Annotated in this window: 55 protein-coding genes, 1 tRNA gene, 1 other RNA gene and 1 pseudogene (2 of these 58 cut by a window edge); 29 read left to right on the top strand and 29 right to left on the bottom strand. The window is 67.7% G+C overall.

All coding sequences use genetic code 11. The features are described 5' to 3' along the window. The 3 genes from hfaB to ACP7A5_RS03440 all read left to right on the top strand — a co-directional run. Nucleotides 1–281 carry the end of a holdfast anchoring protein HfaB gene (gene hfaB / locus ACP7A5_RS03450; protein ID WP_426040593.1) on the top strand. The gene continues 730 nt to the left of window position 1, outside the view, so the window shows 281 of its 1,011 coding nt (coding positions 731–1,011); its start codon lies beyond the left edge, outside the window; the stop codon is at nt 279–281. Further along, nucleotides 208–1,452, top strand: coding sequence for a holdfast anchor protein HfaD (hfaD, locus tag ACP7A5_RS03445; protein WP_426040592.1), 1,245 nt, complete (start codon nt 208–210; stop codon nt 1,450–1,452). Before hfaB ends, hfaD begins: the two co-directional genes overlap by 74 nt. 132 nt (nt 1,453–1,584) lie before the next feature. Continuing rightward, nucleotides 1,585–4,449: a M16 family metallopeptidase gene (locus ACP7A5_RS03440; protein WP_426040591.1), complete on the top strand. Its 2,865-nt coding sequence runs from the start codon at nt 1,585–1,587 to the stop codon at nt 4,447–4,449. Between the two features lie 131 nt (nt 4,450–4,580). Here ACP7A5_RS03440 and ACP7A5_RS03435 read toward each other — a convergent pair whose 3' ends face one another. Continuing rightward, on the bottom strand, nt 4,581–5,480 hold the full coding sequence (locus tag ACP7A5_RS03435; protein WP_426040590.1) for a hypothetical protein: 900 nt from the start codon (nt 5,478–5,480) through the stop codon (nt 4,581–4,583). A 141-nt stretch (nt 5,481–5,621) separates the two neighbouring features. On the opposite strand from ACP7A5_RS03435, the gene ACP7A5_RS03430 reads away from it, so the two are divergent. After that, nucleotides 5,622–6,149 carry a PAS domain-containing protein gene (locus ACP7A5_RS03430; protein ID WP_426040589.1) on the top strand — a complete coding sequence of 176 codons (528 nt, stop codon included), beginning with the start codon at nt 5,622–5,624 and terminating at the stop codon, nt 6,147–6,149. A gap of 18 nt (nt 6,150–6,167) precedes the next feature. Here ACP7A5_RS03430 and ACP7A5_RS03425 read toward each other — a convergent pair whose 3' ends face one another. After that, nucleotides 6,168–6,698, bottom strand: coding sequence for a gamma carbonic anhydrase family protein (locus tag ACP7A5_RS03425; RefSeq protein WP_426040588.1), 531 nt, complete (start codon nt 6,696–6,698; stop codon nt 6,168–6,170). 291 nt (nt 6,699–6,989) lie between these two features. Between ACP7A5_RS03425 and ACP7A5_RS03420 the strand changes: the two genes are divergently transcribed. Further along, nucleotides 6,990–7,778 (top strand): PhoH family protein, encoded by a 789-nt coding sequence (locus ACP7A5_RS03420; RefSeq protein ID WP_426036928.1) that lies wholly within the window; start codon nt 6,990–6,992, stop codon nt 7,776–7,778. A 116-nt stretch (nt 7,779–7,894) separates the two neighbouring features. Here the strand turns inward: ACP7A5_RS03420 and ACP7A5_RS03415 are convergent, their stop codons facing one another. Both ACP7A5_RS03415 and ACP7A5_RS03410 read right to left on the bottom strand, forming a co-directional pair. Further along, on the bottom strand, nt 7,895–8,608 hold the full coding sequence (locus ACP7A5_RS03415) for a pirin family protein (protein WP_426040587.1): 714 nt from the start codon (nt 8,606–8,608) through the stop codon (nt 7,895–7,897). A gap of 274 nt (nt 8,609–8,882) precedes the next feature. Beyond that, nucleotides 8,883–9,635: an SIMPL domain-containing protein gene (locus tag ACP7A5_RS03410; RefSeq protein ID WP_426040586.1), complete on the bottom strand. Its 753-nt coding sequence runs from the start codon at nt 9,633–9,635 to the stop codon at nt 8,883–8,885. Nucleotides 9,636–9,846: 211 nt separating this feature from the next. Here ACP7A5_RS03410 and ACP7A5_RS03405 point away from each other — a divergent pair. Further along, nucleotides 9,847–9,922, top strand: a tRNA-Ile gene (locus ACP7A5_RS03405). A gap of 7 nt (nt 9,923–9,929) precedes the next feature. On the opposite strand, the gene ACP7A5_RS03400 is transcribed toward ACP7A5_RS03405, so the two are convergent. Together ACP7A5_RS03400 and ACP7A5_RS03395 are read right to left on the bottom strand one after the other, a co-directional pair. Continuing rightward, nucleotides 9,930–11,390, bottom strand: coding sequence for a hypothetical protein (locus tag ACP7A5_RS03400; protein WP_426040585.1), 1,461 nt, complete (start codon nt 11,388–11,390; stop codon nt 9,930–9,932). A 15-nt stretch (nt 11,391–11,405) separates the two neighbouring features. Further along, nucleotides 11,406–12,815, bottom strand: coding sequence for a tetratricopeptide repeat protein (locus ACP7A5_RS03395; RefSeq protein WP_426040584.1), 1,410 nt, complete (start codon nt 12,813–12,815; stop codon nt 11,406–11,408). 321 nt (nt 12,816–13,136) lie between these two features. Here ACP7A5_RS03395 and ACP7A5_RS03390 point away from each other — a divergent pair, with 321 nt between their 5' ends. The 7 genes from ACP7A5_RS03390 to ACP7A5_RS03360 all read left to right on the top strand — a co-directional run bounded on the left by ACP7A5_RS03390 (nt 13,137) and on the right by ACP7A5_RS03360 (nt 19,941). Then, complete coding sequence (locus tag ACP7A5_RS03390; protein ID WP_426040583.1) at nt 13,137–13,628, top strand: GAF domain-containing protein; 492 nt, start codon at nt 13,137–13,139, stop codon at nt 13,626–13,628. Nucleotides 13,629–13,671: 43 nt separating this feature from the next. After that, entirely contained in the window at nt 13,672–14,565 is an 894-nt protein-coding gene (locus ACP7A5_RS03385; RefSeq protein WP_426040582.1) for an ROK family protein, read from the top strand. A gap of 55 nt (nt 14,566–14,620) precedes the next feature. After that, on the top strand, nt 14,621–15,295 hold the full coding sequence (locus tag ACP7A5_RS03380; RefSeq protein ID WP_426040581.1) for an SDR family NAD(P)-dependent oxidoreductase: 675 nt from the start codon (nt 14,621–14,623) through the stop codon (nt 15,293–15,295). A 2-nt stretch (nt 15,296–15,297) separates the two neighbouring features. Beyond that, entirely contained in the window at nt 15,298–16,131 is an 834-nt protein-coding gene (locus tag ACP7A5_RS03375) for an HpcH/HpaI aldolase/citrate lyase family protein (RefSeq protein WP_426040580.1), read from the top strand. Between the two features lie 32 nt (nt 16,132–16,163). Next, nucleotides 16,164–18,242: a capsular polysaccharide biosynthesis protein gene (locus ACP7A5_RS03370; RefSeq protein WP_426040579.1), complete on the top strand. Its 2,079-nt coding sequence runs from the start codon at nt 16,164–16,166 to the stop codon at nt 18,240–18,242. A gap of 189 nt (nt 18,243–18,431) precedes the next feature. Beyond that, entirely contained in the window at nt 18,432–19,580 is a 1,149-nt protein-coding gene (locus tag ACP7A5_RS03365; protein ID WP_426040578.1) for a beta-ketoacyl-ACP synthase III, read from the top strand. A 100-nt stretch (nt 19,581–19,680) separates the two neighbouring features. Continuing rightward, nucleotides 19,681–19,941: a hypothetical protein gene (locus tag ACP7A5_RS03360; protein WP_426040577.1), complete on the top strand. Its 261-nt coding sequence runs from the start codon at nt 19,681–19,683 to the stop codon at nt 19,939–19,941. Nucleotides 19,942–20,104: 163 nt separating this feature from the next. On the opposite strand, the gene ACP7A5_RS03355 is transcribed toward ACP7A5_RS03360, so the two are convergent. The 9 genes and pseudogenes from ACP7A5_RS03355 to ACP7A5_RS03315 all read right to left on the bottom strand — a co-directional run bounded on the left by ACP7A5_RS03355 (nt 20,105) and on the right by ACP7A5_RS03315 (nt 33,786). Further along, the gene (locus tag ACP7A5_RS03355; protein WP_426040576.1) at nt 20,105–20,635 is read right to left on the bottom strand and encodes a porin family protein; all 531 of its coding nucleotides are present in this window, start codon (nt 20,633–20,635) and stop codon (nt 20,105–20,107) included. Between the two features lie 157 nt (nt 20,636–20,792). Beyond that, a pseudogene (locus tag ACP7A5_RS03350) lies at nt 20,793–21,673 on the bottom strand (2-dehydropantoate 2-reductase). 136 nt (nt 21,674–21,809) lie between these two features. Continuing rightward, nucleotides 21,810–24,500, bottom strand: a complete 2,691-nt coding sequence (ppdK, locus tag ACP7A5_RS03345; protein WP_426040575.1) for a pyruvate, phosphate dikinase — start codon at nt 24,498–24,500, stop codon at nt 21,810–21,812. A 293-nt stretch (nt 24,501–24,793) separates the two neighbouring features. Then, nucleotides 24,794–26,953 (bottom strand): glycine--tRNA ligase subunit beta, encoded by a 2,160-nt coding sequence (glyS, locus tag ACP7A5_RS03340; protein ID WP_426040574.1) that lies wholly within the window; start codon nt 26,951–26,953, stop codon nt 24,794–24,796. Nucleotides 26,954–27,167: 214 nt separating this feature from the next. Then, nucleotides 27,168–28,061 (bottom strand): glycine--tRNA ligase subunit alpha, encoded by an 894-nt coding sequence (locus tag ACP7A5_RS03335; RefSeq protein WP_426036844.1) that lies wholly within the window; start codon nt 28,059–28,061, stop codon nt 27,168–27,170. Nucleotides 28,062–28,141: 80 nt separating this feature from the next. Then, on the bottom strand, nt 28,142–29,056 hold the full coding sequence (locus ACP7A5_RS03330; protein ID WP_426040573.1) for a fasciclin domain-containing protein: 915 nt from the start codon (nt 29,054–29,056) through the stop codon (nt 28,142–28,144). Nucleotides 29,057–29,255: 199 nt separating this feature from the next. After that, on the bottom strand, nt 29,256–30,134 hold the full coding sequence (locus ACP7A5_RS03325; protein WP_426040606.1) for a 4-(cytidine 5'-diphospho)-2-C-methyl-D-erythritol kinase: 879 nt from the start codon (nt 30,132–30,134) through the stop codon (nt 29,256–29,258). Nucleotides 30,135–30,154: 20 nt separating this feature from the next. Beyond that, nucleotides 30,155–31,996, bottom strand: coding sequence for a tetratricopeptide repeat protein (locus ACP7A5_RS03320; RefSeq protein WP_426040572.1), 1,842 nt, complete (start codon nt 31,994–31,996; stop codon nt 30,155–30,157). 134 nt (nt 31,997–32,130) lie between these two features. Further along, nucleotides 32,131–33,786: an electron transfer flavoprotein-ubiquinone oxidoreductase gene (locus ACP7A5_RS03315; RefSeq protein ID WP_426040605.1), complete on the bottom strand. Its 1,656-nt coding sequence runs from the start codon at nt 33,784–33,786 to the stop codon at nt 32,131–32,133. A gap of 209 nt (nt 33,787–33,995) precedes the next feature. Between ACP7A5_RS03315 and ACP7A5_RS03310 the strand changes: the two genes are divergently transcribed. Both ACP7A5_RS03310 and ACP7A5_RS03305 read left to right on the top strand, forming a co-directional pair. Beyond that, nucleotides 33,996–34,787, top strand: a complete 792-nt coding sequence (locus ACP7A5_RS03310; RefSeq protein ID WP_426040571.1) for a uracil-DNA glycosylase — start codon at nt 33,996–33,998, stop codon at nt 34,785–34,787. A gap of 141 nt (nt 34,788–34,928) precedes the next feature. Then, entirely contained in the window at nt 34,929–36,674 is a 1,746-nt protein-coding gene (locus tag ACP7A5_RS03305; RefSeq protein WP_426040570.1) for a transglycosylase SLT domain-containing protein, read from the top strand. Nucleotides 36,675–36,879: 205 nt separating this feature from the next. Here ACP7A5_RS03305 and ACP7A5_RS03300 read toward each other — a convergent pair whose 3' ends face one another. Together ACP7A5_RS03300 and ACP7A5_RS03295 are read right to left on the bottom strand one after the other, a co-directional pair. Continuing rightward, the gene (locus ACP7A5_RS03300; RefSeq protein WP_426040569.1) at nt 36,880–37,014 is read right to left on the bottom strand and encodes a hypothetical protein; all 135 of its coding nucleotides are present in this window, start codon (nt 37,012–37,014) and stop codon (nt 36,880–36,882) included. A gap of 88 nt (nt 37,015–37,102) precedes the next feature. Beyond that, nucleotides 37,103–37,774 carry a glutathione S-transferase family protein gene (locus tag ACP7A5_RS03295; RefSeq protein WP_426040568.1) on the bottom strand — a complete coding sequence of 224 codons (672 nt, stop codon included), beginning with the start codon at nt 37,772–37,774 and terminating at the stop codon, nt 37,103–37,105. Between the two features lie 211 nt (nt 37,775–37,985). Here ACP7A5_RS03295 and purB point away from each other — a divergent pair, with 211 nt between their 5' ends. From purB to ACP7A5_RS03275, 4 genes are all read left to right on the top strand, one after another. Beyond that, nucleotides 37,986–39,281 (top strand): adenylosuccinate lyase, encoded by a 1,296-nt coding sequence (gene purB, locus ACP7A5_RS03290; protein ID WP_426040567.1) that lies wholly within the window; start codon nt 37,986–37,988, stop codon nt 39,279–39,281. Nucleotides 39,282–39,284: 3 nt separating this feature from the next. After that, nucleotides 39,285–40,028, top strand: coding sequence for a 2OG-Fe(II) oxygenase (locus ACP7A5_RS03285; RefSeq protein ID WP_426040566.1), 744 nt, complete (start codon nt 39,285–39,287; stop codon nt 40,026–40,028). Next, nucleotides 40,025–40,528, top strand: a complete 504-nt coding sequence (locus tag ACP7A5_RS03280) for a DNA-deoxyinosine glycosylase (RefSeq protein WP_426040565.1) — start codon at nt 40,025–40,027, stop codon at nt 40,526–40,528. The genes ACP7A5_RS03285 and ACP7A5_RS03280 overlap by 4 nt, the downstream gene beginning before the upstream one ends. Nucleotides 40,529–40,634: 106 nt before the next feature. Further along, nucleotides 40,635–41,252: a fasciclin domain-containing protein gene (locus ACP7A5_RS03275; RefSeq protein ID WP_426040564.1), complete on the top strand. Its 618-nt coding sequence runs from the start codon at nt 40,635–40,637 to the stop codon at nt 41,250–41,252. Nucleotides 41,253–41,428: 176 nt separating this feature from the next. Here ACP7A5_RS03275 and ACP7A5_RS03270 read toward each other — a convergent pair whose 3' ends face one another. After that, complete coding sequence (locus ACP7A5_RS03270; protein ID WP_426040563.1) at nt 41,429–41,752, bottom strand: DUF1476 domain-containing protein; 324 nt, start codon at nt 41,750–41,752, stop codon at nt 41,429–41,431. A 303-nt stretch (nt 41,753–42,055) separates the two neighbouring features. Here ACP7A5_RS03270 and purC point away from each other — a divergent pair, with 303 nt between their 5' ends. From purC to purQ, 5 genes are read left to right on the top strand one after another with little or no spacing between them, the layout of a single operon-like run. After that, nucleotides 42,056–42,814, top strand: coding sequence for a phosphoribosylaminoimidazolesuccinocarboxamide synthase (purC, locus tag ACP7A5_RS03265; RefSeq protein WP_303695343.1), 759 nt, complete (start codon nt 42,056–42,058; stop codon nt 42,812–42,814). After that, a complete protein-coding gene (purS, locus tag ACP7A5_RS03260; RefSeq protein ID WP_425987740.1) occupies nt 42,814–43,050 on the top strand; it encodes a phosphoribosylformylglycinamidine synthase subunit PurS in 237 nt (78 codons plus the stop codon). The genes purC and purS overlap by 1 nt, the downstream gene beginning before the upstream one ends. Before the next feature lie 53 nt (nt 43,051–43,103). Beyond that, nucleotides 43,104–43,568: a YbhB/YbcL family Raf kinase inhibitor-like protein gene (locus ACP7A5_RS03255; RefSeq protein WP_426040562.1), complete on the top strand. Its 465-nt coding sequence runs from the start codon at nt 43,104–43,106 to the stop codon at nt 43,566–43,568. A gap of 37 nt (nt 43,569–43,605) precedes the next feature. Continuing rightward, nucleotides 43,606–43,836, top strand: coding sequence for a hypothetical protein (locus tag ACP7A5_RS03250; protein ID WP_426040561.1), 231 nt, complete (start codon nt 43,606–43,608; stop codon nt 43,834–43,836). Nucleotides 43,837–43,869: 33 nt separating this feature from the next. Continuing rightward, nucleotides 43,870–44,532 (top strand): phosphoribosylformylglycinamidine synthase subunit PurQ, encoded by a 663-nt coding sequence (gene purQ, locus ACP7A5_RS03245; RefSeq protein WP_426040560.1) that lies wholly within the window; start codon nt 43,870–43,872, stop codon nt 44,530–44,532. On the opposite strand, the gene ACP7A5_RS03240 is transcribed toward purQ, so the two are convergent. Further along, nucleotides 44,529–44,699 carry a hypothetical protein gene (locus ACP7A5_RS03240; protein WP_425987746.1) on the bottom strand — a complete coding sequence of 57 codons (171 nt, stop codon included), beginning with the start codon at nt 44,697–44,699 and terminating at the stop codon, nt 44,529–44,531. The genes purQ and ACP7A5_RS03240 overlap by 4 nt on opposite strands. Nucleotides 44,700–44,796: 97 nt before the next feature. Here ACP7A5_RS03240 and ACP7A5_RS03235 point away from each other — a divergent pair, with 97 nt between their 5' ends. Both ACP7A5_RS03235 and purL read left to right on the top strand, forming a co-directional pair. After that, nucleotides 44,797–45,603: a hypothetical protein gene (locus ACP7A5_RS03235; protein WP_426040559.1), complete on the top strand. Its 807-nt coding sequence runs from the start codon at nt 44,797–44,799 to the stop codon at nt 45,601–45,603. Nucleotides 45,604–45,667: 64 nt separating this feature from the next. Beyond that, entirely contained in the window at nt 45,668–47,866 is a 2,199-nt protein-coding gene (gene purL, locus ACP7A5_RS03230; RefSeq protein ID WP_426040558.1) for a phosphoribosylformylglycinamidine synthase subunit PurL, read from the top strand. Nucleotides 47,867–47,908: 42 nt separating this feature from the next. Here the strand turns inward: purL and ACP7A5_RS03225 are convergent, their stop codons facing one another. Then, the gene (locus ACP7A5_RS03225; RefSeq protein ID WP_426040557.1) at nt 47,909–48,370 is read right to left on the bottom strand and encodes a peptidase S1; all 462 of its coding nucleotides are present in this window, start codon (nt 48,368–48,370) and stop codon (nt 47,909–47,911) included. 91 nt (nt 48,371–48,461) lie between these two features. Then, on the bottom strand, nt 48,462–48,899 hold the full coding sequence (locus ACP7A5_RS03220) for a peptidase S1 (RefSeq protein ID WP_426040556.1): 438 nt from the start codon (nt 48,897–48,899) through the stop codon (nt 48,462–48,464). A 162-nt stretch (nt 48,900–49,061) separates the two neighbouring features. On the opposite strand from ACP7A5_RS03220, the gene ACP7A5_RS03215 reads away from it, so the two are divergent. Together ACP7A5_RS03215 and ACP7A5_RS03210 are read left to right on the top strand one after the other, a co-directional pair. Further along, nucleotides 49,062–50,624, top strand: coding sequence for an alkaline phosphatase D family protein (locus ACP7A5_RS03215; protein ID WP_426040555.1), 1,563 nt, complete (start codon nt 49,062–49,064; stop codon nt 50,622–50,624). Between the two features lie 319 nt (nt 50,625–50,943). After that, on the top strand, nt 50,944–51,363 hold the full coding sequence (locus tag ACP7A5_RS03210) for a DUF305 domain-containing protein (RefSeq protein WP_426040554.1): 420 nt from the start codon (nt 50,944–50,946) through the stop codon (nt 51,361–51,363). A gap of 3 nt (nt 51,364–51,366) precedes the next feature. Here the strand turns inward: ACP7A5_RS03210 and ACP7A5_RS03205 are convergent, their stop codons facing one another. The 8 genes from ACP7A5_RS03205 to ACP7A5_RS03170 form a co-directional block, all read right to left on the bottom strand. Then, nucleotides 51,367–51,678 carry a BlaI/MecI/CopY family transcriptional regulator gene (locus tag ACP7A5_RS03205; protein ID WP_426040553.1) on the bottom strand — a complete coding sequence of 104 codons (312 nt, stop codon included), beginning with the start codon at nt 51,676–51,678 and terminating at the stop codon, nt 51,367–51,369. A 1-nt stretch (nt 51,679) separates the two neighbouring features. Next, entirely contained in the window at nt 51,680–52,135 is a 456-nt protein-coding gene (locus tag ACP7A5_RS03200) for a MotA/TolQ/ExbB proton channel family protein (RefSeq protein ID WP_426040552.1), read from the bottom strand. 73 nt (nt 52,136–52,208) lie between these two features. Beyond that, entirely contained in the window at nt 52,209–53,033 is an 825-nt protein-coding gene (locus ACP7A5_RS03195) for a TIGR00282 family metallophosphoesterase (protein WP_426040551.1), read from the bottom strand. A 6-nt stretch (nt 53,034–53,039) separates the two neighbouring features. Then, nucleotides 53,040–53,597 (bottom strand): 5-formyltetrahydrofolate cyclo-ligase, encoded by a 558-nt coding sequence (locus ACP7A5_RS03190; protein WP_426040604.1) that lies wholly within the window; start codon nt 53,595–53,597, stop codon nt 53,040–53,042. Further along, nucleotides 53,594–53,815, bottom strand: a complete 222-nt coding sequence (locus tag ACP7A5_RS03185; protein ID WP_426040550.1) for a hypothetical protein — start codon at nt 53,813–53,815, stop codon at nt 53,594–53,596. The genes ACP7A5_RS03190 and ACP7A5_RS03185 overlap by 4 nt, the downstream gene beginning before the upstream one ends. Before the next feature lie 97 nt (nt 53,816–53,912). Beyond that, a non-coding RNA gene (gene ssrS, locus ACP7A5_RS03180) (6S RNA) lies at nt 53,913–54,075 on the bottom strand. A 199-nt stretch (nt 54,076–54,274) separates the two neighbouring features. Beyond that, a complete protein-coding gene (locus ACP7A5_RS03175) occupies nt 54,275–54,598 on the bottom strand; it encodes a cell division protein ZapA (protein ID WP_426040549.1) in 324 nt (107 codons plus the stop codon). Then, entirely contained in the window at nt 54,598–54,858 is a 261-nt protein-coding gene (locus tag ACP7A5_RS03170) for a hypothetical protein (RefSeq protein ID WP_426040548.1), read from the bottom strand. The genes ACP7A5_RS03175 and ACP7A5_RS03170 overlap by 1 nt, the downstream gene beginning before the upstream one ends. 135 nt (nt 54,859–54,993) lie before the next feature. Between ACP7A5_RS03170 and tkt the strand changes: the two genes are divergently transcribed. Beyond that, nucleotides 54,994–55,228, top strand: the 5' portion of a protein-coding gene (tkt, locus tag ACP7A5_RS03165) for a transketolase (RefSeq protein ID WP_426040603.1). 1,715 nt of this gene lie beyond the right edge of the window; 235 of the gene's 1,950 nt are visible here — the first part of the coding sequence; its start codon is at nt 54,994–54,996; its stop codon lies beyond the right edge, outside the window.

The raw sequence follows: 55,228 nt of genomic DNA, 5'->3' as shown, positions 1-55,228 counted from the left end.
TCATCGACGTCTCGGCCGGCACAGGGGGAATGGAGCCGGTCCAGCTGGCGGTGCGCGCCCTGATCGAGCGCGCCACGCTGGAGATGATGGCGAATCTGTACGGCGCGCCGGGGCCAGAAGTCTGTCTCGACGCCGCCAACGACCCTCTGAACACGGTGGGCGCGACCGGCGGCTACTACGCCGCCTATGACAACACGGGAACGAACAATGGCCAGACTCGCGCCGATCCGTCTCGCTGGCACGATCGCCGCGACGGCGATGTGCGTCGTAGCCGCTACTGAGGCCTTCGCTCAGGACCGTTCGATCGTCCTGAACCAGCAGCTTCAGCTCGGCGACGTCATCGCGGGCCAGACCCTGAACGTCGAGGGCGCGACGGGCGAGGTGGCCGTGAACAACGCCGCCCAGGGCAACAGCCTGTCCGGCTCGGTCGAGAACGATTCGCTGGCCCTGACCTCGACCCAGACGATGCGCGGCAATACCCGCGCGACCACCACACTGACGCTGACCGGCGACACCGAGGGGCCGGTAAATGCGACGACCCAGGCGCGCGGCAACTATCTGGCGGCCGGGGCCTACGGCGGCGACCTGACAATCGAATCGTCCCAGAGCGTCGAGCCGTCGGAGGTCACCGCCTCTTCGACGATCACGGGATCCTCCGCGCGCCTGATCGGCGGCGCTTCGGTCGGCGTCACCGCCGTCGCCAATACCACGGCCATCGGGGCGAGCGGCTCGCATGTCCAGGGCACGGTGATCCAGAACTCCGCCGCCGGGGTCCGCGCCGAGAATTTCGCGGGCACGCAATACATCCCCGAGACGGGCGAGTTCATAAGCCAGTCGATCGGCAACTCGGTCCTGGTCAACTCCGGCCTCGCCTCGAGCCAGGACCTGACCCTCCGCCAGCGTCAGGCCGGGGACCAGGTCACCGCCTCGACCAGCGCCAACTCCGGCAATGCCTGGGACCTGGCCGGCCGCGCGCGCGCCACGGGCAACCAGGCCGTTCTCTACAATCAGGGCGGCTCGGCCGTCGTGACGACCGACCAGTCGAACCTGTCGCAGATCCAGACCGCCAGCCGGGTTACCAGCTACGACTTCGGCGCGGCGACCTCAAATGCCTACGGGACGGGCAACGAGGTCTCGATCGGCAACAATGACCGCTATCTGGAGATCGACAACTCCCAGGTGAACTCCGGCGGCGTCGAGGTCTCGGCCAGCTTCGACGGCGCGAACGGCTACGACGCCCGTGTCGCAGCCGAGGCCGTCGGAAACTCCGTCACCGGCTACGCCTGTTCCCAGTGCGACGGCTATATGGACGTCACCAACGCCCAGACGAACTCCGGGACCGTCTCGGCGACGGCCACGACGACGATCCGCGGAAGCGGCCGTTCAGTGACGACCGGAGCCAACGCCATCGGCAATACCGCGACCTTCTACGTGTCGCGACCCGGCTCCTGACGTAAAGTTTAGTTTACACGTGCCCCGGTTCAAGGTGATGATGGGAACAACCGGCAGGGGTTGCCGGATTATTTTCCTCATTCTTTAGTTGAGCCGCGCCGGCCGGCGCGGTTTCATCCACCCGGAGCTCGCATGATCAACGCCCGTCGTCTTCTTCTCGTCGCCGCTTCAGGGCTGGCGCTCCTGGCCGCCTTGCCTGCGGTCGCCCAGACTACGGCGCAGCCGTCAAACGCGTGGGCCCAGGCGACCAGCGATATTCCCGCCGACCCGGCCGTCCGCTACGGCATCCTGGCCAACGGCATGCGCTATGCGATCCTTCGCAACGCCACCCCTCCAAGCCAGGCGTCCCTGCGACTGCGCATCGACGCGGGCTCCCTGATGGAGGACGACGATGAGCAGGGTCTGGCTCACTTCATGGAGCATATGGCCTTCAACGGGACGACCAACATCCCGGAGAACGAGTTGCTGCGTATCCTGGAACGGCTGGGTCTGGCCTTCGGCGCCGACACCAACGCCTTCACCAGCCTGGACCAGACCGCCTATATTCTGGAGCTGCCGCGAACGGATGACGAGACTGTCGACGCGGCCCTTCGCATCATGCGCGAACAGGTTTCGGAAGCCCTGATGGCCGCTGATGCGATCGACTCCGAGCGGGGCGTCATCCAGGGCGAGGAGCGGACCGGCAACTCGCCGGCCCGGCGGGCCTTCGCGGCGCGGCTCGCCTTGCTGGCTCCCGGCCAGCGCGCCTCTGAACGCTTGCCCATCGGCAATATGGACGTGATCCGGACAGCGCCCCGGGACCGTTTCGTCGCCTTCTATGAGGCCTACTACCGCCCGTCGCGGGCGACCTTCCTCGCCGTCGGCGATTTCGACGTCGACCAGATGGAAGCCAAGATTCGGGGTGCGTTCGAAGGCTGGGAGCCCAGGGCGTCGGATGGTCCTGAACCCGACCTTGGCCAGGTCGCGGCACGCGGGGCCGAAACCCGCGTTCTGGTCGAGCCGGGCGTGCAGTCCACGGTGGAGCTGAGCTGGATCCAGAACCCCGACCTTGATCCCGATTCCGTCGCCGAACGCCAGTCGAGGCTCGTTCGCAGCCTCGGCCTCGCCGTCCTGAACCGCCGTCTTGGCGAGCTGGCGCGGGCAGACAATCCACCGCTTATCGGCGCAGGAGCGCAGACCGAGACCTTCTTCGACAGTCTCGATCGGGGTTTCCTGACCGCCGCCTTCAATCCGGGCGGTCTTCAGCGCGCGCTTGAGACGATCGAGCAGGAGAAGCGGCGTCTGGTTGAGTTCGGCGTGACCGAAGCCGAGCTGGCCCGCGAGATCACGGACACCCGCGCCCGGCTGGAGAACGCCGTAGCGTCCGTTGCGACCCGCACCACGCCCGGCCTCGCCAACTCCCTGTTGAACGCCGTCAACGACGACCGCGTCTTCGTAACGCCCCAGACCACGCTCGAACTCTTCAACAGCACCCTCAAAGGACTGACGCCGGCCACGGTCAACACCGCCGTCGCCTCCGTCTTCCAGGGTCAGGGCCCGCTGGCCCTCGTAGTCACCCCGGCGCCGATCGAAGGCGGCGAAGCGGCCGTGACAGCCATGCTGGAAACGTCCCAGGCCGTGGCGGTCACCGCTCCGCAGGCGCAGGCCGCGCTTGAATGGCCATACGCCAGCTTTGGAGCTCCGGCCCAGCCCACAGCCCGCCGTGAGGTCACCGCACTGGGCGCCACGATCGCGACCTTCGCCAACGGCACGACCTTGACGGTTAAGCCGACGGCCTTCCGCGACGAGCAGATACTGGTCAGCATCCGCACCGGTCTGGGAGAGTTGAGCCTGCCGACGGACCGCAGCGATCCCCGTTCGCTGGCCGGTTTTGTCTTCACCGCCGGCGGCCTCGGCAAGCTGACGGCCGATGAGCTGAACCGCGTCCTCAGCGGCCGCATCTACGGCGCGAACCTGACGGTTGCGGGCGACGCCTATCAGCTGTCAGGAAGCACCCGCCCGCAGGATCTGGAGCTGGAAATGCAGGTCCTGACGGCTTTCTTGATCGACCCGGCGGTGCGCCCCGCCCCGTTCGAGCAGATCAGGGCGCAGTGGCCCCAGATCATCGCTCAGCAGAGCGCGACCCCCGGCGGCGCCTTCGCCCTGCAGGCCGGCGCGCTTCTGGCCTCCGGCGACGCCCGTCAGGCCCTCCCGACGGCGGCGGCCGTGGCCGCTTGGTCCAACGACCAGCTCAAGTCGGATCTCATCCAAGGCCTGTCGCAGGGGCCGGTCGATGTGGTGATGGTCGGTGACGTGACCGTCGACGCTGCGATCGCCGCCGTGGGCGCGACCCTGGCCGCCCTGCCCGCCCGCGGCCCCGCGCCGACGCCGCCGGCCGGTGGTGATATCCTGCGCTTCCCCGCCGGCACGGCCGAGCCCGTGCGTCTGACCCATACGGGGCCGGCCGAACAGGCGCTGGGCTATGTCGCCTGGCCGACGACCGATTCGATCGGCGACGAGACAGAGTCCCGCAAGATTCGCCTCCTGGCGGCGGTGATGGAGCTGCGTGTCACGGAGGAGATTCGCGAGAAGCAGGCCCTCGCCTATTCGCCCGGGGTGAGTTCGTCGTCCTCGGACGTCTATGCCGGCTACGGTTCGGTGTCGGTGACGGCCCAGACCACGCCGGAGAATCAAGGGCCGTTCTTCGCGGCGGTTGACACGATCGCCTCCTCGCTGCGCGACGCGCCGATCACGGAGGATGAGCTGACGCGGGCCCGGGCTCCCATCATCGAATCGTTGCGCCGCAGCCAGGCGGGCAACGAGTTCTGGCTGGGCGCCCTGGAAGGCGTGGCGGCCGACCCCGGCGAGGTCGAGCAGATCACCACCCTGATCACCGACTTCGAGGCCGTCACCCCGGCCGACATCCAGGCCGCGGCGCGGCTGTATCTGGTCCCGGACAAGGCGTGGGAGGCCTCGGTCGTCTCGGCCAATGCCCCTGCCCCTGCCCCTGCCCAGTAGGACGAAAAAGGCCCCGGGGCTTTCGCTCCGGGGCCAAGTCTTCACTCAGGATCGCCGGCGATGACCGACGATTGAACATTACGCCTCGGCGGATGCGCCCAGGCTGAACGGCCCGTTGTCAGGCGTTCAGACTAGAACACCCGGCCGCCGACGCCGCCGTCCAGCATCATGGTCGCCCCGACGATCGAGGCGCCGGCCGCCATGACCGTTTCCTCGCGGTATTCGGTGTAGATCTCCTCACGGATCCAGGTCACGACCTTCACGCCCGCGCCGTAGCGGCGAAGCAGCGAGCGCTCGTTGCAGTCGCGTTCCGGGCGCTGGACCCGGCAGATGATCTCACCCGAACGGTCGCGCCACAGGGCGTTACCCTTCTCGCAGGCGAAGGTTTCGCCGCCCTGGCCGCCGATGCCGACCTGGCCCGCCCATTCCGACCAGGTGACCTGCAGGTGGGTGCCGGCGATGCAGCGGTAGAGCTCGCCTTCGTAGCTGTCGGAGATGTCGCGGTCTGGCGTCACCTGGGAGGCGGGATGCGGGATGTCGCGATCATCGATGCAGAAGGCCTGGATGACGACGCGCTTTTCCCAGCGACGACGCGCTTCGTAGGGTACGCGGATGATCTGGGCGACGGCCCCGGCCTCGACGTTCAGGTTCTGGATGACCGTGGGATAGGGCTGATCGACATTGAAATAGGCTGAGCCCCCGCCACCGCCGCGCAGGTTGCCGTATCCGCCGACGCGAGCGTTGATTCCCGCGCGCGAAGACGCTGAGGCATTCGCGTTGGCGTTCACATTGACGTTGATGTTGATGTCGCCCGGCGGTGGGTAGTCGGGCGGCCCGGGATGGGTGCAGCAATCCGGCGGAGGCGGCGGAGGGGGTGGCGGCGGAGGCGGGTTGCAGCCCGTGTCGCAGGGCGGCGGCGGCGGCGGCGGACAGCCGGCCGTGCACTGGGCCGAGCCCGCGGCGCTGGCCAGGCTCCAGAGGCCGACGGCGCCGGCAAGGGCCGGCAGCCAGGTCTTGATCCGCACCCGCATGGGCTGGGCTCCTGCAACAGTTCGACGGCGTCGCGCGGGGCGCGGGCCGGTTCAGCCTGACATCTGGCGGCAAAGGTCTTTCGTTTCCGTTGCCAAGGCGATGGTCCGGCCTTTGCGCGAGGCCTCTCGAAGGCGAGAGCGATGTTCCATCCCGGCACGCAAAATCTGATTGACCACTGGGCGGCCCTGCCCGAGGCCGGGCGGATCCCTGAGCGCACCGCCTTCGATCCGATGCGGCTGGGACGGCTGGTCCCGCAATTGTTCAGCGCCGACCGCGCTCTGGAAGGCGCGACCTTCCGGCTGGCCGGCGCCTGGGTCGAAACCCTGCACGGCCGCCCGATGCGCGGGGTTTCATGGCTGGAGCTTTGGGCCCCGGAAAGCCGGCCGCTGGTGGCCAGCGCCGTCGTCCAGACCTTCCGGGAGGCCCGGCCGGTGGTCATGGTCGCCGAGGCCGCGCGGCTGAGGGGCGTGCTGGAGATCGTCATCGCCCCGATGCGCCGGCCCGACGGGAGCGCGGATCGTCTTATCGGCCTTTATCAGCCGGTGGCCGAACAGGAGCGCCGCCGCGAGGCCGTCGGCCCACTCACGGCGCGACTGTCAATCGGCGTGGGGACGCAGAGCCGCGCGCCGCTGACGCTGGCCGCACTGGATGGGCGCAGGATCGCATAATTCGTCTCCTTCCGGTCGCTATGCGACGGGGAGGAAACTTTGGGCATACCGCTTCCAGTTCTGCACATAGTGCTGCGCCGAGGCCGTCAGGGCGGAGATCTGGCCTGCGTCCAGTTCGCGGATGACCCTCCCGGGCTGACCCATGACCAGGGAGCCGTCGGGAATCACCTTGCCTTCGGGTATCAGGGCGTTGGCGCCAATCAGGCAGTCCCTTCCGATCACCGCCCGGTTCAGGATGACGGCCCCGATGCCGATCAGACTGTTGTCGCCGACCGTGCACCCGTGGAGCATGACCTTGTGCCCCACTGTCACGTCACGGCCGATGGTCAGGGGCGAACCGGGGTCGGAATGCAGCACGCTGCCGTCCTGGATGTTGGTGTTCTCGCCAATGGTGATCGGCTCGTTGTCGCCGCGGACAGTCACCCCGAACCAGACGCTGGCGCCCGACCTCAGAATCACGTCTCCTGCGACGACAGCATTGTCCGCGATCCAGTATTCGCCCTCTGGCGGAAGCTGCGGTTTCTTGTCCGCCAGCGAATAGATCGTCATGGAAGTATCACCTTATTCTTAAGCAAATGAGGGCTTTAACCCTTCGCTAACCACGATAGCATCATTCTGTTGATGCGATTCGAGGTCGCCATTTCGGCCCCGAGTCCGAAGCCGGATCAATCCCGGTCCGGTCAGAGCCTTGGGGGCGTACGTGACGCGTTCGGGTATGCGGCGGGTTCTCCCGCTGGATGTGGGATACATCTCCGACCCCGGATGCCGCTTCTGCGCCTCCCCTCTCCTCGCCACCCTCGTTCGAGGCGATGCTTTCGCAGCATCGCCTTTTTTCATGCCCTGGAGGCACTGATGGCCAAGCGCGCAACCCTGAAGCGTCAAACCCGCGATGGAGGGGCCTTCGACGGACCCGACTATGGACAGGATGCGAAGATCCGCCGCCTGCCGACTCCGCACACGCGGAGCGCATGGTCGCCACATCCGTCCAATGATGACAGGGACCAGGCCTATCTGAAGACGCTGAAGCCCAAGTCCGAGGGACAGGCCGAACTGCTGAACGCCATCGACACCCACAACCTGACCGTGGCGCTGGGCCCGGCAGGCACGGGCAAGACCTATCTGGCGGTCGCCAAGGCGGTCGAGGCGCTGGAAGCCGGCAAGATCGGCCGCATTGTCCTGTCGCGCCCCGCCGTCGAGGCCGGCGAATCGATCGGTTTCCTTCCCGGGGCCATGGAGGACAAGCTCGCGCCCTACCTGCGCCCCCTGTACGACGCCCTGTCCGATCGCCTGACCATGAAACGGGTCGGGGCGCTGATGGCCGAAGGGCTGATCGAGATCGCGCCGGTCGGTTACATGCGCGGCCGCACCCTGAACAACGCCTTCATCGTCATCGACGAGGCCCAGAACTGCACCTACGTGCAGCTCAAGATGCTGCTGACGCGGCTGGGCTGGCATTCGACGATGGTGGTCACGGGCGATCCCGGCCAGACCGACCTTCTGCCCTCGCTGTCGGGCCTCGGGGACATCGCCCAGCGTCTGGAGGCGGTACCGGAGATCGCGGTGGTCCGGCTGGCCGAGGGCGACATCGTCCGTCACCCGCTGGTCGCGAGCATGATCGGGGTGCTGTGATCTGAAGAAGGGTCTCCTCCCTGTCCGCCAAGTGGCGAACAGGGAGGAGACGCCTGGTCTGGCGGTTCGACGGACCGTCCGGGCGCCAGGGCCGCCAGGCAAATCAGCCTCGGATGTCAGGCGGCGTCGACCAGGACGATCTCGGCGTCGTTGACGGCCGTGACCGTGATCGTCGCCTCCTCCGAGATGGCCGCGCCGTCACGCGCGCTCAGGCGGACGCCGTTGACCTCGACCTCGCCGATGGCCGGAACCAGATAGGCGCGACGCGATGCGCCCAGGGGATAGGTGGCGCTCTCGCCGGCCTTCAGGGTCGCACCGACGATGCGGGCGTCGGTGCGGATCGGCAGGGCGCCCCCTCCCTCTTCGCTGACATCGCTGTCGAAACCGGAGGCCAGGACCACGAACTGTCCGGCCCGCTCACCCCTGGGGAAGGGTTTGGCGCCCCAGGCCGGGGCCTCGCCGCGCCTGGTCGGCGCGATCCAGATCTGGAAGATCCGCGTCAGGGTGGCTTCGGCGTTGTACTCCGCGTGGCGTATGCCGGTGCCGGCGCTCATCACCTGGACATCGCCGGCCTCGGTACGGCCCTTGTTGCCCAGGCTGTCCTCGTGGGTGATGGCCCCTTCGCGGACATAGGTGATGATCTCCATGTCCGAGTGCGGGTGGGGCGGAAAGCCCGAGCCGGCGGCGATCTCGTCGTCGTTCCAGACGCGCAGATTGCCCCAGCTCATACGCGCAGGGTCATAGTAGTTGGCGAAGGAGAAATGGTGTTTGGCGTTGAGCCAGCCATGGTTGGCGCCACCCAGGCTCTCGAACGGTCTGCGCTCGATCATCGAAGTCTCTCCGGCCGCAGGACGTCCCGCAGCGCTGTTGCTTGAACGGTAACATAGGGAGCCGGGAGAGTACTGCAACAGGAGGTGTATCAGAAAGATAGCTCCCTCTCCCGGTGGGAGAGGGAGAGTGCGCACGGCGGCGATAGCCGCCGTGCTGGCGCGGTCGGGTGAGGGGCGTGAGTCGCCGGGAACGCACGACCCTCACCCTTTCGGCTTCGCGCATCGCAGCGCTCTACGAGCCTTAAACCCTCTCCCGACGGGAGAGGGTTCAGGATTACCTACCCAGATCATACGTCCCGGTGATGTCGATCCGCACGGTCAGTTCGCCAGCCGCGACCGGGGTCGAGGCGCTGTCGGCCATCTGCAGACGGGCCGCGTACATCGGCATCGGCGGCTGGGACGTGTAGCCGCCGCCTTCGTTCAGGGAGCGGATGGCGCCCAGTTCGACGCCCAGGGCCTGGGCGTAGAGGCGCGCCTTGTCCTGCAGGGCGCGGACGGCCAGGACGCGGGCCTGGTCCTCGGCGGCCTTGGGATCCTTCAGGCCGAAGGCGATGCCGTTGATCTGGTTGACGCCGGCGGAGACCACGACGTCGGCCGTGGTACCGACCTTCGTCAGGTCGTTGATGATCACCGTGACCTGGTTGGAGGCCTGGTAGCCGCGCAGACGGGGCGGCTGGTTCTCGACGTAGTCGTACTGGGCCGACAGGTTCAGGCCCGAGGTCTGGATATCGCGGTCGGCGATGCCCGCGCCACTCAGGGCGGCCAACACCTCCTGCATTCGGCGCGCGTTGTCAGCCATGGCGGCCTGGGCGGTCGTCCCCTCCGTCGTGACGCCGAAGGTGATGGTGGCCATGTCGGGCGCGACCCGGACCTCGCCATAGGCGGACAGGTTGAGGGCGGGTTGAGCAGCCATCGCATGCACCTGCATTGGAGTGGCCCCTCCCGGCGAAGATTGGGCGAAGGCGGCGGGGGCGGCGAACGCGGTCAGCGCCGTGGCGGCCATCAGGGCCTTGAGCGTGCGGGTCATGAAAGAAATCCTCATCGAGAACGAAACCTGGGACGGCCCCCGTTCTCTGCGGAGGCCGTGGCGGAACCTTGGCCTTGAACGCCTGAACGGCGGGAGCGGCCGCATCGGCAGAAACCGTTCATCGGGATGAAATCACCGACAGGGTTCGGGCTCTTTCCCGGCGCGGCCTCCCCTGCTAGGCCGGGCGTCCGCCCTGGGTCCAGCGGTTCGGGGGCGCGTAGCTCAATGGTTAGAGCCGACCGCTCATAACGGTCTGGTTGGGGGTTCGAGTCCCTCCGCGCCTACCACCCTCGCCTATCTGCGCCAGCGATCCTCGCCCCGGACCCGGCCGCCGTCGACATAGCGGCCGTTGGAATCGTACCAGCCGTCGCCCTGCTGGAAGCGGCCGTAGTTGTCCGGCATGTAGGAATATGACTCGTAGGGATCGCCGTAGGCGCCGTCCATTTCGTCCCACCAGTCGCGGGGATAGGCGGTGTACTGGCACTCGTAGCCCTGATCCGGGCTCTGGTACCACTGGGGCGCATAGCGATCGCGGTAGCGCGGCTCCCAGCGCGGCCGGCACAGTTCATCGGACCAGACACGGTTGCCCGAGGCGTCCAGAGTGGCCCGGTACTCTTGATCGAAGACCTTGCGCATGCCTACGAAGGTGTTGTTGGTGACAATGGCGCGGCCGGACTGGACCGCCACGCCAACCGAGCCCGCGCGGACGCGGCTGTCGGTCAGGGTCAGTTCACCGTTGTAGAGGACCGCGCCCTTGTCGGCCCGGCAGATCTTGGATGCCGAGACCGTGACCGAGGCCCCCTCGACCGCCACGCCCTCGGAGAAGCCGCAGATCCTGGTGTTGACGACCTCCACCCGGCCGTAGTCGCGGCGCGACCGCACCGCCAGGCCGATGGAGCGCGGGCCGAAGTTGTTGGGCGTCTCGGTCCCGCTGAGGGTCACCGAATCGATAAGCGACGGATCGGCGTTGCCGGGCACGATCTCGATGCCGGACTGGGAACCGGAGATGACCGTCTCCCACAGGTTCAGGGTCGCGCCGTCGGCGACGATGGCCGGGGCGATGGTCTGGGCGTCAATGATCGTGTCGCGCAGGTCGACCGCGCCGCCGTCGGCATAGATGGCCGCCTCGTCGCCCGCATGACGGATGCCGAGACGGTTGGCGACGATCTGGCCGCCATAGCTGACGATACAGGCCGCGTCCCCGCCGCGCGGCGAGGCCAGGACGACATCGCGCAGCTCCAGCCGCACGCCGGACGCCACGGTGATGCAGGGCAGACCGTCCGGGGCCTGAAGGGTGATGGCCGAGCCTTCGTTCCAGCGGCGCGGATCGAAGCCGCCCTCCCCGATAATGGTCATGGGCTTGTCGACGTTCAGCCAGCCGACGCAGGCGCCGCCGCGCGCGCGGATGACAAGAGTGCCGCCGGGGCGCACGCGCTGGACCGCGGCCTCGACCCCGCCTGTGCCCGGATTGCCGCCGCAGTCGACCAGGACGATCTCCTCGCCGCCGGGGATGATCGGGCCGCCGTAGGGAGGCTGATGGCCGGGCCGCCAGTCGGGGCGGTGCGTGTCGTAGTTCCAGCGGCGCGGCCGGTGCTGACGCCGGCTCTGGCTCGCGGGCGGATCCAGCAGCAGGCCGAAATTCGGGCGGGTCTGGCTTTCGATCCGCGCGGCCGTCTGGGCCTGTGCGTCAGGGGCCGCGACCGTCAGGCCGGCGGCGATGGCCAGGGCGGAAACGGCGATGGTCAGCGTCTTCATCGGATCAGCCCCTCCTTAGCGGCGCTGCGAACGGGAAACCTGGGCCAGGACGGCCTGCAGGCGAGAGGCGGACGGGCCGAAGCCGGCCAGCGCAGAATCGATGCGGGCGGCGACCGCCTCCGCCTTGTCCTGATCCGCGACCCCGGCGACGCCGAGCGCGAAATAGGTCGAGATGGCGAACTTGGCCTCAGGGCTGCCCTGCTTGTCGGCCTGGGAATACCAGTGGAAGGCGCGGGCGTAGTCGGGAGGGACGCCGATGCCTTCGGAATACATCACCGCCAGGACCAGCTGGGCCTCGGACGAGCCGTTAACCGCCGCCAACTGGATGGCGCGCACCATCTCCAGATACGACAGCCGCGATTCCATGTTGTGGCCGAGCATCGCCTCCAGCGTCTGGATCTGGCGCGCCGACAGGTCGTTCGGCGCGTTCGCCACGGTCTCGGTCACGCCGAGATAGCGCAAGGCCCGACCGACGTGGACGAAGGGCAACTCCGTCATCCGGCCGAGCGCATATTCGTAGGCGTCGCCGCGCGGGCGGCTCTCGTCCGAGAAGGGCACGCCCGAGGCCGGGGCCTGGTTCGGATAGAATTCATAGGGCGGCACCCACTGGCGCGCCTTGGCCTCGACGAAGGCGCCGTAGCGGGATCGGCCGGGCGAGGACCGTTCGAAATCCTTCAGCAGGACATAGGCCCCGACGTCGCCCGTCTGAACCGCGAGGTAGTTGTAGAGATAGGCGTCGACGTCGTTGCGGGGGAACAGGCTGACGGCCGCATAATAGCCGGTGCGCCGCCGATCAGGCTGGCCTCCGGAATTGCGGCCCCATGCCTCGCGCGCCTGGGCGTTGTCCTGGGGCTCGCCGAACGGTCCGTAGAGGGCGTCGTGCAGGCGGGCCAGGGTGCGGAAACCGTCCGCATCCTGGGTCGACAGGACGTAGATGATGCGGTTCCGGACCTCGGACTGCTCCTCCATCGTCATGCGGGACAACTGGTTGTCCAGCCGCTCGTAGGCGACGTGGCGTTCCCAGGCCCGGCAATCGTCGTAGCGCGACACATTGCGCAGGCCGCCGAAGAAGCCCCCACGATCCGTCCGGTTGATCGGGGCGTAGCCCTCATCGTTGGCCAGGGCCATGCCGGTCCAGACCGCGCTCTCGATCGGGTCCTCGATATTCTTGTCGATGGCCCGCAGCGCCGCATAGCGAGCGCCGAGCTCCAGCTGGGCGAAGAAGTCGCCGCGGAAGGCCCCGCGACGCAACTGGCGCAGGCCCGTTTCCTGGGCGTTGAATTCCTGGCCGGTGACCGACTGCGGCCGTGGGCAGGCGTTGGCGGCGGCGTTGTCGCCTCGCCGCCAGAAGGCCGGGCCCGAATCGCTGCAACTGGCGACGGCGCCGGCGGTCACGGCCAGGCCGGCGATGACGGCGACGGCCATGATCGGCCCCCGCGGGCGGGAGCCTCGCGAGCGGTCGTCATCTCTGGCGTCGCGTTCGCGCATCCTTCACCCCGTTCCCACGCAGCCCTACAGCGGCTTGGCGTTAACCATTTCCCAAACCATCGGTTTGGTCCAGTGAACTTCCGATCATGGTTAACGCCGGTTTGCGACAAAGCGTTGCCGCAACAGGGACAGAATCCCGTGCGCTCACAGTTAGCTCAAGGACAACATCGACTTACGCCTGATTGGCTGACGCTCCCTCGCGCTCGCGGACCCCGCGGCCTATATGCCGTGCCCGCCCATCGCACCGCTGGAGCCCGCATGTCCCACGTCGCCCGCGACGACCGCCCCGCCGACAAGGCTGCCCGCTATGCCGAGGTCGAGGCCGAGATCCTGGCGGTGCTGGATGGCGAGCCGAACACAACCGCGCGGATGGCCACCGTGGCGTCGATGTTGGCCGACGCCTTCGAGGACTATTTCTGGGCCGGATTCTATGTCGTCGACCCGACGAAGGCGCGGGAGCTGGTGGTCGGGCCGTATCAGGGGACGCTGGGCTGTCTGCGGATCGCATTTGGACGCGGGGTCTGCGGGACGGCGGCAGAGACACGCCAGACCCAGCTGGTCGAAGACGTCCACGCCTTCCCCGGCCACATCGCCTGCGACGGGCGGTCGGAGAGCGAGATCGTGGTGCCGGTGATCGACCGTTCGGGCGAACTGATCGCCGTGTTCGACGTCGATGCGACGCGCAAGGCGGCGTTCGACGCGACGGACGCCGCGGCTCTGGAACGGTTGCTGGGGAAGGTGTTCGGCTGACAGTCCCTCTCCTTCCGGCAGAGGGTTCTGGTAGATGAGTCCCATGCGGATCGGGATCGACTTCGGCGGAACCAAGATCGAGGCGGTGGGGCTGGGCGCTGACGGCGCGATCCTGGCCCGGAAACGCGTGCCCAATCCCGGAGCCTATGACGCCGCCATCGACGCAGTCGCAGGGCTGGTCGCCTTCATCGAGAGCGAAAGCGGGCGCACCGGCGCCATCGGCATGGGAACTCCGGGCTCCAGGTCGCCTCGCACCGGGCTGATGCGGAATTCCAACTCCACCTATCTGAACGGGCGGCGGTTCGGCGACGACCTGGAAGCGCGGCTGGGCCGGCCGGTTCGCCTGGCCAACGACGCCAACTGCCTGGCCCTGTCGGAGGCGACCGACGGCGCGGCGGCGGGGGCCAGGGTCGCCTTCGCAATCATTATCGGCACCGGCTGCGGCGGCGGGCTGGTGGTCGACGGATCGCTGGTCGAGGGCGTGGGCGGGGTCGCGGCCGAGATCGGCCACATCGGCCTGCCCTGGCCGAGCGCCGAGGAGGCGCCCGGGCCGAAATGCTGGTGCGGCCTGCACGGATGCCTCGAGACCTGGGTGTCAGGATCGGGCCTTCAGCGGGATCATCTGGAGCGGACGGGCCAGGCGCTGGACGCGCCCGGGATCGTGGCGGCCGCACGTTCGGGCGAGGCGGCGTCGATGGAGAGTCTGGCCCGCTACGTCGATCGGCTGGGCCGGGCGATCGCCATGGTCACCAACCTTGTCGATCCCGATGTGTTCGTGCTGGGCGGGGGGATGTCGAACGTGACCGAGCTGTACGAACGTCTGCCCGCCGTAGTCGAGCGGCATGCCTTCTCCGATAAGTGGGCCGGGCGGATCGCGCCGGCGGTCTGGGGCGATGCATCCGGCGTGCGCGGGGCGGCGCGGTTGTGGGCGCTCTGATTTCCCTCTCCCGGTGGGAGAGGGCGCGCGCTAAGTCACCTCCAGGGAGACAGTCATGACCAAACGCACCCTCGTCGTCACCGGCGGCCACGGAATTCTCGGCAAGGCCGTCGTCGAGGCGGCGCTGGCCCAGGGGCTGAACGTCGCCCTGATCGACCACGCTGCGGGCAAGGCGCCGGACGGGGCGCTGGAGATCGGCGGGGTCGACCTGACCGACGCGGCTGCGACCGGCGCGGCGATCGCAAAGGTCGTGGAGCGGTTCGGCGGCATCGACGCCCTGCTCAACGTCGCAGGCGGCTTCGTCTGGCAGACCACCGACGACGCCCATCCAGCCTGGGACAGGATGTTCGCCCTGAACCTGACCACCGCGCTGAACGCTTCGCGCGCCGCCCTGCCCCATCTGAAGGGGTCGGCGGAGGGCCGGATCGTCAATGTCGGGGCCAACGGCGCGCTCAAGGCGGCGGCGGGAATGGGCGCCTATGGGGCGTCGAAGTCGGCGGTGCACCGGCTGACCGAGGCGCTCGCCGAGGAGTTGAAGTCGACTTCGGTGACCGTCAACGCGGTCCTGCCCTCGATCCTAGACACGCCGCAGAACCGCACGGACATGCCCGACGCCGATCCGTCGAACTGGGTTCAACCCTCCGATCTGGCCGAGGTGATGCTGTTCCTCGCCTCGCCTGCCTCGCGCGCGATCACCGGCGCCCTGATCCCCGTTACGGGCAAGGCCTGAGCGTGGACGCCCCCCGCAGCCTGCTGTTCCTGCCCGCTTCCAACGCCCGCGCCGTCGAGAAGGCGCGCGGCCTGGGCTGCGACCTCGCCGTGCTGGACCTGGAGGATGCGGTCGCGCCGGAGATGAAGGCCGAGGCGCGGGCGGCTGCGGTCGCCGCCGTGAAGGCCGGCGGCTTCAAGGGCGCGGTCGGGGTGAGGGTCAATGCGCTGGGGACCGACTGGGGTGAGACCGATCTGGAGGCTTTGGCCGGGCTCCCTCTGGACTGGATCATCGCACCCAAGGTCGAGGAGCCGGGCCTGAGCGACGCCTATGACGCGCGCATGGATGAAGGCGTGCGGCTGTGCGCCATGATCGAAACGCCCCGCGCGCTGCTAAATCTCTCGCACATCGCGGCGGCCGGAGGGCCATTGAAGGCGCTGATGCTGGGGGTCAACGACCTCGCGGCGACGCTGGGGACCGGGCCTTCGCAGGATCGCGAACCACTGAAGCCCTGGCTGGCGGCGACGGTGGCTGCGGCGCGGGCCAATGGTCTGGCGGCGATCGACGGGGTATTCAACGGGCTGAGCGACCCGGAGGGGCTGGCGGCCGAGTGCGCTCAGGGCCGGCTGTATGGCTTCGACGGCAAGAGCCTGATCCACCCGAACCAGATCGAGGCGGCCAACACCGCCTTTGCTCCAGGCCCGGACGAGATCACGCAGGCGCAGGCTATCGTCGATGCCTTCGCCGCTCCGGGGGCGGAGGGATCGGGCGCGATCCGCGTCGCCGACGCCATGGTCGAGCGCCTTCATCTCGCACGCGCACAGGCGCTGCTGGCGCGCGCCGCCGCGAGCCGATAGAGCGATAGCGGAGCTCGGCGAAAGCGTAACGGTTGCAACACCCTGTCCCCCTCAGCACTGACGCACGCGGCGGTTCGCCCCGGCGGGCCTGGGTCTGTTCTCCGGGCATCCTTGACGTTCCATTCCTTCGGACCTTCCTGCCGGAGCTCGATCTCAAGGCCAGCCCCTTCGCGGCCGTAGACGCCATCGTGGGCTGGGGCCTGAAGCCGACCTCGACCGTCGGCCGCAAGCGGGCCGAGAGCCGGAACCTGCCCTATCTGGCGCTCGAGGACGGGTTCCTGCGCTCCATCGGCCTGGGCGAGACCGGGGCGGCGTCACTGAGCCTGATCGCCGACGACATCGGGGTCTATTACGATGCGACCCGGCCCTCGCGGCTGGAGCGGCTGATTGAGACGGCGCCCGACTGGTGCGATGCCGCGATGCGCGCGCGGTCGGCGGCGCTGATCGACAGGGTGGTGGCCTCGGGCCTGTCCAAAACCAACATGGGCGGCCCGCTGGACCGGTCGATTCTGAAGCCCGCCCCCCGTATCCTGCTCGTCGATCAGACGGCGGGCGACGCCTCGATCGGCTATGGGCTGGCGGGGCCGCAGAGCTTCGCCGACATGGTGCGAACGGCCAGGACGGAACGGCCCGACGCCCAGCTGATCGTCAAGCGTCACCCCGCCGTGGCGGCGGGAAAGAAGAAGGGCTGTATCGCCGAAGCGGACCTGACCGGCGTGACCTTGCTGGATACAGACGTTCGGCCGGTTGAGCTTCTGGCCGAGGTGGACGAGGTCTGGTGCGTGACCTCCGCATTGGGGTTCGAGGCCCTGTTGCGGCGCCTGCCCGTCCGCTGTTTCGGCGCCCCCTTCTATTCGGGATGGGGGCTGACGACCGATGAGGTCCAGACCGGACGACGCGGGGTCGCACGCGACCTGGAGACCGTCGCCGCCGCCGCCCTGATCGCCTACCCCCGCTACGTCGACCCCGTGACCGGCCGACGCTGCGAGGCCGAGGCCGCCGTGGATCGGCTGATTTCGTTGCGGGACCGGGCCGAGCGGCTCGCGGGCTACTGGGCCGGGGTCGGGTTCTCGCCCGCCAAACGCCCGCCGATCCGTCGGCTGCTGAACGGCCCGCGCACGAGGATGAAGTATTTCGCCTCCGCCAGCCAGGCGGCGGCGAAGGCCGAGGCGCTGGGCGGTCGGCTGATCTACTGGGCGGGCAAGGAGACGCCGGAGATCGCGGGTGTCGCAGCGACCACGACCGCGCCCGTGGTGCGGATGGAGGATGGTTTCATCCGCTCGCGCGGGCTGGGCTCGGACTTCTTCGGGGCGCTCAGCGTCGCCCTGGATGACGAGGGCGTCTACTACGATCCGAGCCGGCCCTCGCGGCTGGAGAGCCTCATCGAGGCCGGCGCGCAGTCGCCCGTTCTGCAGGCCCGCGCGGCCGCCCTGCGCCGGCGCGTCGTTGAGGCCGGCCTTTCGAAATACAATCTCGTGGGCGGTTCGGCGCGGCCGGACTGGCCGAAGAACCGTCGCAAGGTGCTGGTCGTCGGCCAGGTCGAGAATGACAAGTCGATCCTCAAGGGCTGCGGCGACATCCGCACCAACTCCGGCCTGGTCGAGGCGGCGCGGGCCGACTTCCCCGACGCCTTCCTGATCTACCGCAACCATCCCGACGTCATGAGCGGCAACCGGCCCGGGATGCTGGAAGCCTCCGCGATTCATGCCGTGGACGCGACGGCGGACGGCTTCGACATCATCGACTGTCTGGAAGCCTGCGACGTGCTGGCGACCCTGACGTCCCTGTCGGGGTTCGAGGCCCTGCTGCGCGGCAAGACCGTGGCGACCTATGGTCGACCATTCTACGGCGGCTGGGGACTGACGCAGGACCGGATGACCTACGAGCGCCGGACGCGCCGGGCGAGCTTGGACGCGCTCGTGACCGCCGCCCTGGTCGAATACCCGATCTATGTCACGCCGGAGGGCTGGCCCTGCGAGGCCGAGGATCTGGTGACCGCCTTGATCGCCGCCCGAAACGACCCTCCGCCCGAGGCGCCGCCGCACCAGATCGCGCGCTGGTGGAAGGGCATCCTCGCCAGTCTCGACCGCCGCCGCCCACCGGCCTATTGAAGGTTCAAGCAGAGGCCCAATCTACATTGGCCCCTTCTCACCGTGCATCCCGGCGAAGGCCGGGGTCCAGATGGCATTCCCGGTTCCAGGGTCAGTGTTTTCAATACTGCTCCAACCGTTCGAGCCTGTGATCTGGACCCCGGCCTTCGCCGGCGTGCACGGGGGGATGAAACAGGAAACGCACCACTCGTGACCCACGCCGTCATAGCCGCCACCGGCCTGTTCACTCCTGAACAGTCGATCTCGAACGCCGAACTGGTGGAGGCCTACAACGCCTGGGCCGAGCGCTGGAACAGGGACCACGCGCTGCAGATTGCCGAGGGCGATGTCGCGGCCCTGACGCCCTCCTCGGTCGAGTTCATCGAGAAGGCGTCCGGGATCAAGAGCCGGTTCGTGCTCGACAAGACCGGCGTGCTCGACCCCGAACGGATGGCGCCGCACATCCCGGAGCGCGGCAACGACGAACTGTCGATCATGGCCGAGATGGCCGTAAAGGCCGCGCGTCAGGCGATCGAGGCCTGGGGCAAGCCGGTCTCGGAGATCGGCGCGGTCCTGTGCGCCGCCTCCAACATGCCCCGCCCCTATCCGGCCCTGGCGGTCGAGGTGCAGCAGGCGCTGGGCATCGAGGGCTTCGGCTTCGACATGAACGTGGCCTGCAGTTCGGCGACCTTCGGCATCAAGACGGCGGCGGACTTCATAGCCGGCGGCTCGGTCAAGGCCGTGCTGATGGTCAACCCCGAGGTCTGTTCGGCGCACCTGAACTTCACCGACCGCGACAGCCACTTCATCTTCGGCGATGTCTGCACCGCCGTGATCGTAGAGAGCTCGGACACCGCCGGGCCCGGCGGCTGGGACGTTCTGGGCACGCGGCTGAAGACCGTCTTCTCAAACAACATCCGCAACAATTTCGGCTTCCTGAACCGCTGGGCGCTGGAGACGAACGCCGTTGCGTGGTCCGACCGGGTCGCCGGCCAGCAGGACGACAAGCTGTTCATCCAGCAAGGCCGCAAGGTCTTCAAGGACGTGGTGCCGATGGTCTCGGAAATGATCATCGACCACGCGGGAGACCTGGGCATCGAGCCCACTGGCCTGAAGCGGATGTGGCTGCACCAGGCCAACATCAACATGAACCAGATGATCGGCCGCAAGGTCCTGGGCCGCGACCCGGCCGAGGACGAGAACATTATCATCCTCGACGAATACGCCAACACCTCCTCGGCGGGATCGATCATCGCCTTCCACCTGCATCACGACGGGTTCGCGGCGGGGGAGACGGGCCTGATCTGCAGCTTCGGCGCGGGCTATTCGGCCGGGACGGTGTTCGTCAGGAAGCGCTGATCACGAAGTGATGACCCGTCGAACATCGGCATAGCTTGCGCCTGCTGCGGGAGTCTGGGAGTTATTCGCAACCAGACGCCGAGCGGCACGGAGTCCCCCGATGAGCCAAGCGCCCGCCAAATCCAATTTCCTGGAAGCCCTCGCACGAGACGTCGCGACGGTGCTGAAATCGCTCGGCGGTTCGGCGCACCAGAACGTCGTCATCGACTGTGTCGCGGCCCTGAAGCGACAACGCGGCGAACCCGTGACCCAGGGTCTGAGGCAGGCCGTGGTCGAGGCCTTCGAACGTTATTCGGAATGGTTCACCCGGCCGTTCGGCGACGGGTCGATGCGCTGGGCGCTGATCGCAGAGCCAGGCTGACGCCGATTGTCTCCTCCCTGTCGCGCAGCGATGGGGAGGTGGCAGCGAGCCCCTTGCGAGCTGACGGAAGGGGGTCTTCGCGCAGCAAGATCCCCTCCGTCTCTCCGCTTCGCTGCGAGCCACCTCCCCACGCCTTCGGCGCAGGGAGGAGACGGGCCTTTTATTAGAAGCGACGCACGTAGCTGACGCCGTAGGTGTCGATTTCGCCGCCGTTGTCGTCGGTGAAGTCGCGGCGGGTCCAGTCGGCGCGCAGGCCGTTCTGGGCGTTCAGATAGTAGGTGCCGCCGACGCCGTAGTTGACGCTTTCGCCGTCTTCCTGGGCGCTGACGCCGGCGATGTCGGCCTTGATCGAGGTGGTGCCGTAGCCGACCCGGCCGAACAGTTCGAGGTTCGGGCTCACCGGCACGACGCCCACGGCATAGAGGGCGGCGTCATAGTCATGTTCCACCGAGCCGTTCACGCCAGCCACGGTGATGTCGTCGTCCTTGACGCCGATGGAGGCTTCGCCTTCCACGGCGAAGTTCGGGTGCAGACGGGCGGTCACCCGGCCCGTGATCGCGCCGAGATTGACGTTGTCGCCGTCCAGCACGGTGTAGCCGACCGAACCCGACCACTGCGGCGAGGAAACGGTCTGGGCCATTGCCGGAACAGAGAACAGTGAAATGGCGGCGGTTGCGAGAAGAATGTTACGCATAGTTTCTTTAACTCCGAGATGCGGGACTGTTGTCCCGGCCCCATCCAGCGAGAGCTCAAGTATGTATAGAGCGGGACCGTTCCAAGGCCCGTTCATTACATGATGGAAACTGTGCGCACCGAAGCACAGACAGCGTTATACTGGCCGCTTTGCTGCCCTATTCCATCGTTGACAGCAGGGTCGCGGCCATGGCGTTCAACGGAGCGGGGATGCCATGCGCCGCGCCCAGACGGGCAATGACCCCGTTGCGGGCGTCCCACTCCATCGGCCGACCGGCCAGGCGATCACCGAGCAGGGAGTTCACGGAGTCCGGCGGGGAGGTCTCGGCCCGCTCGACGACCCAGTCGGGAATGTGGTCGCCCAGATCCGCGCCGACCGCCCGACCGACGAGGACGCATTCGCGCACCATGGCCCGGATGAGGTCGGCGACGCCCGCCTCGCGCACCACTCCGCCCGGCAGACCGGTCAGGGCGTTGACCGCTCCGGCGCAGTTCAAGGCCAGCTTGGTCCAGGCGACGGTGGTGAAGTCGTCGGTGGTCGAGGCGGCGATGACGCTTTCGGCGAACAGGCTGGCGAAGGTCTCGCCCGCCTCCCCGGCCGGGACGACGATCGCGCCGTCGCGGCGGTGCTGGATGCGGCCAGGGGCGCTGCGCTCGGCCGGTATGTCGACGACGACGGGCACGATGCGGTCGGCGGCGATGAGGGGGCGAACCGTTCGACGTGTTCGACGCCGTTCTGGAGCACGGCGACGAGGGTCTGTGGCCCGACCAACGGGGCCAGCCAGGTCGAGGCGGCGGCGACGTCATAGGCCTTGGTGGCGACGAGGACCCAGTCGACGGGGGCGGTGATCTCGGCGGGGTCGGTGATGACGCGCGGTCGGGCCTCGATCAGCCGCCCGTCGGGGGCCTCGACCACCAGCCGGTCGAGCGGGGTGCGGGCGCACAGGGTGACCGACGAGACGAGCGGGCTGTGAGACAGCCAGGCCGCGACCGTGCCGCCGATGGCGCCGGGGCCGACGACGGCGATGGAGACACTCATTCCTCCCCCCTCGGGGGAGCTGGCGCGGCGCCCTTTTGCGCCGTGACGGAGGGGGCCCGCCAGGAGCGACGGCGTCCGGGACCGGCCCCCTCCACCGCTTCGCGGTCCCCCTCCCCCGATGGGGGAGGAATGAGCATCAACGATCCTTTTCGCGGGCCTCGGCGCCGCGCGCGACCAGAGCCGCCTGGGCCGCAGCCAGACGCGCGATCGGCACGCGGTAGGGCGAACAGCTGACGTAGGCCAGGCCCACGTCCTCGCAGAAGGCGATGGAGGCCGGGTCGCCGCCGTGCTCGCCGCAGATGCCCATCTTGATGTCGGGACGCACGGTCCCGCCCCGCTCCGCGGCGATGCGGATCAGGTCGCCGACGCCCTCCTGATCCAGGCGGACGAAGGGATCGGTCTCGAAGATGCCCTTGTCCATATAGGCCTGCAGGAATCGGCCGGAGTCGTCCCGGCTGATGCCAAAGGTGGTCTGGGTCAGGTCGTTGGTGCCGAAGGAGAAGAACTCGGCGTGTTCGGCCAGGTCCCCGGCTCGCAGGGCGGCGCGGGGCAGTTCGATCATGGTGCCGACCAGGTAATCGACTCTGTCGCCGGCCTTGGCGAACACATCGCGGGCCACTCGGTCAGTCAGCTCGCGGAGATATTTCATCTCCAGACCCATGGCGACCAGCGGGTGCATGATCTCCGGGATCGGGGCCTCGGCGGCGGTTTTCTTGACCTCCAGCGCGGCCTCGAGGATGGCCCGCACCTGCATCTCGTAGATCTCGGGATAGGCGACGCCCAGACGGCAGCCGCGGTGGCCGAGCATCGGGTTGGTCTCGTGCAGTTCGCGGGCGCGGCGCTTCAGCTTGGCGGCGTCGATGCCCGAGGTCGCCGCCAGGGCGTCGATGTCCTCGTCCGTGTGCGGGATGAACTCGTGCAGGGGCGGGTCGAGCAGGCGCACGGTGACCGGCAGGCCGGCCATGATGGTGAACAGCTCGACGAAGTCCGACTTCTGGAACGGCTCGATCTTGTTCAGCGCGGTGCGGCGGCCGGCCTCGTCGTCGGCCAGGATCATCTCGCGCACGGCGGCGATCCGGGCCTCGTCGAAGAACATGTGCTCGGTCCGGCACAGGCCTATGCCCTCGGCCCCGAAGCCTCGCGCGGTGCGGGCGTCCAGCGGGGTCTCGGCATTGGCGCGCACCCGCAGGCGACGGACCTTGTCGGCCCAGGCCATCAGGGTCTGGAAGTCGCCCGTCAGCTCCGGTTCGATCATGGGCACGGCGCCGTCCAGCACCTCGCCCTTCGACCCGTCGATGGTGATGATCTCGCCGGCCTTGAACGTCCGGCCCCGGGCGCTGAAGGTCTGGGCGCGTTCGTCGATGTGGATCTCACCGGCGCCGGAGACGCAGGGACGGCCCATGCCGCGCGCGACGACGGCCGCGTGGCTGGTCATGCCGCCGCGCGCCGTGACGATGCCGCGCGCCGCGTGCATGCCATGAATGTCCTCCGGCGAGGTCTCCTCGCGGACCAGAATCACCGCGTCGCCGAGCTGGTTCAGCCGCTCGGCCTCGTCGGCGTCGAAACAGATCTTGCCGGTCGCGGCCCCGGGCGACGCGGGCAGGCCGGCGGCCACGACGTGGCGCGTCGCATTCGGGTCGAGCGTCGGGTGCAGCAGCTGGTCGAGCGCAGACGGCTCGACCCGGCTGATCGCCTCTTCCTGGGTGATGACGCCCTCGGCGGCGAGGTCGACGGCGATCTTCAGCGCCGACTTGGCGGTGCGCTTGCCGTTGCGGGTCTGCAGCATCCACAGCCGGCCCTGTTCGACCGTGAACTCGATGTCCTGCATGTCGCGATAGTGGCGCTCCAGGGTTCCGACCACATCCACGAACTGGGCGAAGACCACGGGCATGGCTTCTTCCATAGACGGGGCCGTCTCGCCCATCTCCTCGCGGCCGGCGATGGTCAGGGACTGGGGCGTGCGGATGCCGGCGACGACGTCCTCGCCCTGGGCATTGATCAGGAACTCGCCGTACAGCCGGGCCTCGCCGGTCGAGGGGTTGCGGGTGAAGGCGACGCCTGTGGCCGAGGTCTCGCCCATATTGCCGAACACCATCGACTGGATGTTGACGGCCGTGCCCCAGCTCTCGGGGATGTCGTGCATACGGCGATAGAATTTCGCGCGGTCGTTCATCCAGCTGGCGAAGACGGCCGAAACGGCGCCCCACAGCTGTTCGTGCGGGTCTTGGGGGAAGGGCCGGCCCAGCTCACGCTCGACCACGGCCTTGTATTCGGTGACGACCTTTTCCCAGTCGGCGGCCGACAGGTCGGTGTCCACGGTCACGCCCAGACGGTCCTTGTGGTCGTCCAGCACCTCCTCGAAATCGTCGTGCGACAGGCCCAGCACCACGTTGGAATACATGGTGATGAAGCGTCGATAGGAGTCGAAGGCGAAGCGGCGGTCGCCCGACAGTTTGGCCAGACCCTCGACCGTCTCGTCATTGAGGCCGAGGTTCAGGACCGTGTCCATCATCCCCGGCATGGAGGCGCGGGCTCCGGAGCGGACCGAGACCAGCAGCGGGTTCGAGGCATCGCCGAAGGTCTTTCCGACCACCGATTCTACGGTCTTCAGACCGGCGGCGACCTGTTCGGCCAGATCGGCGGGATAGGCATTGGCGTTCGAGAAATAGTGGACGCAGGCCTCGGTCGTGATGGTGAAGCCCGGCGGCACCGGCAGGCCCAGCCTGGCCATCTCGGCGAGGTTCGCACCCTTGCCGCCGAGCAGGTTCTTCATCGACGCATCGCCGTCGGCGGACCCGCCGCCGAAGCCGTACACCCACTGAGTCATCGGTAGTCCTCTGAAGTCGTGTCGTGACCGGCGGGTTGACCCCGCTCGCGTGCGGCCTTGACTACAATGCTGCGGACGCGAAGGCGAGGCCGGGCTGTAACAAAGGGTGATGGGGCGGAGAGTTCCTTCTCCCCTTGCGGGAGAAGGTGGCCGAGCGAAGCGAGGTCGGATGAGGGGTCACTCCGACGCTGAAAGCCAGCGCTCGATCAATTCACTCCAGCCGCCGGTGTGACCCCTCATCCGTCAGCCTTCGGCTGCCACCTTCTCCCGCAAGGGGAGAAGGGAAGCATCCGTTACCCCGCCACCTGTCCGAAGTCGGCGACCTTGCCCATCACCGCGCGGACCTGGCCCAGCAGCTTCAGGCGGTTGTCGCGCTCGGCGGCCACGTCGGAGTTGACCATCACGTCGGTGAAGAAGGCGTCCACCGGGCTGCGCAGGGCGGCGAGGGCCGTCATGGCGGCGGCGAAGTCCTCGGCGTCCAGGGCCGTGTCCACAGCGGTCGCGGCGGCGGCCGTGGCCATGGCCAGCGTCGTCTCGGCCTCGGGCTGGTTGGGCAGGCCGGTCTGGACCATGCCGGTCGGGACGGCGCCCTTCTTCTCCTCGGCCTTGAGGATGTTGGACGCGCGCTTGTAGCCGGCCAGCAGGCTCGCGCCGTCTTCCGTGGAGAGGAAAGCCTCAAGTGCGGTCAGACGGCGGACCAGTTTGTCCAAAAAGATTTCGGTCGTGCCAACCGTCGCGTAAGCAGCTTCAGCATAGTCGTGCCGCAGGCCTTGGTCCCTCAGTGAAACTTTGAGGCGATCTTCAATGAAGCGCAGCAGTTCCTCGACGAACTCCACGACTTGGAGGTAATCCTTACCGGTCAAGCGTTTCGCGTGCTCAACCGCAATAAAGTGAAGGTTGATAGGCCGATCAGTGGTCAAAATCAGCCGGATCACCCCCAACGCAGCACGCCGCAGCGCGAACGGATCCTTCGACCCCGTCGGCTTCTCGTCGATGGCAAAGAACCCGACGAGGGTGTCGAGCTTGTCGGCCAGGGCGACGGCGACGGTCAGGGGGGCGGTCGGGACCGTGTCCGCCGGGCCCTGAGGCTTGTAATGGTCGCGGATGGCGTCGGCGATGGCGTCGGGCTCGCCGAAGGCGCGGGCGTAGTAGCCGCCCATGACGCCCTGAAGCTCCGGGAACTCGCCGACCATGCCCGACGCGAGATCGGCCTTGGCGAGGCGGGCGGCGCGTTCGGCCTGATCCGGATCGGCGCCGACGAGCGGGGCGATCTCGCGGGCCAGGGCGGCGATGCGCATCGTCCGCTCGGCCAGGGTGCCGAGCTTGGCGTGGAAGGTGACGCCGCTCAGTTTCGACAGCCAGGCATCGAAGCCGACCTTCTGGTCCTCGTCCCAGAAGAAGCGGGCGTCGTTCAGGCGGGCCGAGAGCACGCGGCTGTTGCCGGCGGCCAGCGCCACGCCGCCGTCAGAGGCCTCGACATTGGCGACGACGAGGAAGTTGGGGGCCAAGCCCCCCTCCCCCGCTTCGCGGGTACTCCCCCCAGAAGGGGGAGATTGATCGCGGGAATGTCCCCCATCCGGGGGGACCGAAGCCTGCGAAGCAGGGTTCGAGGGGGGCCGCCGCACCGCAAAATACTTCTGGTGCACCTTCATCGACAGACGCACGACCTCGGGCGGCAGGTCGAGGAATTGCGGGTCCATGTCGCCCAGGATCGGCGTCGGCCATTCGGCCAGACCGGCGACCTCGTCCAGCAGGCCGTCATCGTCGACCAGTTCCAGACCGCGCGCATGGCAGGCGGCGCGGGCGGCCTCCAGGATCTTCAGCTTGCGGTCGGCGACGTCGAGCAGGACGAAATGCTGTTCGAGTTTGGCGCGGTAGTCGGCGAAATCATGGACCGTGAACGGCTTGCCCGCCCCCATGAAACGGTGGCCCTCGGTGACGGTTTCGGCCGGCATCGCGTCGATCTCGAACGGAACCACCCGGCCGTCGAACACCGCGAGGATGCGCTTCAGCGGCCGGACCCAGCGCAGCGTGCCGTCGCCCCAGCGCATCGACTTGGGCCAGGGGAAGGCGCGCACGATCTGTTCGACCATGTCGGCGACAAGATCCGTCGTCTTCTGGCCCGGCTCACGGATGAGTCCGTAGAAAAAACCGTCCCGCTCGGTCAGGTCGGCGCGGGTCAGTTCGGTCTTGCGCAGGAAGCCCTCCAGCGCCTGTTCCGGCGCCGAGGCCCGCGGCCCGCGCACCTCCTCGCTGCGCTCGGGCGTGGCGGCCGGCAGGCCCTCGACCACCAGGGTCAGCCGGCGCGGGCCGGCGTATGTGGTCAGGGTGTCATACGTCAGCCCGGCGGCCTTGAGCCGTTCGGTCGCCATACGTTCGAGGTCGCGCGCGGCGCCCCCCTGCATGCGGGCGGGGATCTCTTCCGAGAACAGTTCGAGGAGGAGTTGGGGCATCAGGTTTCGCTAGAGCCAGGACGGAAGCCGACGGTGTGCGCGGCAAAGAACCCCTCCACCCCCCGCCAAGCGGCGGGCAGTCCCCCTCCCCATCGCCAAGCGGCGACAGGGAGGAGACGCGTGGCGCTGTCTCCTCCCCGTGCGAAGCATGGGGAGGTGGCTCGGAGCGAAGCGGAGAGACGGAGGGGTTCTTCGCACCCCATGGAGGAAGCGGTCATGCCGACGCGCGCTCCTGTTCGACGTAAGCCAGCGCACAGGCCTTGCACAGGTCGCGGATGCGGCCGATGTAGCTCTGGCGTTCGGCGACGGCGATGGCGCCGCGGGCGTCCATCAGGTTGAACAGGTGTGAGGCCTTCAGGACCTGATCGTAGGCCGGCAGGACCAGCTGCTGGCCCTGGGGCCCGGTCATGGCGAGGAGACGGGTCGATTCCGCCTCCATATCCTCGAACCGGCGCTTCAGCCCCTCGATGTCATAGCCGTGGAAGTTGGCTTCACTCTGCTGACGCTCGTTCTCGAGGAAGACCTCGCCATAGGTCAGGCCCTCCTTGGTGAACTTCAGATCATAGACGTTGTCGACGCCCTGGACGTACATGGCCAGGCGCTCCAACCCGTAGGTCAGCTCTCCCGAGACGATGTCGACCTCGATGCCGCCGACGCCCTGGAAATAGGTGAACTGCGTCACCTCCATGCCGTCGCACCAGACCTCCCAGCCCAGACCCCAGGCGCCCACGGTGGGGTTCTCCCAGTCGTCCTCGACGAAGCGGATGTCGTGCAGTTTGGGATCAATGCCGATGGCCCGCAGCGAGCCCAGATAGAGGTCCTGCAGGTCGTCGGGGTTCGGCTTCAGGATGACCTGGAACTGGTAATAGTGCTGGAGCCGGTTGGGGTTCTCGCCATAGCGGCCGTCGCCGGGGCGGCGGCTGGGCTGGACATAGGCGGCCTTCCACGGGCGCGGGCCGAGCGCGCGCAGGACCGTGGCGGGGTGCAGGGTGCCGGCGCCGACCTGTTCGTCATAGGGCTGCAGGATCGCGCAGCCGCGATCGCCCCAGTATTTCTGCAGGGTCAGGATCAGGTCCTGGAAGGCGAGCGGTTCTGTCGGTGCGGCCACGGGAGAGTCTTTTTGGGCAAGGAGAAAGGCGGCGGACCCTAGAGTCTGCCGCCTTCCAACTCAACCAACCCGGAAAGAGATTACGACTGCGGACGCGGGGCCGGGGTCGGAGCCTCGTCGGCGTCCTCGTCATCGACCTGACCGTCGGTCGGGTTGGGCACGGTCGGCGAGGCGACGGTCGTCGTGGTCGCGGCCGGCTGGCCGTTCGGCGCGTTCACGCCGGTCGCCGGGCGCGTCGTGGTCGTCGTGGCGGTGGGCGGCATCACCTCGTCGACGGTGTCGTCGGCCGGCGGGGTCGCCGCGTCCGCGTCCTCAGCGGCGGGAGCGGCTTCAGGAGCCGTCGCCGCCTCTGCATCGCCGGTGGCGACCAGGGAGTCGGCCGGGTTCAGCACGCGGTCGATGATGAAGATCGAACCGTTGCCGGCATCGATGTCCGCCGTGGTCACCGTGGCGTTGTCGACCTTGATGGCGTCACCGGTGCCGTCCAGCTGCACCTCGGTGGTGGCGGCGGTCTGGACGCCGCCCTTGGCGCCCTCGATCTGGCTCGAGTTCACGTCGGCCACGATCACATGGTACAGCAGCACCTGGCGCAGCGCGTTGACGTTGGCGGGGTCCATCAGACGCGTGCGGTCGGCTTCAGGCAGAGCGGCGAAAGCCGCGTCGGTCGGGGCGAAGATCGAGATCGCCGCCTGGGTGCTGAGGGTCTCGGTCAGCTGGGCGGCGTCGAGCGCGGCCAGCAGGGTCGTGAACTGGCCGTTGGCGCGCAGCACATCGACCACGTTGTTTTCCACGACAGCGGCAGCTTGCGTCGAAGCGGCGGCACTCGTCGCGGCCTGGGCCGCAGCGGCGGCCGGCGCCTCGATCGGCTCTTCGGCGGCGACGGGCGGGGTGGCGGCAGGGCCAACCGGCGCCGTCGGAGCGGTCTGGGCGAAGGCGGAACCGGCGGCGAACAGGGCCACGGCGGCGGTCGCGGTCAGAAGACGAGTGCGAAGCATGACAGTATCCTTTTCAAGGCTGCAGGGGCCGCCGGGGAGAATACGCTTGCGGCCCGTTGCTCAGTGTTACGAAGCCAGTAGAAGCCTCTTACCTGACACCGGTTCCACATCGTGTTGCTATTTATGGGGTCAGAACAAAACTTCGGGCGATCTCACGACCGTCTCAGGGCGACAGTGGCGGTAATGACGCTACTTTGCCTTATTGTGCGGGTTTCGTCGCATCATCGCCCAACACCGTCGCCTCCACCCACCAGTCGCCGTGGTTACTGCGCAGGTCGACTGCGGCGCGCGTGGCGCTTTCGCCGTCGTCGAACAGGCCGAAAACGGTCGCGCCCGATCCCGACATCCGGGTCAGGCGGGCGCCGGTCGCGGCCATGGCGGACAGGGCCGCGCCGATTTCGGGCTCAAGGGACACGGCGGGCGACTGAAGGTCGTTCCGCTGACAGGCCAGCCAGTCGATCACGGTTGCGGGCGACCAGTCCTCCGGTGGGGCGGGACGGTCAGCGGACCTCGTCGCTGCGGCGTCATAGGCGCGGTAGACCGCCCCGGTCGGGGACGGTCGGCCCGGGTTGGCGAGAACCGCGTGCAGCGGCGGAAGCGCGGGCTCGAGGGTCAGCCGGTCGCCGATGTCTTCCGCCCAGGCCGATCTTGCGCTGAGGCACATGGGACCATCCGCGCCGACGATGCGCGAAATGCGCGCCAGCTCAACCTCGGTCAGGTCGAGGCCCAGCGCTCTGGCAGCCAGCCTCAAGGCGCTGCCGGCGTCCGACGATCCGCCGCCCAGTCCGGCCGCGATCGGAAGGCTTTTCTCCAGGGTGATGGCCAGAGACGGCTCGCCGATGCCCGCCACATGTCCCAGTTCGCGCATGACCCGCAGGATCAGGTTGTCGTCGTCGCCGGCCAGGGCGTCCGCGAACCGGCCGGTGACCGTCAGGGACAGGCGATCCGCGTGGGTCACCCAGACCTGGTCGCCGACGTCGGCGAAGGCCACAAGGCTGGACAGGGGGTGGTAGCCGTCGGCGCCGGGCGCGGCGACATGGAGGAACAGATTGACCTTTGCCGGAGCGAGCGCCGACAGCGTGTCGGGCCAGGGCGTGGTCAGAGCTCCAGCCCCTCGGTCAGCTTGCGCTCGACCTCGGCGCGACGTTCGTCGTCGGGGTCCAGGGTCAGGACGCGGTTCCACTGGAAGCCCGCCTCGCGCCGACGCCCGACCTGCCAGTAGGCGTCGCCGAGATGATCGTTGATCTCGGCGTTGGCGGGCTCCTTGGCGACGGCCTGCTCGAGGGTGTCGACGGCGGTGTCGAACTGGCCCTGGCGATACTGGGCCCAGCCAAGGCTGTCCTGGATATTCCCGTCGTCAGGGTCGGCGGCATGGGCGCGCTGGATCATCTCGGCGCCCTCCGCCACCCGCGTGCCGGAATCGACCCAGAGGTAGCCGAGGTAGTTCAGGTAGGACGGCTCGTTCGGCTCTTGCTGCAAGGCCGCCCACAACTGCGCCTCCGCCTCGGGGATCCGGCCGAGGGATTCATAGGCGGCGCCGCGCATGAAGCGGACGTTGGCGCCCTGGTTCCCGATGTCCAGCAGCGGGCCGTTCAGCAGGGCCAGCGCCTCGTCATACCGCTCCAGCTGCAGCAGCTGCCCGGCGGTGACAAAAGCTATGCCGGGATCGGTCGGGTTCGCCTCTCGTGCGGCCTGGAAGGCGGCAAGAGCCTCGTCCAGCCGCTGCTCCTCGGCCAGGCTCAGGCCGATGGCGACCTGGGCGCCCGCATAGAGGGGCGCGTCGCTGCGCGGAACCTGGGACAGGGCAGCCCTCGAGGCCGTGTCGAGGTTCGCCTTGGCCAGGGTCTGACCCAGCAGATAAAGGCTGCCCGGCTCGGACTGCAGGTTCAGCGACAGGCGCAGATAGACGACCGCGAACTCGTTGGCGTTCTCGCTGGACGCCTGACGCGCGGCGATGACCAGGGCGCGCGCGGCGCCGTCGCGATAGTCGGGGAGCGCCGGGGGCCGGCCCCGGGCGTCCACACGCGCCCTGGCGGAAACGATGGCGGGATCCTGAGAACCAGCGGCCAAGGTCGTATCGTAGAAGGCCAGGGCCTCCGTGCGCTTGCCCCGACGGTCCAGGAACTCGCCATAGGCGGCGCGGAACAGGGGGGCGGCGCGGGCGTCAAAGGCCAGACCCTGGAGTTCAGCCTCGGCTTCATCGTAGCGACGGCGGTGCTCCAGCAGCTGGGCGCGATGAGAGCGGCCGAACAGGACGGTGATCGGGTCGCCGGTCGGGTTGGGTTCGGCCAGGGCCGTGTCCCAGTCCCCGGCGGCGGCGGCGACCCACGGGCCGATCAGGGCGGCGGCGCGGGCGTGGGGCGCCAGGACCGGACGCGTCTTGAGCGCCTCGTTGGCCATGCGAGCGTCGCCCGACACCAACGTCTGCACCACCGACACCAGGGCGCCCGCCTCGCTGAACGCCGCAGGCGTGGCGTCAGACCTGGGCGAGATCCGCGCCGCGACGTCCAGATCCCCGGCCAGCAGGGCGGCGGTGAAAGCCTGGTCGCGGACGGCCGGCTGTTCCGGCGTCAGGGCTTCGACAGCGCTCAGATAGGCGGACCCCGTCTCGGCCTCTCCGCGGCTGAGGGCGGACCGGCCGGCGAGGTAGAGACCATAGGCGGTGCGCCCCTGATCATCGCGCGGCGCGGGGGACCAGACGCGGGGAATGGCCTCAATGGTCGGCGCGGGCGAGTCCGCGTTCTCGCCGACCACGATCATGGGAGCGGGGATCGGCGGCTCGGGCAGGACGTCCTGAATTCGCGGCGCCGGATCGGCCACCGGCGGCGCCTCCTGGGCGAAAGCGGGGACCGCCGTCAGGGCGGTGAAGGCGACGAGGATCGAGCGGAGGGAGGCGTGACGCATGGCGCCGACATTCACCGGCTTATGCGGCGACGACAAGGCCCATTCCTCCCCCATCGGGGGAGGTGGCTCGGAGCGAAGCGGAGAGACGGAGGGGGCTCTTCCCGGACTCCGGCTTCTGTGGCTAGCCCCCTCCACCACTTCGTGGTCCCCCTTCCCCGACGGGGGAGGATTCACATGTTGGGATAGTTCGGACCGCCGCCGCCCTCAGGGGTGGTCCAGACGATGTTCTGCGACGGATCCTTGATGTCGCAGGTTTTGCAGTGGACGCAGTTCTGGGCGTTGATGACGAACCTCGGGTCGGTCTTCGCGACCTCGTCGGCGTAGACCACCTCATAGACGCCGGCCGGGCAGTAGAGGCGCGCAGGCTCGCCGTATTTGGGCAGGTTGACCCGGATCGGCACGGTCGGGTCGATCAGCTTCAGGTGGGCCGGCTGTTCCTCGGCGTGGTTGGTGTTGGAGATGAAGACCGACGACAGCTTGTCGAAGCTGAGTTTGCCGTCCGGCTTGGGATAGACGATCGGCTTGTGCTTCGAGGCGAGTTCGGTCGAGGCGGCATCCGTCTTGGCGTGCTTCAGCGTCCCGAACAGCGAGGCGCCGCCGAAGAGGGTGCCGAACCACATGTCGAAGACGCCCAGCGCCCCGCCCAGGGTCGTGCCGAACCTGGTCAGGAAGGGCTTGGCATTGCGGACGCGCTTCAGCTCTTGGAAGACCCAGCTGTTCTCGTAGGCGGTCTGGTATTCGACCAGTTCGTCGCCCGACCGCCCGGCCATGACAGCGTCATAGGCGGCGTCGGCGGCCAGCATGCCGGTCTTCATGGCGTTGTGGCTGCCCTTGATGCGCGGCACGTTCACGAAGCCCGCCGAGCAGCCGATCAGGACGCCGCCGGGGAAGGACAACTTCGGCACCGACTGGAAGCCGCCCTCGGTGATCGCACGCGCGCCGTAGGAGATGCGGGTCCCGCCCTCCAGGTGTGGGGCGATGGCGGGGTGGTGTTTGAAGCGCTGGAACTCGTCGAACGGAGACAGGAACGGGTTCTTGTAGTTCAGGTGCACGACGTAGCCGATGGCCACGTAGTTATCGCCGAAATGGTACATGAAGCTGCCGCCGCCGGTGTGCTCGTCCAGCGGCCAGCCGGTGGTGTGCTGGGCGAGGCCCGGCTGGTGCTTTTCAGGGCTGACCTGCCACAACTCCTTCAGGCCGATGCCGTATTTCTGGGGCGACTTGCCGTCCTGCAGCTTGTGGCGGGCGGTGATGGTCTTGGCCAGCGAGCCGCGCACGCCCTCGGCGATAAAGACATATTTGCCGTGCAGTTCGATGCCGGGCTGGAAATCGCCGGTGGGCTGACCATGCTTGTCGATGCCGAAGACGCCGGCGACGACGCCCTTCACCCGCCCGGACGGTTCGTCCCAGACGACATGGCTGGCGGCCATGCCGGGATAGACCTCGACACCCATTCTCTCGGCCTGCTCGCCGAGCCAGCGCGTGACGTTGCCCAGGGAGGCGATGTAGCAGCCGTCGTTGTGCATCATGGGCGGCAGCATCGCCATCGGCAGGCTGATCTGGCCCATCGGCCCCAGCACCATGAACCGGTCCTTCGTCACCGGGGTCTCAAGCGGCGCGCCCATAGCCATCCAGTCGGGGAACAGCTCGTTCAGCGCCTTGGGGTCGATCACGGCGCCCGACAGGATGTGACCGCCGAGCTCGGCCGACTTTTCGAGCACCGCGACGGTGATGTCCTTGCCGTCCTTCTCGGCGCGCTGTTTCAGGCGGATGGCGGCGGCGAGGCCCGCCGGGCCGCCCCCGACGATCAGAACATCGTATTCCATGACCTCGCGCTCGACGCCCGCGAGCGCCTCCAGCGGCGGCAGGTTGTCGAGGATGGCCTCCTGAGCCGCAGTTTCGACGCCGCCTTCGATCGCTTGCTCGGCCATGTCGCTTCTTGTTCCTCGTACGTCGTGTGGGCTTTATTGTTTAAGGGCACTTATCGGAAGGTGACGCGAGGGCGGTCAAGGCTTATCCCTGACCCCGCCCCGCCATGAACGCCGAACCCAGAGACATCGCCGCCGTCGAAAGCCTGCTCGCCTTCTGGGCCGATGCGGGGGTGGACGCCTGTTTCGAGGAGGCGGCGGTCGATCGGACCATCGTCGTCGCACCCGCCCTCAAGGCCGTGACCAAGGCGACGGCGTCGGTCACGCCGGTCGTCGACATGGTCGACGCCACCTCGGACGCGCGACGTCTGGCCAATGGTGCAGACACGATGGAGGCGCTGGCCGAAGCCGCCGCCAGCTTCAAGGGCTCCGAACTGGTCGGGATGGGCGCCACGGGCTGCGTCTTCGGGCGGGGCGATCCGCATGCCCCGATCCTGATCATCGGCGAGGCGCCCGGAGCGGAGGAAGACGCGGCCGGCGAGCCCTTCGTGGGCAAGGCCGGCAAGCTGCTGGACAAGATGATCGCGGCGGCCGGGCTGACCGGCAAGGTCTACACCACCAACACCGTCTTCTGGCGACCCCCGGGCAACCGGACCCCGACGCCCCAGGAACAGGCCGTTTGCGCGCCGTTCGTGGAGCGGGCCTTCTTCCTGATGAAGCCGAAAGCCGTGCTGCTGCTGGGCGCGGCGGCGGCCCGGGGCGTGCTGAAGACCGATGAGGGCATCATGCGGATGCGCGGCCAGTGGCGCGAATGGCGGCTGGCCGAGGGCGACGTCTCGGCGCCCGTGATGCCGACCCTGCACCCCGCCTTCCTGCTGCGTCAGCCCCAGGCCAAGCGTCAGGTCTGGGCGGACATTCTGGAACTGGCCGTCAAGCTGGACGGACAGGAAAACGCCTGAAACCACAGTTACCGGGTTCCATGCCGCTGATGTGATTGAGGCATTGACCGCATTGCGGCATACTTCTTGTTTGACGACCGATCGCAGAGCACGCGTCTCCTGAATCGAGACGGGAACGCGAAGCACGAGGGGGCCGCCGCCTTGTTCAGTATCCGCCGCCGCGCCTTCCGGGCGCCGACGCTCGCCTTTGTGATGGCCGCCGCGTCGGCCGCCGCACTGCCAGCCCTCGCCGCCCCCGAATCCTATCTGTCGGTGGTCGCCTCAGAGATCGGGGCCGAGGGCGAACAGGGCATTCGCATCAGCACCAACGCCCTCTCGAACGCCGACCGGCTGAGCTACACCACCGCCTTTGACGCCCTGCGTCGCGGCGATCTGGACGCGGCCCGCGCCTCCGCGCTCCAGGCCGGCGACCGCGTCCTGCTGGGCCAGGTCGAGTTCGAGCGGATGTTCCACCCGAACTACACCGCCTCCTATGACGAACTGGCGGCCTGGCTTCAGGACTATGCCGACCTGCCGAGCGCCCAGCGCGTCTACGCCCTGGCCGAGCGTCGTCGCCCGGACGGCGCCGAGGCGCCCCGCCGCCCGACGGGCGCCTATTTCAGCCGCACCTGGGACGCGGTCGCCGCGGGCGGCGGCAATTCTGAAGCCGATCCCGCCAAGGCCGCCCGCGTCGCCCTGAACCGCGACGACCTGCAGGGCGCCGTCAGCCAGGGCGAACAGATCGGCGACTGGTGGGTTGTGGGCCTGGCGGCCTGGCGCACCGGCGACTATCCGCGCGCCTACACCGCTTTCGAACGCGTCGCCGTCGATCCGACCGAGGACGGCTGGACCCGCGCCGGCGCCGCATTCTGGGCCGCCCGCGCCGCCGGCCAGATCGGCCGTCAGGACCGGATCCCGGAGTTCCTGCGCCTGGCCGCACGCTGGCCCGCCACTTTCTATGGCCAGATCGCCCTGCGTCAGCTCGGCGAAGAGCCGGTCATCCTGAACGGCGACGGCCCCACCCCCTATGAGGCGGTCGCTCGCACCTCCTCCGCCAGCGACGGCCCCGTCGGCGTCAATCAGCGCGAGATGGACGACTTCCTCAACGAAGACCCGCGCGCCCGGCGCACCGTGGCCTTCTTCGAGATCGGCCGCGCCGGCGACGCCCGCGACGAACTGCGCAACGGCCTGCGCACCGCCAGCGACCGCACGCGCCGCCTGTGGACCGGCCTCGCCCGCGTGCTGGGCCCACGCCTCGGCGGAGGCGGCGGCTCCGACGGCAGCCGGATCGACGTCACCAACTATCCGATGCCCGAGATCGCGCCCGAGGGCGGCTGGACGCTGGAACGCTCGCTGGTCTACGCGATCGCCCGCAAGGAAAGCGGCTTCAACGCCCAGGCCCGGTCACCGGTGGGCGCCTATGGCCTGATGCAGGTCATGCCGTCGACGGCGGCCGAGATGACCGGCGACCGCAGCTTCGTCTCGACCCCGCAACGTCTGTTTACCCCGGCGACCAATGTCCGTCTGGGCCAGACTTATGTGAACCGCATGCTGGCGCGTCCCGAGTTCCAGGGCGACCTGCTGCGCGCCGTGGCCAGCTACAACGCCGGACCGGGCCCCATGCTGGGCGCCCTGCGCCGTCTGGGCCCGAACCCTGATCCCCTGCTGCTGATCGAGACGATCGACGTGCCCCAGGCGCGCGAATACGTCGAGAAGGTCGTGGCGGCCTACTGGATCTATCAGCGCATGACGGGCGGGCCGCTGAACACGCTCGACGCCGTGGTGGCGGGCCAGACCCTGGTGCCGATCAGCCTCGACTATGTCGCCCCGCCGCCGGGCCAGGAACCCGCGCCGCTGTCGACCGAGCCGGTTCAGGTCGCGTCGATGCAGCCGGTCGGAACGCGCTGAGCCGACCCGTTCCGAGTTGGACTCCATGAGTCCAAAAAAGTGCAAATTAAATCGAGCGATTTCATCGGCTTGCACTGTTTGGACTCTGTTTTTTTCAGAGTGCAAAGCGGCGGTGGCCCAGCTTGGCAAGCACGCCAGAACGCCCACGCAAGCTACTGATTATAGATGATTTTTAGGTTGTTAGGCCCAAGGCCTGTCGAAACGCCTACAGGATGCTGCCCACAAGCGACGCGCACAGGCAGCAACCCACCAGAATGAACACGCCATAGGTCATCAGCGTCGGGCGGCGCTGGGTCTGCGGCGGAGCGATGTTCGGGGCGGTCGTTTGTTGGGCGGACATGGCGAAGGTTCTCGGGTTCGATCAGCACCGTAACGTCGTTCCCTTAAGGGCCGGTTCGCAGGTCTGATTAATCGGTCGTGACCCTGACCTAAGGCCGAACCGTGACAGCCAGTTCCGCCCATTCGAGGAAGTCCGGCTGCTGTAGCAGCGCGGCAACATATGTGGCCGCCACGCCATCCACATCCCCGTGGTCCGCCAGATCGATCTGATAGTGTCGGAACCGGGCAGCCAGCGGCGTGAAGAAGGCGTCCGGCATCGACCACTCGCCGAACAGGTAGGGCCCGCCCGCGCCGAACCGGTCGCGCATCTCGGTCGCGATAGAGACGAAGCGGCGGACGTCGGCGGCGACCGATTCGCTCGTCGGGGTCGGTGCCCGGTCTGGCCCGACCATGGTGTGGATCACGCCCGCAGCATCCGGACCCATGCCGCATTCGCTCCGCATCGCCCCGAAGCCCGCGTGCATCTCGCAGGCCACCGACCGTGCCAGCCAGCGGGCGTGGGCATCCGACGGCCACAGCTTCGCGTTCGGGAAGCGCTCGGCGGCGAAGACGCAGATCGCCATCGAATCCCAGATGGTCACCCCGTCGACGTTCAGGACCGGAACCTTGCCGTTGGGCGAATGCTCGGCGAGCGCCGCCGCCGATTCGGGTCCGTACAGGGGGACCTCGCGCACGGTGAACTCGGCGCCGCACCGCTTCAGCACCAGCCAGGGCCGCAGCGACCAGGTCGAGAAGGCCATATTGCCGACGATCAGTTCCACGGTCGCTCTCCCTGTGATTCTCCTTCTACCGTGCACCCCGGCGAAGGCCGGGGTCCAGATGAAGGATGCCCTGGGCAAGGTCAGCGAACTCGATGCGACATCCCGGCCACCCTGTCCGTGATGTGGACCCCGGCCCTCGCCGGGGTGCACGGTGAGAGGTTGGAGCCCCGCCGCTTGACTCCGGGGGGCTCGGGACCGACACGCACGGCCCATGATCAGCCGCTATTCCCGCCCCGAAGCCGTCGCCATCTGGTCCTCCGAGACCAAGTACAAGATCTGGTTCGAGATCGAGGCCCATGCCGCCACCAAGATGGCCGAGCTGGGCGTCATTCCGACCGAGGCCGCCGAGGCCATCTGGGCCAAGGGCGAGAACGCCGCCTGGGACTCGGACCGGATCGACGAGATCGAGCGCACGACCAAGCACGACGTGATCGCCTTCCTGACCCATGTGTCGGAGACGGTCGGCGAGGAAGCCCGCTTCCTGCACCAGGGCATGACGTCTTCGGACGTGCTGGACACCTGTTTCGCGGTGCAGCTGGCGCGGGCCTCAGACCTGCTGATCGCGGGCGTCGACCGGGTGCTGACGGCGCTCGAAGCGCGGGCCAGGGAACACAAATACACCCCGACCGTCGGACGCAGCCACGGCATCCATGCCGAGCCCGTGACCTTCGGCCTGAAGCTGGCCGGCTATCATGCCGAGTTCCAGCGCGCGAAGCGCCGCCTGATCACGGCAAAGGAAGAGATCGCCACCTGCGCCATCTCCGGCGCCGTGGGGACTTTCGCCAACGTCGACCCGGCGGTCGAGGAATACGTCGCCGGGAAGATGGGCCTCCAGGTCGAGACCGTCTCGACCCAGGTCATCCCGCGTGATCGCCACGCCGCCTTCTTCGCCGCGCTCGGCGTCGTCGCCTCGTCGATCGAGCGTCTGGCGGTCGAGATCCGCCACCTGCAGCGCACGGAAGTCCTCGAAGCCGAGGAGTTCTTCGACAAGGGCCAGAAGGGCTCGTCGGCCATGCCGCACAAGCGCAATCCGATCCTGACCGAGAACCTGACCGGCCTGGCCCGTCTGGTCCGCTCGTCGGTCGTCCCGGCGATGGAGAACGTCGCCCTGTGGCACGAGCGGGACATCAGCCACTCCTCGGTCGAGCGCGGCATCGGCCCGGACGCGACCATCCACCTCGACTTCGCCCTGAACCGTCTGGCCGGGGTGATGGAGCGTCTGCTGGTCTATCCGGAGAACATGCAGAAGAACCTCGACAAGCTCGGAGGCCTCGTCCACTCGCAACGGGTGCTGCTGGCCCTGACCCAGCTGGGTCAGTCGCGCGAGGACTCCTATGAGGCGGTCCAGCGCAACGCCATGAAGGTCTGGCGCGGCGAGGGGAACTTCCTCGACTTCCTCAAGGAAGATCCCGCGGTGATCGTGCCCGACGCCGAGCTCGAGGCCCTGTTCGACCTCGGCTATCACACCAAGCATGTGGACACGGTGTTCAGGCGCGTGTTCGGATAGGCCGTGCCTGAGCCGATCCGCCTGAACCCCACGCTCGACGTCCGTGACTTCGCGGGAGCGTTCCAGCGCGACGGCATGGTGCAGGTCCCCGACTTCCTCACGCCCGACAGCGCCGACCGACTCGAAGCGTCGCTGAAGACGGGGACGCCGTGGGGTCTGTCGCTGACCGACGCCGCCGGCAAGGGCGAATGGCTCTCGCCCCAGGCGATCCAGACGCTTGGCCGCGAGGGCCTGGCGGCCAAGGCGCGCGAGGCGATGACCGCCGCCCGGACCGGGTTCGGCTTCAGCTTCCTGTCCTATCCCATCATCGACTCCCTGCTGGCCGGGAACGAGCCGGGGCATCCGACCCATGAGCTGGTCCAGCTGCTGAACAGCCCCGAGGCGCGCGACTTCTGCGCCGCCGTGGCGGGCGAAACGGGGATCACCAAGATCGACGCCCAGGCGACCCTGTTCCGGCCCGGCGACTATCTGACCCTGCACAACGACACGGGCGTCGGCGAACGGCGGGCGGCCTATACGCTGGGGCTGACACGCAACTGGCGGACGGACTGGGGCGGTCAGCTGCTGTTCCACGACGAAGCCGGCGATGTGCCGCGCGGGCTGATGCCGCGATTCAATGTGCTGACCCTGTTCAGGACGCCGCAATGGCACACGGTGGCGACCGTCGCCCCCTATGCCGGGGTGCCGCGCCTGTCGATCACCGGCTGGCTGCGCGACGACAAGCCCTACGCCGAACAGGGGCGGTGACAGTCATACGGGCCTTCGCGCCCCTCGCCGACCACCGGACCCGCGTCCTTGTCCTCGGCAGTCTGCCCGGCGACGCCTCGCTGAAGGCCGCCCAGTACTATGCCCACCCGCAGAACGGCTTCTGGCAGCTGATCGGCGTGGCCATCGGCCGCGACCTGCACGCCATGGCCTATCCCGACCGCGTCGAGGCTCTAAGAGTCTCCGGCGTCGGCCTCTGGGATGTGATCGCATCGGCGGAACGGACGGGAAGTCTGGACGCAGCGATCCGGTCGCCCGAGGCGGCGGACCTGCGCGGCCTGATCGCCGGACTGCCGAGCCTTAAGGCCGTCGCCTTCAACGGCGCAACGGCGGCGAAGGGCGGGCGCAAGGTTCTGGCCGACGTCGAGGGGCTGACCTTGATCGACCTTCCGTCGTCCAGCCCGGCCCATGCAACCCGGACCCTCGCGGAAAAAGCGGAGAGCTGGGCCATCCTGAAAGACTTCCTCGCCGAGGACGCCTGAAGGCGGGGGACGCCTGCGGCGTTTTGGCCGCCATGCATCCTTTCGAGCTCCCACCCGTCTTTAGCTCCGACGCCGCCGATAACAGGCGGTTCTCAGGAGAGAAGCCATGAACACCCGTCTGCTCACCCTTACCGTCGCCTCGGCCGCCCTGCTGGGCCTCGCCGCCTGCAACAACACCTCCGACGCCGACAAGGCCGCCACCGACGCCGCGCCGGCAGAGACCATGGTCCCCGCCACCACCGACCCTGTCGTGGGCGGCGCCTCGATGAGCCCCAGCGACACGATCGTCGCCAACGCCGCGAAGGCCTCGAACCTGACCACCCTGGTCAGCGCCGTGCAGGCCGCCGGTCTGGCCGAGACCCTGTCGGGCCCCGGTCCGTTCACGGTCTTCGCGCCGGACAACGCCGCCTTCGAGAAGGTACCGGTCGCAACGCGCGAAGCCCTGCTGGCGCCGGCCGGCAAGGCTGATCTTACCAAGATCCTGACCTATCACGTCGTGCCTGGCCGGCTGACCGCCGCCGATCTGGCCACCCAGGCCCAGGCCAACGCCGGCAAGGTCGAACTGACCACCGTCCAAGGCGACACCCTGACGGTCAATGTGAACCCGGACGGCTCGGTCACCCTGACCGACGAGAACGGCGGAACCTCGCGCGTGACACAGGCCGACGTCCTGCAATCGAACGGCGTGGTTCATGTCATCGACACCGTCGTGATGCCGGGCTGAATTTCTCGGTGAACCCTTTTGGTCTTGCCGCATTCCACTGAAGCGCGAGACGCAAAAGACATCGGGTGAGGCTATCCCCCCAGCCCCCGATCAAGGAAGGGCCGCAGCTCCCCCCCGCTGCGGCCCTTTTTTCTTGTCTGGAGTTCAGGACCGACCCAGGAGGCCGGCGGCGGGGATCACTCCCCGGCGCGAACCTGGTCGCGGGCCATCGAGGCCAGTTCGTCCATCTTGGAGCGGATCTCGCCCTCGGAGACACCTAGGCCGGAGCCCTTGAAGTCGCCGGCGATCTTGCGGAACACATCTTCGTCGCCCGGCTGTTCGAAGTCGGCACGGACGACGGCCTTGCCGTATTCCTCGGCCGAATCGGGGCTTAGGCCCATCTTCTCGGCCGCCCACAGACCCAGCAGCTTGTTGCGCCGGGCCATGGCCTTGAATTCCTGCTCCTGATCGAGCGCGAACTTGGTCTCGAAGCCCTTTTCCCGATCATTGAAGGTCGTCATCAGTCGTCAGTCCATTCGTCGCGGGCCAGAGAATGAGACGGCTCCGCCGGGGTGGTCTATCGCTCCAGACCCCTGCAACGCAACGGATAACGGCTCGCATGCGGCGTCCCGTTCACGGACGATACCCACCTGTGGCGCCGGAGTCCGCACATGGGTTCGTTTGTGTCGCCCGGCAGTTTCCGCTAAGGACCGCGCGACCCATTTCCCGCACAGCTCGAGACCGGATCGCGCAGCCCAGACGAGTTTTCTGGCCGCGCGATTTTCGTTTTCGGGCGATGCGCCATCCCGTCTGGGACCAAGATGATGAATTCGAAGCGCAAGAAGATCTACGAAGGCAAGGCCAAGATCCTTTACGAAGGACCGGAGCCCGGCACCCTGATCCAGTATTTCAAGGACGACGCCACGGCCTTCAATGCCCAGAAGAAGGCGACGCTGGAAGGCAAGGGCGTCATCAACAACCGCATCAGCGAGTTCGTGATGACGCGCCTGAACGGCATCGGCGTCACCAACCACTTCATTAAGCGACTGAACCTGCGCGAGCAGCTGATCCGCGAAGTCGAGATCATTCCGCTCGAGGTGGTGTGCCGCAACATCGTGGCCGGTTCGCTGGCGACGCGCCTGGGCCAGGAGGAGGGCACGCCCCTGCCCCGTTCGATCATCGAATTCTATTACAAGAAGGACGAGCTGAACGACCCGATGGTGACGGAAGAGCACATCACGGCGTTCAACTGGGCCTCGACCCAGGAGATCGACGACATCCTGGCCATGACCCTGCGCGTGAACGACTACCTGTCGGGCATGTTCGGCGCGGTCGGGATCACCCTGGTGGACTTCAAGATCGAGTTCGGCCGCGTGTGGGAGAACGACTTCAGCCGCGTCATCCTGGCCGACGAGATCAGCCCGGACAGTTGCCGCCTGTGGGACACGGCGACCGGCGAGAAGATGGACAAGGACCGGTTCCGCCGCGACCTGGGCAATGTCATCGAGAGCTATACCGAGGTCGCCAAACGCCTCGGCATCATGAAGGACATGCCGACCGTGATTCAGGGGGGACTGCACTGATGGCCAAGGTCAAGGTTCACGTTTTCCTGAAGCCCGGCGTTCTGGACGTCCAGGGCAAGGCCGTCGAAGGCGCCCTGAAGGGTCTGGGCTGGGCCGGCGTCGCCGACGCCCGGGTCGGCAAACTGATCGAGTTCGATCTCGAAGGCGCGGAAGATCCCGCCGCCGAGGCGAAGAAGATGTGCGAGACCCTGCTGGCCAATACGGTCATCGAGAGCTACCGGGTCGAGGTCGCCTAGCAACCGTTCCTTGCGAGCGGTCGTTTGAGACGCCGAACCCAAAGGAGCGCGCCGTGGCCTTCAACCTGACCTCCAACGACATCACCGACGGCGGGACGCTGAAGGACGACCAGGTACAGGCCAAGGGCAACACCTCGCCGCATCTGGCATGGTCGGGTGCGCCAGAGGGCGCGAAGTCCTATGCCATCACCGTGTTCGATCCGGACGCGCCGACGGGGTCGGGCTTCTGGCACTGGACGGTGGCCAACATCCCCGCCGACATCCGCGAGATCCCGACCGGCGGTCCCGTGCCGGCCGGCGCGGTCGAGGGTCGAACCGACTACGGTAAGCCCGGCTTCGGCGGGGCCGCTCCGCCTCCAGGCCACGGTCCGCACCGCTATATCTTCACAGTCTTCGCCGTTGACGTGGACCGCCTGCCGGTGACGCCCGAGGATTCGGGCGCCAAATACGGCTTCAACCTGCACTTTCACACCTTGGCCAAGGCGTCGCTCACGGCGACCTACGAGAACAAGGGCTGAGTTGGAGGCCACTGCGAACTCTGATAGGTTTCGGCTCATGGCCGATGCGACAAGCGACCGGATCCATGAGGTGCTCAAGGCGGTGCAAAGGGATGTATCCGCCGTCCGCTCCGACATGTCCGATCTGAAGCAGCAGATGACCGCCGTTCGAGGCCACCTTGTCGCGATCCAGCAGGATGTGGGCAATATCTACAATCGCTTGTGCCATATGGAAGACCGCGTGGATCGCATAGAGGTGCGTCTCGGACTCGTCGAACCCGCGCACTGACAAGCCGGACAATCCCTGCTAAACGCCCGCGCCATGAGCGCAGCCGTCATTGTCTTTCCCGGGTCCAACTGTGATCGCGACTGCAAGGTCGCCATCGAACGCTCGACCAATGAGCGGGTCGAGATGGTCTGGCATCAGGAGACCGAATTGCCTTCGGGCCTCGACCTGATCGTCTTGCCGGGTGGCTTTTCCTACGGCGACTACCTGCGTTGCGGGGCGATGGCGGCGCAGTCGCCAGTGATGCAGGCGGTGAAGAAGGCGGCGGACGACGGGGTCGTTGTCGTCGGCATCTGCAACGGCTTCCAGATCCTCTGCGAGGCCGGGATGCTGCCGGGCGCACTGCTGCGCAACGCCGGGCTGAAATACGTCTGCAAGCCGATCTCGCTGGAAGTGACCAATGGCCAGACCCGCTTCACCGCCGGCTACCAAGGCCAGCGCGAGGTCGTCATGACCCAGGGCAATGGCGACGGGAATTATTTCGCCGACGCCGAAACCCTCGCCCGGATTGAGGGCGAGGGTCAGGTCGTGTTCCGATATGTCGACAATCCGAACGGCTCGGTCGGCGATATCGCCGGGCTGCAGAACGCGCGTGGCAATGTGCTGGGGATGATGCCCCACCCGGACCGCGCCTTCGAGGCCGAGCTTGGCTCCGCGGACGGCGCGACCCTGTTCCGGTCGATCTACGCGGCGGCCTAGGCTTCGTCAGAGTCCTCGTCGCGTTCCAGGGTCCCATCGGCGCCGGATTCGCCGATCGAGGCCAGTTCTCTGGCGCCGACGCCCAGACCCTGTTCCAGCGCAAGATTGGTCTCGACTTCTTCGGTGTCGGGGTCAGGCGATTCGGCGGGAATTTTGGGATCGACCATGGTCGGCTCTCCTGTTCGGGGAATGTGCGAGAGATAGCGTATCGCCGAACAGCGGGTTCCGGCTGAACTTTGATACGTGATGTGCGTAGTGTCCGGTATGAGCACCTCGCCCCATCCGACTCTCGTTGCCGCCGACCCGTCACGGCAGACCCGAAGGCTGGCTGTCTTCGCCTGCATGGTCTTCGCGCTTGCTGCCGGCCAACTGCAACAACTGGTGAACCTCGGGCAATCGCCGGCCGAATTCGCTGCTGACAGCGATGCGACCCTGCGGGTCGTCGGCTGGGCCTTCGCCATCTGGGGGCCGATCTATCTGGGGCTGATCATCTACGCTGTCCGCCAGTTGCTGCCGAAGACACATGAGACCGAGATGCTGCGCGCGTTCGGCTGGCCATCGGTGCTCGCGCTGCTCGGTATTGGCTGGTGGATCCTTGCGGCAGCGTGGGATCTGGAAGTCGCCACGATCGTGCTGATCTTCGGGTCGCTGATCGTGCTGCTCATTCCGCTGTTGCAGAAAGCGGACGCCATCCGAAGCCTCGGAAAGGGCGACCGAGACCGATGGATGACGATCTGGCCGCTCGCTGCGCTGGCGGGATGGCTGACCGTGGCGGCGCCGGTGAACCTTTTGACCGTCGCAACAGGGAACGGCGACCTGCCGGCCATCCTTCCTCCGACCGCGTGGGCGCTGGTCGCTGTTGTCGTCGCGGCGGCGCTGGGCCTGTTCATCACCTTGCGGACGCGGGTGCTGGCCTACCCCCTACCGATCGCCTGGGGTTTGTTGGGCGTATTCGTGGCCGAGCAGGAAAAGGGCAATGCCGTCCTTGCGTTCGGGTCCCTGGCGGCATCGTTGGTGGTGTTGGGAGGCGGCCTGATCATCGTGCTCGGACTGAGGCGCGCCGCGACCTGAGGTCAATGGTCCAGTTCAGGCGGGTGCTTGGGTTCACGCGAGAGTCCCGCTATGAGGCGCGGCCATGAGCGTTCCTGAAAAGACCATGGCCGAACTGGCCGCCGAATACGGCCTGAACCCCGCCGAGTATCAGGTCGTCCTCGACCGACTGGGCCGCGAGCCGAATCAGCTGGAGCTGGGCGTCTTCTCGGTGATGTGGTCAGAGCACTGCTCCTACAAATCGTCGAAGATCCATCTCGGCAAATTCCCCACCACGGGGCCGCGCGTGATTTGCGGACCGGGCGAGAACGCGGGCGTCATCGACATCGATGACGGGGATGCGTGCATCTTCAAGATGGAGAGCCACAACCACCCCTCCTACATCGAACCCTATCAGGGCGCGGCGACGGGCGTGGGCGGGATCATGCGCGACGTCTTCACCATGGGCGCGCGCCCGGTTGCCCTGCTGAACGCCCTGCGCTTCGGCGATATCGGGCATGAGAAGACCAGGCGGCTGGTGAAGGGCGTGGTGTCCGGCATCGGCGGTTACGGCAACTGCGTCGGCGTGCCCACGGTGGCGGGCGAGACCAACTTCCATTCCGGCTACAACGGCAACATCCTCGTCAACGCCATGTGCGTGGGCCTGGCGAAGTCGGACGCGATCTTCTACTCGGCCGCGCCGGGACCGAACATGTCGGTGGTCTATTTCGGCTCCAAGACCGGCCGTGACGGCATCCACGGCGCGACCATGGCGTCGGCCGAGTTCGACGAGGATTCCGACGAGAAGCGCCCGACGGTCCAGGTCGGCGATCCCTTCGCCGAGAAGCTGCTGATCGAGGCGACGCTGGAGCTGATGGCCTCGGGCGCGGTCGCCGCGATTCAGGACATGGGCGCGGCGGGCCTGACCTCGTCGTCGGTCGAGATGGCCGGCAAGGGCGGCGTGGGGATCGAACTCAACATGGATGCCGTCCCCCAGCGGGAAACCGGCATGTCCGCCTATGAGATGATGCTGTCCGAGAGCCAGGAACGGATGCTGGCCGTGCTGAAGCCGGGCCGCGAACAGGATGGACACCGCATCTTCGAGAAATGGGGCCTGGACGCCGCCGTCATCGGCATGACGACAGACACCGGCCGGTTGGTGCTAAACCACCACGGCGAGGTGGTCTGCGACGTGCCCCTGGCGCCGCTGTTCGACGATGCGCCCCTGTATGACCGGCCATGGGTCCAGCCCGCCCTGCATCCGCGCCTGTCGCCGGGCGAGGTTCCGGCGCCGACGGTGTGGGAAGACGCGGTGCTGAAGGTGCTGGCCTGTCCCGACATGGCGTCGAAGCGCTGGATCTGGGAACAGTACGACCGCCACGTGATGGCCGACACCCTGCAGGATTCGGCCACCGGCGCCGACGCCGGCGTGGTGCGGGTGCACGGCACGGACAAGGGTCTGGCCATGACCTCGGACTGCACGCCTCGCTACGTCCAGAACGACCCCTACGAGGGCGGCAAACAGTGCGTCGCCGAGGCGTGGCGCAACCTGACGGCCGTCGGCTCCCTGCCCATCGCCATCACCGACAATCTGAACTTCGGCAATCCGCAACGGCCCGAGATCATGGGTCAGATTGTCCGCGCCATCGACGGCATGGCCGAGGCCTGCCGCGAACTGGACTTCCCGGTCGTGAGTGGAAACGTCAGCCTGTACAACGAGACCAACGGCGTCGCGATCCCGCCGACCCCAACCGTCGGCGCCGTCGGCCTGCTGACCAACTATGACGTCGTGACCGGCTTCTCGACCATGGAGGCCGGAGACTCGCTGGTCCTGATCGGCGAGACGCAAGGCGAGCTGGGCGCTTCGATCTATCTGCGCGAGGTGCTGGGCCGCGAGGACGGGGCGCCGCCGCCGGTGGACCTGAAACTGGAGCGCAAGACCGGCGACTTCGTGCGCGCGATGATCGAGGGCGGTCGCCTGACCTGCGTGCACGACCTTTCGGACGGCGGCCTGATCGGCGCGGCTGCGGACCTGGCGCTGGCGTCCGATGTCGGGGTGGTGCTGGACGCCTCAAGCGCGACCCACGCCCACGTCCTGCTCTTCGCGGAAGACCAGGCCCGCTACCTGGTCGCCGTTCCGAACCCGCAGGACGTTCTGGCGGCGGCGCGCGAGGCGGGGCTGCACGCCTCGGTCGTCGGCCAGGCCAGGGGCGATGCCTTCGCCTCGACGGACCTGTTCAGCATCCCGCTGAAGCATCTGCGGGAGATCCATGAGGGCTGGATGCCAGGCTGGATCGAGGGCTGAGACCCGGAAGAACCGGGCCGCCCTTTCGGACGGCCCGGCGGGTTAGTTCGACTCGGAGATCAGCAGGGTCGCGGATGCGGCCTGGCCCACGGCGCCGACCCAGACGTCGTAGGAGCCGCTCGGCGGACGGCCCCAGGTCAGGATCGGGTTCAGGCCCTCGGCGTCGTCATTGCAGTACCAGCGGCCGTCCGGGCCGTTGATGACCAGGCTGGTGTCGCGGTCCGAGACGACGCCGAAGCTCAGCGGGAACGAGCCGGCCGTATAGGTGAATTCATAGTCCGGCGCGCTGGCGATCATTCCGACGCAGGCCCCGCCCAGGCGCGAGGCGTCGATCGACCCGCCCGAATAGATCCTGACCTGGATAGGGTCCGGGGTGAAACCGGCGCGGGCGCGCATGCCGCCCGAGGTGGCGGCGGCGGCGGGATCCTGTGCCGCAGCTGTGGTGGCGGCGGCGGCAGCCATCAGAGCCGCGGCGATGGCGGAGGCGAGACGTACATTACGCATGGCTGGGGTCCTTTGGTTGACGGAGTAGCGCACCGACGCAACGCGGGGCTCCCAAGGCGAGGCCCGGCATCATCAGTCCGGATGAAAGATCTCAGTAGTCGAGGCTGCCTTCGGTGATGACCAGGGTCGCCGGTCCCGCGTCGCCGACGGCGCCGACCCAGATGTCGTACTGGCCGCTGGGCGCCCGTCCCCAGACCAGACCCGGGTTGAGGCCGCTGTTGTCATCGTTGCAATAGAAGCGGCCGTCGGGCCCGTTGATCACTAGGCTGGTGTCGGTTCCGGCCAGGACGCCGATGGCGAGACGACCGCCGGCCGAGCTGTAGTTCAGGACGACATCCGGGCTGCTTCCGACCGTTCCGACGCAGGAACTTCCCAGATCGGAGGCCTGATTGCCGCCGCCCGAATAGAGTTCGACCGTCACTGGATCGGGAACGAAACCGGCGGAGAGAGACACACTCTGTTGGGCGCTGGCCCCGGTTGCGAAAAGAGCCGCCGCACAAAGCGACGCCGTGAACATTGAGGTCTTCATTGTAGCCTCCTCCGTGATGAGACAGCCCCCCTGCTGCCTGGCCGTAACATGACCTTCCGGAGCTTGGCCTTACAACCCTCTTATTTCTGACAATGTCGGCTAGCGGACGAAGGCTGACTGTCACATCAGAGGTCTATCGAGGCCGCCTGATTGGAGTTCGCCATGTCCCTGTTCCTGTCTCGTCGCCTGCTCCTGACCGGACTCGGCGCCAGTTCTGCCGCGGTCACCCTGCCTCGCGAGGGCCTGGCCCAGGCGGTGTTCGACGAGAACCCTTTCCAGCTGGGCGTCGCCGCCGGCGATCCCCTGCCCGACGGGTTCGTCATCTGGACGCGGCTGGCGCCCCGGCCGATGGAGCCCGGCTACGGCATGCCGCGCCAGGCGATGGCCGTGCAGTGGGAAGTCGCCGCCGACGCCGGGTTCGGAACGATCGTGCGTTCCGGCGAGGCCGTCGCTCGCCCGGAACTGGGGCATTCGGTCCATGTCGAGGTTGCAGGGCTGGAGCCCGGCCGCCCGTATTTCTATCGCTTCCGCGTCGGCAGTGAACGTTCCGGCGTCGGCCGGGCCAAGACCACGCCGGTCGTGGGCGCGCCCCTGGCCCAGGTGAAGTTCGGCGTCGCCGGCTGTCAGGCGCTCGAGAGCGGATATTACACCGCCCACCGCAAGATGGCCGCCGAGGACCTGGATTTCGTCTTCTTCTACGGGGACTACATCTACGAGGGACGCGGCAACCGCACCTACGGCGGGACATCGACCCAGGAGAACCTGCGCGTCCATCAGGGCGGGGAGGTCTATTCCGTCGACGACTACCGCCGCCGGTACGCCCAGTACACGATGGATTCCGATCTACAGTCCGCGCGCCAGTCGGCGGCCTGGTTCGTGGTCTGGGACGACCACGAGATCGACAACAACTGGGTCTCCGACATCGATCAGGAGGGATCGCCGGCCGAGGTCTTCGCCCTGCGCAAGGCGGCCGCGATGCAGGTCTTCTATGAGCATATGCCGCTGCGCCGGTCGGCCTTCCCGCGCGGCTCCCAGATGCAGCTGTATCGCAAGGCGACCTATGGCGACCTGCTGGACGTGCATCTGCTCGACACGCGCCAGTTCCGCTCGGACCAGCCCTGCGGAGACCGGTTCAACTCGAGTTGCGAAGCCATCGATGCGCGTGAGGCCGAGGTCCTGGGCGAGGCGCAGCAGGCCTGGCTGTTCGACGGGCTGAACCGCTCGCAGGCGAAATGGCAATCGCTCGCCCAGCAGATCATGGTCATGGACCTGGATCGCAACCCGGGCGACGACTATGGCGTCAACCCGGACAGCTGGGCCGGATATCGCGTACCGCGTGCGAGATTGCTGAACCATATCAAGGAACGTCGCATCGACAACGTCGTCGTCCTGACGGGCGACGAGCATCAGAACTATGCGGGCGAACTGTTCATCGACGGCCGCAATCCGGAAGGCGAGCCGATCGCGACCGAGTTCGTCGCCACCTCCATCAGCTCCGGCGGCGACGGGGTCGACCAGCGGCCCGACATGGCGGCGATCCAGTCGGTGAACCCGCAGCTGAAATTCAACAACTCGCAGCGTGGCTATGTCGTCTGCGAGGTGACGCCCGAGCGCTGGCGCACCGACTTCAGGGTGCTGGACCATGTTCACGACCGGACGGGCGTGCTGTCGACGCGCAAGTCGATGGTCGTCGAGGGCGGCAGCGCGCGGCTGCACGACGCCTGACGGATCGCGGCCGGAAACCCGACTCCGGAAAGCGGAGTCCAGATAGTCCGTTGAGTCCAGATCGACCTGAACGAAATCAAGATGTTGAGATTTTGACCGTAGTGGAATTCGACTATCTTGAAGGATAGGCGATCGCGCCGTCAGCGGCTGGATGAGACGATTTCAAAGACCTCCACGCGACGTGGGGGAGCGGGCAGCGGACAGCAAGACCCTGCGAGGATTTTATTCTCTTGTCGGTTTCGCCTGCGGCGCCGTGATGCGAGACGGCAGCCGGGTTTTGCAGCAAGCTGGCGACGAGAGAACCCAGCAAAGGCCATCCATGATCCGTCATCCGCTCATCGTCGCAGCCGCCCTCCCCCTGTTGCTCGCCGCCTGTGACGGCGGCGGCGATCCGGTGCAGCAGGCGATGCGCGAAACCGCGACCGTCAACCAGGCCGCGACAGTGACGGCCGGCGAGGTCTCCGGACCTCATGACGGAGATCATGGGACGGCGGGGAATCAGGCCTTCGCCGCGTCGGAAGCGGAGATGCACCGGTTGATGTCGGCGGCGTCGGGTGAGACGGTCGATCAGGCCTATATCGCCAAGATGATCGCTCACCATCAGGGCGCAGTGGCGATGGCCGAGATCGCCCTGCGCGAGAGCCGCGATCCAGATGTGCGGCGCATGGCCCAGATGGTCATCGCTGCCCAGACGCGCGAGATCGCCGAAATGCAGGCGTGGCGACCGGCCGCGAACTGAGCGTCAGGCCTCGTCGAGGAAGACCCTGAGCGCGTCGCGGCGACCCTCGAACAGGCGGTCGACGAGCGTGTCGATCTCCCCGGCCAGATAGTCCCGCCTCTCGATCGCGGCGTGGTAGCGCTGTCGGCCGTTGTCGCGTTGGGAGCGGACCGCGCCCTTGCGCATCAGGCGGCCGAGCAGCGTCTTGATGGTGGCGTCGCCCCAGGCATTGTCGGCCTTCACCGCCTCGATCAGGGAGGCGAACGACAGGGGGCCGTGACGCCAAAGGGCGGCCAGGATCGCGCTCTCCGCCTCGGTGACGGCGATGCGCGTCACGTCAGGCCCGCAGGACTGCGCGATCGACCCGGGCTTCGACGACCCAGTGGCAAATCACGCCGACTACCCCGACGAGCAGGCCCATCACCACCAGGAAGCTGGCCTCTGCCAGACCGGGCGCTCGGACATTCATCGGCTGGCTTCCGAAGCGGGCCAGGCCCACGAACATCATCAGTCCGTTGAAGGCGGCACCCAGAAGACCCAGCAGCGGCGCGCCAAGACGCAGGGCCGACAGATAGGTGGAGCCTCCCGTCAGATGAGGGCCGGAGGCGACCTTTCGCATCGTCACGACCACCGCCGCGATTGCGGCGATCACAAGGGCGAGGATGATCGCCTTCATCGAGGGCGCGGCTTCGAAGAAGATCGTGATCGGCGTGATCCCCTGCGCCAGGGCAGCGCCCGGCACACCCGTCATGGCGACGGCGGACAGTATCGGAAGCGAACGGGAAGAAGGCATGTCAATCTCCTCGGGACTACATTTGTAGACCCGGACGATTACACATGTAATCTAAACCGTCAATGGCTTCGCTTCAGGCGGCGCTCGGGATGTGCTGGCTGAGGCGGCCGCCGACGCGGATGGGTTCGATTCGGGTCGCGAGGCCGGTCTTGTCGTCGGTCTCGACATAGACGCCGCAGATGGTCGCCGGGCCACTGGCGGGGTTGTAGCGGCCGCCGGAAATCCGAGTGGTGAAGCGCCGCAGGGGCTCTTCCTTCTCGTTGCCGATGACAGAGTCATAGTCGCAGCACCCGCCGGCGTCGGTCTGATAGGCCGTGCCGCCGGGCAAAATCTGGCAGTCGGCGGTCGGGACATGGGTGTGGGTGCCGATGACCAGGCTGGCGCGACCGTCGCAGAAGTGACCCATGGCCATCTTCTCGGAGGTCGCCTCGGCGTGCATGTCGACGATCACCGCGTCGGCGACGTGACCCAGGGGGGCGGCGTTCAACTCGCGGTCCACAGCGCTGAATGGATCGTCGTTGGGGTCCATGTGGATGCGGCCCAGCACGTTCATGACCAGAACCGTCCGGCCGCTGTCGGTCTCGAACAGGTTGGCGCCGGCGCCCGGCGCATCCATCAGCCGGGGATAGTTGGCGGGGCGGATCAGGCGCGGCTCGCGCACGATATAGGTCAGGGCCTCGCGCTGGTCCCAGGAGTGGTTGCCCAGCGTCAGGCAGTCAGCGCCGGCCATGAACAACTCCTTCGCCGTGTTCTCGGTGATGCCGAAGCCGCCGGCGGCGTTCTCCGCATTGACCACCACGAAGTCGAGCTTCAGCACCCGCTTGAGGCCGGGCAGATGGTCGGACAGGCCGTCGCGACCGGACTTGCCGATCACGTCGCCAAAGAAGGCAAGTCTCATGGAGGATTAGACCTTTCGGGCGGCGGTATAGCCGACCTCGGTCAGAACGCCATGCAGAGGGATGTCGTGCGACTCCATGGGCAGTCTCGCGGACCTCTGGCCCGCGAATGCGAAGCCGATGCGAATCGCGTGGGGCCGCGCGGCGAAGGTCCGGTCGTAGTAGCCGCCGCCCTGCCCCAGCCGCCCGCCGAAATCGTCGAAGGCCAGCAGCGGGGTGATGATCAGGTCGGGATCGACGACCTCGGCCAGAGGCAGGGGCGCGGGGCATCCGGCGGCGTCCACCTCCAGCGGGTCGCCGGGGGTCCAGCGGCGGAAGATCATCGGGGCGTCCCGCTCCATCGCCACCGGGAGGCAGGCGGCGGCTCCAGCCGCGATCAGGGCGCGGGCCAGCGGCTCCGGGTCCAGTTCGGATCCGATGGCGCAATAGAAGGCGATGAGGTCGGCGGAAGGAAGTTGAGCGGCATGGGACGCGACGCGCTCGGCCGCGAGCGGCTCGACCGAGGCCAACCGGCGTCGTGCTGCGCGGGCTTCCGCGCGAAGGGCTGGCTTGTCCGGGTGGGTCAGACGGACGTCCGGGCGTTCTTGTCGTAGGTCAGGAGGACAACGAGAACGTAGGCGACCAGCTCACCGAGCATGGCGGCCCAGACCCAGTCCTGTTCCCGGAACACATTGGCGGTCCCGAGCAAGGCCAGGCTGAAGGCGCCCGTCGCGGCCCAGCCTTTCCAACTCGCAGGAGATGCGCCCCAGCCGAGGCGCTTTGGACCGAACCAGCCGCGTTTCATGGCGTCATCCCCGCGCGCGACCTGGGTCAGCGCCGGTCGGCGCTCAAGCAGCGGGCGACCGCGTCGCGAGCGGTAGCGCCCAAAAGAGAGACAGGTTGGCGGCGCCGTAAGAGCCGTGAAGGACGGTTTAAATCCTCTCGAGCCTGGGTAGCCAGGTGGGCTCCGCGTATCCGACCCCACGAGGTCAGACAGGGGCAGATCCCTTCGAGTGAATTAAGGCCGCGAGGATGTGTTGCCTTCGACGAGAGCCACAGCATGACCCGCCGCTGGGGAAGATAGGCGCTCTTGGTCACATGGACAATGGCGTCTCCTCCCCGTCCGCAGGATCGGGAGGTGGCCCGGAGCAAGGCGGAGGGACGGAGGGGTTCTTTCTGCGTGCACCCAAGACCCCCTCCGTCAGCTCGCAAGCGCTCGCTGCCACCTCCCCATCGCTGCGCGACAGGGAAGAGACGCGTGGACTCAGAGAGACTGCGCGATCCTCTCGATACGGGCGGCGACGGCGTTCAGGGCCTCGGCGACGCCGGTGTCGGAAAGCGGGGTCGAGGCAGCGTCGGCGGCGACCGGGCCCGTCCCACCGCCCATCCGCACCTCATGCAGTTCGTCGGCCAGGACCAGGGCGGCCATCAGGAACAGGCGGATGTCGCCGACGTGGCCCACGTCGCCCGCGACCTGGCGCACATGTACGTCGAATTGCTTGGCGAGGATGCGGACCCGCTCCTCCTGTCCGTCGGCGCAGCCCACGGCATAGGGGCGTCCGTTGATCTCGACCGTGACCGTCGCCATCAGGCGTCGTCCCGGGCGAGGATGTCGCGCACGGCCATGGCGGCGGCGGCGAGGGCGGCTGACGCGTCACGCCCGGCGGCCTCGAGTTCGGCGATGCGGCGGTGCTCGTCCGGCCCGGCGGGCAAAGGGATGGCGAACAGATCGTCGTCGGCCACGCGCGGCGCGATGGCGGGACGCGCCTTCAGCTCCATCACCTTGCGTTCCAGCAAGGCGAGGGCCCGGTCGATCCTGTCGCGCGCAGCTGTCGAGGCGTCGGCCATCGTTTCCTCCAGATTTCGTATAGAACCCGCCGTGACGCCGGGGTAAAGCGGCGCGCCTCCCTTTTCCGCACCAAGACGAAAGGTCCATTCGTGGCCCGCTCCTCAGACGCACCCGAAAAAGCGACCCCGAAGATGATGGCGGACGCCATACGCGTCCTGGCGATGGACGGGGTTGAGAAGGCCAACAGCGGCCACCCGGGCATGCCGATGGGCATGGCCGATGTTGCGACGGTGCTGTTCTCGAAATTCCTGAAGTTCGATGCGAGCCGTCCCGACTGGGCCGACCGCGACCGTTTCATCCTGTCGGCGGGCCACGGCTCGATGCTGATCTACGCCCTGCTGCACCTGACCGGCTACAAGGCCGCGACGG

The organism is Brevundimonas sp. TWP2-3-4b1 (genome assembly GCF_049897665.1).
GTDB classification, from domain to species: Bacteria; Pseudomonadota; Alphaproteobacteria; order Caulobacterales; family Caulobacteraceae; genus Brevundimonas; species Brevundimonas subvibrioides_B.
Note: the sequence above shows the minus strand (reverse complement) of the source record. Positions and strands in the feature narration are given on the sequence as shown.

What these genes read in the sequence shown, in the direction of transcription:
- glyS (WP_426040574.1), bottom strand. Translation starts at nt 26,953, where the DNA reads ATGCCCCAACTCCTCCTCGAACTGTTCTCGGAAGAGATCCCCGCCCGC.
- ACP7A5_RS03225 (WP_426040557.1), bottom strand. Translation starts at nt 48,370, where the DNA reads ATGCGTAATGTACGTCTCGCCTCCGCCATCGCCGCGGCTCTGATGGCT.
- ACP7A5_RS03275 (WP_426040564.1), top strand. Translation starts at nt 40,635, where the DNA reads ATGAACACCCGTCTGCTCACCCTTACCGTCGCCTCGGCCGCCCTGCTG.
- ACP7A5_RS03360 (WP_426040577.1), top strand. Translation starts at nt 19,681, where the DNA reads ATGAGCCAAGCGCCCGCCAAATCCAATTTCCTGGAAGCCCTCGCACGA.
- purQ (WP_426040560.1), top strand. Translation starts at nt 43,870, where the DNA reads ATGAGCGCAGCCGTCATTGTCTTTCCCGGGTCCAACTGTGATCGCGAC.
- purB (WP_426040567.1), top strand. Translation starts at nt 37,986, where the DNA reads ATGATCAGCCGCTATTCCCGCCCCGAAGCCGTCGCCATCTGGTCCTCC.
- ACP7A5_RS03355 (WP_426040576.1), bottom strand. Translation starts at nt 20,635, where the DNA reads ATGCGTAACATTCTTCTCGCAACCGCCGCCATTTCACTGTTCTCTGTT.
- ACP7A5_RS03415 (WP_426040587.1), bottom strand. Translation starts at nt 8,608, where the DNA reads ATGATCGAGCGCAGACCGTTCGAGAGCCTGGGTGGCGCCAACCATGGC.
- ACP7A5_RS03170 (WP_426040548.1), bottom strand. Translation starts at nt 54,858, where the DNA reads ATGGCCGACGCCTCGACAGCTGCGCGCGACAGGATCGACCGGGCCCTC.
- ACP7A5_RS03250 (WP_426040561.1), top strand. Translation starts at nt 43,606, where the DNA reads ATGGCCGATGCGACAAGCGACCGGATCCATGAGGTGCTCAAGGCGGTG.
- ACP7A5_RS03195 (WP_426040551.1), bottom strand. Translation starts at nt 53,033, where the DNA reads ATGAGACTTGCCTTCTTTGGCGACGTGATCGGCAAGTCCGGTCGCGAC.
- ACP7A5_RS03380 (WP_426040581.1), top strand. Translation starts at nt 14,621, where the DNA reads ATGACCAAACGCACCCTCGTCGTCACCGGCGGCCACGGAATTCTCGGC.
- ACP7A5_RS03390 (WP_426040583.1), top strand. Translation starts at nt 13,137, where the DNA reads ATGTCCCACGTCGCCCGCGACGACCGCCCCGCCGACAAGGCTGCCCGC.
- ACP7A5_RS03270 (WP_426040563.1), bottom strand. Translation starts at nt 41,752, where the DNA reads ATGACGACCTTCAATGATCGGGAAAAGGGCTTCGAGACCAAGTTCGCG.
- ACP7A5_RS03185 (WP_426040550.1), bottom strand. Translation starts at nt 53,815, where the DNA reads ATGAAACGCGGCTGGTTCGGTCCAAAGCGCCTCGGCTGGGGCGCATCT.
- ACP7A5_RS03425 (WP_426040588.1), bottom strand. Translation starts at nt 6,698, where the DNA reads ATGACGATCTATTCGCTGGCGGACAAGAAACCGCAGCTTCCGCCAGAG.
- ACP7A5_RS03435 (WP_426040590.1), bottom strand. Translation starts at nt 5,480, where the DNA reads ATGCGGGTGCGGATCAAGACCTGGCTGCCGGCCCTTGCCGGCGCCGTC.
- ACP7A5_RS03430 (WP_426040589.1), top strand. Translation starts at nt 5,622, where the DNA reads ATGTTCCATCCCGGCACGCAAAATCTGATTGACCACTGGGCGGCCCTG.
- ACP7A5_RS03330 (WP_426040573.1), bottom strand. Translation starts at nt 29,056, where the DNA reads ATGCTTCGCACTCGTCTTCTGACCGCGACCGCCGCCGTGGCCCTGTTC.
- ACP7A5_RS03220 (WP_426040556.1), bottom strand. Translation starts at nt 48,899, where the DNA reads ATGAAGACCTCAATGTTCACGGCGTCGCTTTGTGCGGCGGCTCTTTTC.
- ACP7A5_RS03440 (WP_426040591.1), top strand. Translation starts at nt 1,585, where the DNA reads ATGATCAACGCCCGTCGTCTTCTTCTCGTCGCCGCTTCAGGGCTGGCG.
- ppdK (WP_426040575.1), bottom strand. Translation starts at nt 24,500, where the DNA reads ATGACTCAGTGGGTGTACGGCTTCGGCGGCGGGTCCGCCGACGGCGAT.
- ACP7A5_RS03235 (WP_426040559.1), top strand. Translation starts at nt 44,797, where the DNA reads ATGAGCACCTCGCCCCATCCGACTCTCGTTGCCGCCGACCCGTCACGG.
- purC (WP_303695343.1), top strand. Translation starts at nt 42,056, where the DNA reads ATGAATTCGAAGCGCAAGAAGATCTACGAAGGCAAGGCCAAGATCCTT.
- purS (WP_425987740.1), top strand. Translation starts at nt 42,814, where the DNA reads ATGGCCAAGGTCAAGGTTCACGTTTTCCTGAAGCCCGGCGTTCTGGAC.
- ACP7A5_RS03300 (WP_426040569.1), bottom strand. Translation starts at nt 37,014, where the DNA reads ATGTCCGCCCAACAAACGACCGCCCCGAACATCGCTCCGCCGCAGACC.
- ACP7A5_RS03385 (WP_426040582.1), top strand. Translation starts at nt 13,672, where the DNA reads ATGCGGATCGGGATCGACTTCGGCGGAACCAAGATCGAGGCGGTGGGG.
- ACP7A5_RS03395 (WP_426040584.1), bottom strand. Translation starts at nt 12,815, where the DNA reads ATGGCCGTCGCCGTCATCGCCGGCCTGGCCGTGACCGCCGGCGCCGTC.
- ACP7A5_RS03240 (WP_425987746.1), bottom strand. Translation starts at nt 44,699, where the DNA reads ATGGTCGATCCCAAAATTCCCGCCGAATCGCCTGACCCCGACACCGAA.
- ACP7A5_RS03215 (WP_426040555.1), top strand. Translation starts at nt 49,062, where the DNA reads ATGTCCCTGTTCCTGTCTCGTCGCCTGCTCCTGACCGGACTCGGCGCC.
- ACP7A5_RS03175 (WP_426040549.1), bottom strand. Translation starts at nt 54,598, where the DNA reads ATGGCGACGGTCACGGTCGAGATCAACGGACGCCCCTATGCCGTGGGC.
- ACP7A5_RS03400 (WP_426040585.1), bottom strand. Translation starts at nt 11,390, where the DNA reads ATGAAGACGCTGACCATCGCCGTTTCCGCCCTGGCCATCGCCGCCGGC.
- ACP7A5_RS03200 (WP_426040552.1), bottom strand. Translation starts at nt 52,135, where the DNA reads ATGCCTTCTTCCCGTTCGCTTCCGATACTGTCCGCCGTCGCCATGACG.
- ACP7A5_RS03315 (WP_426040605.1), bottom strand. Translation starts at nt 33,786, where the DNA reads ATGGAATACGATGTTCTGATCGTCGGGGGCGGCCCGGCGGGCCTCGCC.
- hfaD (WP_426040592.1), top strand. Translation starts at nt 208, where the DNA reads ATGGCCAGACTCGCGCCGATCCGTCTCGCTGGCACGATCGCCGCGACG.
- ACP7A5_RS03310 (WP_426040571.1), top strand. Translation starts at nt 33,996, where the DNA reads ATGAACGCCGAACCCAGAGACATCGCCGCCGTCGAAAGCCTGCTCGCC.
- ACP7A5_RS03410 (WP_426040586.1), bottom strand. Translation starts at nt 9,635, where the DNA reads ATGACCCGCACGCTCAAGGCCCTGATGGCCGCCACGGCGCTGACCGCG.
- ACP7A5_RS03210 (WP_426040554.1), top strand. Translation starts at nt 50,944, where the DNA reads ATGATCCGTCATCCGCTCATCGTCGCAGCCGCCCTCCCCCTGTTGCTC.
- purL (WP_426040558.1), top strand. Translation starts at nt 45,668, where the DNA reads ATGAGCGTTCCTGAAAAGACCATGGCCGAACTGGCCGCCGAATACGGC.